We start from the raw sequence: 57,671 nt of genomic DNA, 5'->3' as shown, positions 1-57,671 counted from the left end.
TTGAAAGTAATCCTAATCCCGGTTTACTAGCAGCGGATTTCAGTCCCCAGCCATTTCCAAGTAGCGAGAATGAATCCAACCAGGACGATCAGTAAGCTTTACCCATTCGCGAGAAGACTTAGTTACTCTGACATTGACATCATGTTGGTAAGGAATGTTACCGATTTTTGGATAACTAGAACTAGGGCCAGAGCGGATGGCGACTCCAATTGGGGCAGTTACCAACACTGTGCAAACAGGTTTAATACCTGCTCTTAACCGACATAGTTGTTCTGCTGGGGTTTGAGCTTGAGTAGCAATGGCTGGTACAGTTCCACTAGTTGCAATTAGTGTTAAAAATGCTAAAGCAGTCAGTTGTTTGTTGAATTTCATTATCGTTTTCTCTATATACTTCTATTTAAAATTCAACTTTTGGGTGCAAATTTACGTAAAAACCACCATTAGTTTATAAAAGTTCATTGCTAGCATTGCCGTGATGATATGGTTCAAATGGCGCATCGTCGTAGCGTTTATTTGCAGTAGCAGGCATTGTAATAGTGCTAGGATCTAGAACATGGGCTGCTTGTACCTTTTGAGTTGTTGTTGTGGAAGACAACAACTTTATCTTAATTATTGGTATTGGGTTTGACAGCCAAATAAATCTTGCAGGCGTTGGATTTGGAAGTTGAACAGGCTCGGTAAGCTGCAAAAATAGCCTCTAATTCAAGATATATCAACAAAAATAAACAGTATTTCTAAATATCCTGGCTATCTTCGGTTCCCACAATTTTTAATTTTTTCTATGATTTCTCTGTCTCCCACTCTTCAAACTAGGCTCTCCCAACCCTTAAAAATTGGCTCATTTGAGGTAAAAAGCCGGGTTCTCCAGTCGCCTCTATCTGGGGTGACGGATATGGTGTTTCGCCGTCTCGTGCGTCGCTATGCGCCAGATTCGATGATGTATACCGAAATGGTGAATGCTACGGGGTTGCATTACGTCAAGCAGTTACCCAAAATCATGGAGGTAGACCCCAATGAACGCCCAATTAGCGTTCAACTATTTGATTGCCGTCCAGATTTTCTGGCAGAAGCAGCAATCAAGGCAGTTGCCGAAGGTGCTGATACTGTTGATATTAATATGGGTTGTCCGGTAAATAAAATCACTAAAAATGGTGGTGGTTCTTCGTTGTTGCGGCAACCAGAAGTAGCAGAGGCAATTGTGCGGGAAGTGGTAAAAGCTGTTGATGTCCCTGTGACAGTAAAAACCCGTATTGGCTGGAATGACAACGAAATTACTATTCTCGACTTTGCCAAGCGGATGGAAGATGCAGGGGCGAAAATGATCACAGTACACGGACGCACCCGCGCCCAAGGATACAATGGCAATGCCCGTTGGGAATGGATTACCCGTGTAAAAGAAGTGCTTTCTATCCCAGTGATTGGGAATGGAGATATTTTCTCTGTTGAAGCAGCAGTGAGATGTTTAGAGCAAACTGGCGCTGATGGTGTGATGTGTTCCCGTGGAACTTTGGGTTATCCGTTTTTAGTGGGAGAAATTGATCACTTCCTGAAAACTGGGGAGATATTACCGCCACCAACCCCAATTGGGCGTCTGGAATGTGCAAGAGATCATTTACAAGCCTTATGGGAATATAAAGGCGATCGCGGTGTGCGTCAAGCCCGTAAGCACATGACTTGGTATGCTAAAGGTTTCGTTGGTGCTGCCGAACTCCGGGGACAGTTAAGTGTAGTTGAAAAGGTAGATCAAGGTTTGGCAATGATTGACCAAGCAATAGAAAAACTGGCTAATGGTTATGAATTAGAGGAAGAAGCACAAGGTAGTTTAGTAATGTTTTAAAAAATGAATATTACAAAAATTTCCTTGATTACTGCATATATTGTGTATTTAACTAATCAATGTGGAGGCTTGCAATGTTAGTTTCCAAACACAATGAGATTGTATCTATTCCCGAAATCCACTCTTTAGAAGACTTCATCGCAAATCCTCCAGACGGGATGGAGTGGGTGGATGAGCAACTGATAGAAAAAACAGGGATGACATTAAAGCATAGTGAAATTGAAGTTAATCTAAGTTTTTACTGGAGAAGTTACATCAACACCAATCAACTAGGTGGGAAAGTTTACACTGAAGTACCTTGTCGCACATCTAAACAGGGCCGGCGTCCTGATGTGGCTTATCTGACGTCTGAATTGGTAGCTCAATTTGGCAATGTTCCCACTTTGCCACAGAGTTTCCCACTAATTGCTGAGATAGTTTCACCCACCGATTTAGCTGAAGAATTATTTCTCAAAGCGCAGGAGTATTTACAGTCCGGTTGTGAGGAAGTTTGGCTAGTATTTCCTGAAAGTCGGTTAGTTTTGGTTATGACTAATAATCAGGTTTGCGGGTTTAAAGCTGGTGATGTGGTTAGCTTTTCAAAAGTATTACTGGGTTTTAGTGTAGCTGTAGACGAATTGTTGGGTTGAAAAGGCGATCCATCTAATAGTCCTGCTATTGGTAATTTTGTCATGAGTGTTGGGCGATCGCCCCCCAGTCAGGAGTCCACGATAAAGCGATCACTTTATTTGGGCTTTTGCCTAATCAAACGGCAAGCAGCTAAGTACAGCTCACCATAAATGAGGTACGGAATTCGTTTTTTGAATTAAACGTGTCTAGTAGCATCACAGTTTTTATTTCCGACCCCTTTTTGCGGTGACGTGTACTAAGGCAAGCAAATAATCGTCCATGCTGATTGCACAGGGCAGTAATGCGTTAATGATACTTTGAAGTTTGTGAAAAGTTTCTCGCTATCATCTGCGTGAATTAAAAAACTTTGATCAAGTTCGGGCTATGGTAATAAAGTTTTAGTAGGAGCGTTGAGCTTGGAGTTTTCTCAAAATAGTACAATAGTACTAAAAAGTGGTTGATATGCAAATACGGTTTAAATTTCACCCTGAGAAAGCTGTTGAAGCGGCATCTTTGTTTTTAAAGCTTCATGGTAAACCTATGTCATATTTAGGTTTGCTCAAGCTGCTTTACATGGCAGATCGGATTGCTTTAGAACGTTTAGAGCAGCCAATTACTGGCGACCGATATGTATCAATGAATTATGGCCCCGTCCTTAGCCGTGTCTATGATTTGATCAAGGGCTTAGATGTTGCTGATGCCAAGGATCTATGGTCAAGGTATATTTTCTCACGCGATCCTCGCTATAAAATTTCTGCTAACTATACTGTTTCTCTGCGGGAATATCCGGGAGACGATGAGCTTTCCGAGGCAGAAGTGAAAATCATTGAACAGGTCTATGCAAAATATGGATACATAGATCCTTTTGATTTAGCGGAAACAACTCATTTATTTCCAGAATGGGTAAATCCTTATGGAAGCGCCATTCCTATATCTGTTGAAGAAGTTCTCAAAAATGTAGGAAAAACTGATGAGGACATAGAGCGTATCCGCGAAGAGTTTGAAAGAGAAGATTACTTAGACTGGGTGTTGAATGGCTAGTAATATTAGTCCTATAAACCTTGGAGATGCATTCCTTTTGGACACACCGCCAAATGGAATGCATTTATATATTGTTGTTGTTGCAATAGATGAAAACAAGTATTTATTTTTAAATGCTAGTAAAAGGCATCCAAACTCAGACACATCATGTATTTTAAAACCTGGATTAAGCGTCCCTAGCTTCATAATTCAGGAGTCAGTCATAGCTTATAATTTTCCTAGAGAATATAGTGAAAATGACATTTTTAGACTAATCGATTCTGGTGTGTGTCAACCAAAAGGGAAATGCTCGCCTAACATTCTTTATCAAATACAGATGGGTGGGGTGAAATCTGAGCAGATAAAAAAGAAATACAAAAAGATAATCAAAGCCCATCTTGGCATACCTGACGAGCAGGTATAAAGTTTCAATCCCTAATAGGGATTTTGGTTAATTGCAATGTTCTTCCTGAGTTTCATGGGGAAACTTCAAGCGCTCGTTTCAATCCCTAATGAGGATTTTGGTTAATTGCAATAGATTCTGTCTGGCTGTTTCCTAATCGTGAAGGTGTTTCAATCCCTAATAAGGATTTTGGTTAATTGCAATTGAGCAAATGTATTCCACTCTCTCCATTCAGTGCAATCTCTTTTAGTTGGGCGATCGCTTCGGCGTATTCATCCGCAAATGTATTCCACTCTCTCCATTCAGTGCAATACTGGCTTCTGAAAGCGCTGCTGTATTTGGTTTTCAAGGTTCAATTGCGCGAATGAACGAATCATAATACAGGGAATAGTGATATTACAAGATGCTAAACGCTGAAAACCACTCCCCATAAGGTGCGCGGATGGGTTGAAAGTACTATTGCCCTCAAAGTCTTGTATAGATGGAGCGTACAGTCTTTTTTACCCCTTCCCATTTTGTACACCTACCCATCCGCGCATTTGGCAAGAAAATTAGTCTAGTTACTGATCGCTACCTCTATCAAAATAAGCGATCGCCTAATCCTTGCATACCTTAATTTACCAAGTCTGGGAATACCTGTTGTACAGCAGGATGCACTAAGCGGTGATTCTGCACATTCACACCCTTAGCCAATGCTGGGTTAACTTCCAGTGCCAAAATTCCCAAATTCGCCAACTGGACGACATAAGGTAATGTACTATTATTGAGTGCTTGAGTTGCTGTCCAAGGTACTGCTCCTGGCATATTGGGAACGCCATAATGCACCACACCTTCTTCAAGGTATACCGGATTTGTGTGGGATGTAGGGTGTAAAGTTTCTATGCAACCGCCTTGGTCAACCGCTACATCAACTATTACAGAACCAGGATGCATTTGTTTGACCAATTCGCGGGATACTAGTATTGGTGCCCTGCGTCCTAGTACTAAAACTGCACCAATGAGCAAATCGGCTTCTTTGACTGCGGCTTCAATATGAGCAGAGTTGCTGTAAAGCAATTCGACTCTAGAGCCAAAGAGGGTTTCTAGGTAAGATAAGCGCTCGACACTTACATCTAAAATCTGGACGCTAGCACCCACGCCTACAGCAATTTTAGCTGCTTCTGTGCCGACAACGCCGCCACCGAGAATTACTACTTTACCTGGTTTAACTCCAGGTACACCGCCCAAAAGCACTCCTCTACCACCTTGCTGACGTTCTAGGAATCTGGCCCCAAATTGTACTGCTAGCCGACCGGCAATAACGCTCATGGGGGTGAGCAAAGGAAGTCTGTTAGCACCAGGTTGTTCTACAGTTTCGTAGGCGATGGCACTTGTGCCACAATCAATTAAATGCTCTGTCAATTTGCGATCGGCTGCTAAATGTAAATAAGTAAATAATATCTGCCCTTTCTGCAAAAATTTATACTCAGATGTCAGCGGCTCTTTGACTTTAACAACTAATTCCCGATTCCAAGCCGTTTCTGATGTGGGGACAATCTCGGCTCCAGCACTTCTGTAGTCGTTATCTGAGAATCCAGCACCATTACCTGCTTGCGTCTCGACGAAGATGCTATGACCATTTTCTCCCAGCACCCGCACACTAGAAGGACTTAACCCTACCCGAAACTCTTGATCCTTATTTTCCTTGGGAACGCCGATTTCCATATACCGCCTCTGATAATTTTTTTGTTTAACTCTAGCCTGCTAATTTCAAGCTTGCTACTGATCTATTCGAGTAGCTGTATTAGAGATAGCTAATCTCTGGACTCAGTTTCTCAATTTCATCTGAGTAGCCCTAAACTCTTACCCTTGACTATTGCTCCAGTATTTATACAATATATAAAGAATAATAACAATTTATTAAAACAGTGATTGTATAGCTGCCTACTAGGAAGCTTTTGCTGAATTTCTCAAGTCATCAAGGCATTCAAGCACTGCAACCAGATCATAAGTTGCCGAAGTAGGGTAAAAGTTAAAGGAAAAGAACGGGTCAATTTCTTTAACCTTTAGCGCTTATCCCCTAGAACTGCTGTAAAGTCTAATATCAAGTCCCGTTTGGCGAAAAAAGGTTTCTTAAAAATGACACAAACACAACCAACGATTACACCTAAACTAGTGGAGCCGAAGTTTGGCTTTAACGAATATGCTGAACGCTTGAATGGTCGAGCCGCAATGATTGGCTTTGCTTTGATGCTGGTGATTGAATATGTCACCAATCAAGGGGTGCTATCATGGCTGGGTCTGAAGTAGTGCCACCAACAAGCCCAAGGTGGAAGTTGTAAGCTAGTAGTTAAAATTTCAACCAGCTGGAACAAGCAGTTGGTTTTGACTTTAACAATTGAAAGCGAAGTACTTCGCCCTAGATAGTTTAATTAAACTTATTCCTAAATTATTGCCCTAGAATGTAAGCAAGAGAGGAATCGAAATATTTATTAGTGACTGAAATATCAATAGACTTGCAATTACTACAGCACGGCAGAAATCAAGCCCCCATCTTAATTAACAAGACTTGGGGCAAAATCCCCTTGTTAAAGTTAGGCAAATTTTTGCCATTGTCTACTATTATATGCAAGGCGATTAATGAGTATACTTCCTCCCCTACTAAAGAAAATCATATAGTGTTTGCCTTGGATGAGAAAGGCAAATTACGGGTGAGGTATTCTTGGTAAATATACACGAAAGGTGAACTGGAACCAATCAAGCTGTGATGAATGCTGTATTACCTCGTTTTTTAAAGTTAACCTACCGAAAAGAGCCACTAATCAGTGTATTAATGACGATGGGCGTTATGGATGCCCTGATTGGCGGATTGAATGATAGCTGGTCGTTGTTCGCTTTTGGTTTAGGAACAACAGGCATAGCGCTAGCCTTTAAGTTGTGGCGTTTCCAGCAGCGCCGTCCTCTACCAGAGGAGCCTGTAGTGCAACATTATTTGCCCTCTCGTTCTTCTAGTCCGCCTTTACCAATGTTAAGCGTTTCTAAGAAAAAACCACCTCTTTAGGGAGTGCAGAGTTATTACTTAATAACTCTGCAAAATTGATTGGCTAACCGTATATATAAAAGTGAGGAAAAAGAGTGAGTAGTGAGGGAAGAGGTGGGGGTAATTTTCTGGGGCCATATATTATCCTGGCATTTATGGCAGCTGTTGCCCTTCCAGTGATTACTTGGGAAGGGTTTTACATTCATCAAGCTCATGCTGCTATTGAAATAACACCAAATTCCCAAACTACCAGCAGCTTTGCTAATGCCCAACTACTTTACACACTCAGAGGACATAGAGGAACTGTTAAATCTCTAGCTTTCAGCCCAGATAGCAGAATTCTTGTGAGTGGAGGTGCAGAAAATGAGGGTGTAATTCGCCTGTGGAATCCAGTAAACGGCAAAAAATTGGCGGATATTAATAAAGCACACCAAACAGCCGTAGAATCTTTAGTGATTTCGCCAGATGGGCAAACCCTCGCTAGCTGTAGTGATGACAATACGATTAACCTCTGGAACCTAAGAAATTTAAAATTTAGTCGTTCTTTTGTTGGACATACCAGTAACGTATTATCTTTAGCGGTGTCTCCTGATAGTAAAGTTCTAGTCAGTGGAGCTTTGGATGGGATTCGTCTATGGGATTTGCTACAGCAGCGCCCTCTAGGGACTCTAGTAGGCTTTGATAATTTAATTTATACCCTAGCCATTAGTCCTGATGGGCAGACTTTGGCTAGTGGTGACAATAAGGGTGTAATCAAGCTGTGGAATTTGAGTACTGGTAAATTAATCAGTGAATTTGTAGCTCATTCTAATACTGTTAGCGCTGTTATCTTTACACCAGATGGAGAAACATTAGTTAGTGCAAGCCGCGATCGCACAGTCAAACTGTGGAATATTAATACTGGAGAATTAGTCCGCACCCTTACAGGACATAATAACTGGGTGAATGCGATCGCCATTAACCCCGATGGACAAACCCTTGCTAGTGCCGGCAAAGATGGGATTAAATTATGGAATTTAACTACAGGTGAGTTACTAAATACACTAAGTGGACATACAGACTGGGTGAGTGCGATCGCTTTTAGTCCAAATGGTAAAATTCTTGCCAGTGGTGGATTTGATCAACAAATCAAGATTTGGGGAACTCCACGAAAACCTAATTAATAGCGAACACTAGAACCCCGACTTTTTTAATAAGTCGGGATATGAATATTGAGCAAGCAGTCTTGGAGAAATTGCGCCAGCTACCTATAGATAAGCAGCAAGGAGTGCTTCGCTGCCAAAGAAAATCATGATTTAGGCGTGGTAAAATATCTCCGAAAACGGAGGGATGTCTGCGTAAAGTGTGGCCGCTGGACACGAAAAACAAGGGTGCAGTTGTTCTCTTTGAAGCAAAGTCACAGAACCATCTGCAAAAGATGATCGATAGATTTCCACTTGTCAAGGTTGATTACGTTGACTACCAGATATTTCCGGTCGCACCGTATCCAGCATTCAGGAAGAAGTCCTAATCCAGAAGTGTTGAATGTTAAAAGAATATTAAACTCTTAGGTTTTTTTGAACCTTATGGATTGGCGAAAAAAGAACATTTTGAAGCTCATTTAAGCCTATTTCCTTCATTCAATGTCAACAATCAGACTTAAATGACTTCTGTCTATCTTAGAGGATGTTTTAAAAGTCCCGAAAGGTATAATTTTGCAGTTTTGCACTGGGTTAAATGCAACGCAAAATCAAGGTTGCGCCATGTACTGAGATGCTTTGCTGTACTAACTATGAGAGCAAAAGAACCTTTTTTTACATTATTATAGTATATAAGTCAAACATTGTCTACATTTTTCTATAAAAGTTTAAAAATTTATCAATACCTTGTCCTTTAGGACAAGGTATTGCAAGCATTTACCGTGTTTGCTAAACTTTGGCCTTGCCTTTTTAGAGTTTTTATAGTACAAAATCAACCAAAGCTCAAATAAAATTTTTCCAGAACTAGGCAAAACCAATGATGGTAGCAACCAAGAGCGATCCCCAAATGTTGAAGAACTGTGAATACTTGATGAAAATACAGCCGAGCTAACATCTTATCTAGCATATTACTGTAAGTATAAACATAGGTAATTTGAAATCATCTATGCAGCTACTTGCCCTCTACAATTGGAACAATTTCTGAACTTAGACAATCTTAGAAATGGTCATCGTCAGAAAATGCACTCAGGTAAAACTTACTATTTCGTCTGAAGCAAAGGTTTGTAGCGCTCAAGCGCTACTCGAAACATTGGACAACTTGCTACTTAAATGATGTTTAATTTTCCCGATCTGCTTTTGATCCCCATTTCGATAGAATGACTAGGCAGAACCCTAAAACTCAAAATCGCTTTTGACTGCGACGCCCATGAATCAACTGAACAATGGTTTTACGATATTTCTAAGTCTGCTAGTCGAGGCGATGCCTTTTTTGCTTCTTGGGGTTTTATTCTCCAGTTTGCTGCTGTTTTTTGTTGATGAGCGCAAATTAGTAGAAAAAATGCCCAAAAATCCCCTGTTGGGTGCTTTAGTTGGCAGCATGATCGGCTTTTTATTTCCAGTGTGTGAGTGCGGGAATGTACCGGTAGCGCGGCGGTTTCTAATTCAGGGAGTACCCACACCAGTGGCAATTGGTTTTTTGCTAGCAGCACCAACAATTAACCCAGTTGTAATTTGGGCAACTTGGACAGCATTTCGAGATCAGCCAGAAATAGTCGTTTTACGAGTCGTATTTTCCCTAGCAATTGCCACAATTATCGGTTTTGTTTTCAGTTTTCAAAAGGACTTAAATCCCATAGTCCAACCTGCGATCGCTCGGTATATGAAGTTTAATCCACCCGCACAGCCTGAAACCAAACGCCGTGGTAAACGTTACCAAGTACAACAGCAAGAAGCGATACCAAATATCTTGCAATCCGGGACTTATATCTTAGGAGGAAAAACAGGTGTACCTCTGCGGATAGATCCTAATTTGGTACAGGCGACTACCCCAATTTCTAATACCAATAAACCCCTTGCAGATAAACTGCGTCTAGTGGTAGATAATAGCATCCAAGAATTCCGGGAATTAGGCGGAGTGATGATTTTAGGAAGTGCGATCGCTGCTGCTATTCAAGTGCTAGCCCCACGGGAATTAATTCTCAGTTTGGGTGCTGGGCCTATTAGCTCGATTGTGGTCATGCTGATATTAGCAGTAGTGGTGTCAATTTGTTCTACAGTCGATTCTTTCTTTGCCCTATCTTTTGCCTCAACCTTTAGCAGTGGTTCTTTATTAGCATTTCTGGTGTTTGGCCCAATGATTGACATCAAAGGCATTGGTTTGATGTTATCCATTTTTAAACCCAAAACTGTTTTTTACTTATTTGCTTTAGCGGCACAATTAACATTTGTATTCACTCTTTTCATGAACTTGCATGTTCTTTAAAAAATTAGTCATCTATCTTTTATTCTCTGCTAATAACCAATGCCCAATAACTAATGGCTAGCAAAAATCCCAAATCTAAAATCTCAAATCTGTTACTCCTTTGGCTGGATGCCCTAGCAATTACAGCTTGGGGTATTTTGATGTTGAGATATTGGCTAACTAACAAGCTGAACCTATTGATTCATCCAAATTACATTTGGTTAGTGGTTGTAACTGGTATCAGCTTGATCATTATTGGTTTTTTCAAGATGCAGGAACTTTGGCTGCGGCGTCGCCCTGATGTTATGCCAAATACCCAGCATATTAGTTTATTTCCCCCTGGTTGGGGCAGTTCTGTGTTATTAATTGCAGCGATTTTGGGTTTCATCTTTACACCGCAAGTTTTTGCTAGTGACAAAGCACTCCAAAGGGGTGTGACAGCTGATTTATTGGGAACTACACGCGTCAAACCGCAAGCCTTTCGGGCTACTGTTCGTCCAGAGGAGCGATCGCTTGTAGACTGGGTACGCACTGTCAATGTCTATCCAGAGCCAGATACATATACAGGACAAAAAGTCAAGGTGCAGGGATTTGTCATCCATCCGCCAGATATAGGAAAAGAATATTTGTTCTTAGCCCGATTTGTCTTAACTTGCTGTGCAGCAGATGCTTACCCTGTGGGATTACCCGTTAAACTGCCAAACAATCAAGAACCTTACTCCCCTGACACTTGGCTGGAAGTAGAAGGACAAATGCTGACAGAAAATCTGGCAGGTAAACGCCAACTTACCATTGCCGCTACCTCTCTCAAAAAGATTCCTCAACCACAGAATCCTTATAGTTATTAGTTATTTCTCCAATGCCCAATGCCCAATGCTTAACGACAAATGACTAAATCTAAAGCATTTATCGAACCACTGGATCGGATAGCGATCGGACTGATGCTACTGCTGAGTGTGCTGATTGGGTTAATAATATTGCAAGGTGACGTGGTGACTGCTCGTGTTCGGGACTTTACCTGGCAAAATCAACAAATTGGGGCAGAAGATAACTCCTTCACCCTCACCTTTAGCCGCCCAATGGAAATAAAAAGCGTAGAGGATAACTTGAAAATCGAGCCACCCCTAGCAGGTAAATTCAGTTGGGCTGGGCGGCGGATGGTTTATACACTCGTGACACCAGCCCCCTACGGCACGAATTATAAAGTGCAGTTACAGGGAGCGAAAGATAAGTTTGCAGAGGAAGAAGGCAAAAATCGGGTGATCCAGCCCTTTGTTGGTAGCTTCCGCACACGCGATCGCGTCATTCTTTACATAGGAACCAATCAAGAAGAACAAGGACGATTAGTTCTTTACAACTTAACCCAAGAGCAAAAAAGGATACTTACCCCCAAAGACTTGATAATAATGGACTTTGAGTCGTTTCCAGATGGGGAGAAAATTTTATTTTCGGCTCGTGCCGCTAAGAACGAAGACTTACTTTCAGCTCAACTGTACACAGTGACAACAGGCGTTTCTGGTAAATCTGGACAACAAGCAGAGCCAGGAGGTAAAGTTGACCTAACTTTAGATAGTAAAGATTATCAAAACCTAAAATTTGACTTATCACCTGATGGGCAAACTATTGTCATCCAACGGGGAAACAAAACTAATCCCGGCGACTTTGGACTATGGTTTATGCCAGCAACCAGCGACGGTTCAGCAGAAAAAACCACCCCTAAACGTCTGAAAAGCCAACCGGGGGGAGACTTTATGATCACGCCAGATAGTAAAGCTGTAGCAGTTGCCCAAGGACAGGGAGCAGCAATTCTACCACTGCAAGGTGATGCCAGTAAACCCCTAGATTTTCTGCCGCAGTTTGGTTTGGTACAGGCTTTCTCCAAAGATGGCTCTCAAGCAGCGATGGTAAAGTTTAATACAGATTACACACGAGATTTGTTTTTAGTGACAAACCAAGGTGTGCAGAAACAACTATTAAAAACAACAGGCTCAATTCTCAGCTGCCAATTTGACATCGCCTCACCCACTCTTTACTGCTTGCTGACACAGTTAGTATCCAAGGAACAATACATAGAACAGCCTTATGTAGTGGCAATTGATCTGAAAACTGGGCAACAGAAACCACTGCTAGTACTGCCTCCCGATCAACGGAATGTGCAAATGAGTTTATCTGCCGACGGTTTGGGCTTGTTATTTGACCAAGTAGTACCGCAGACAAACTCAACAACATCATTACCCACAAACACTTTGAAAACTGATGATGGAGATGTTATTGCTACCAGTAGCCTATGGTTAATGCCTCTGTTGCCCATCGCTGATGCTGCGACTGTGGAAATTAGACCAGAACAACTCCCCTTAGCTGGATTTCATCCCCGATGGCTACCTTGACCGAATAATTCGTAATTCGTTTTGGTAGGGTGGATTACGCCAAAGGCTAACGCACCGCTTTACTTAAATTTTAGTATTCGAGTGGTGGGTTACGGCTAACGCTTAACCCACCCTACAAAAAACCTTGAGGTATAGAAAGTAGATTTTGTATGGCTTTCACCTTAAGAGACTATTTATAAAGTAAATTAAAAGTTAGGGTGTGTTACGGCTTTAGCCTAACGCATCATGTTATAAGCCGTGCATCATACCATTTTTTTGTAAGGCTGCGCCAAATTTTCTTAGCTTCTTATTTCTTTCTTTCTTTGCGTTCTTTGCGGTTCTTTCCTCATATATGGCGAATCTTCATACAGAATTGGTATTAAGCGTAAGAGTCATATTTTTCGTGACAAATCACCTCGAAAAATCGCCTAAAACATTACAGTAATTTTATTTTCACTTTATAGATAACCTCTAAGTTGATACGTATGATCATTGCTGTGTCCCAACAATGTATGTGGTTAAAATAAATTAAAACTGCTGTAATTACGAATTAGGAATTACAAATTAGGAATTATTTGTTGATAATTTGTCCAAGCTTCCCAAAAAATATAAATTGATAGTATTCCTAAGAAAATCCGAAGCACTAAACTTACAGTTGAATCTGGTAGTTTTGGCAATGTGCGAGTACTCATTTGAACGCCTAAAAGACCACCGCATCCCAAAACTATACCTTGAATAAACAAAATATTTCCCTCTAATGCGTGTCCTGTGCAGGCAGCTAAAGCAGTGATGACAATCACACCCAAACTAGTTTGAATTGCTACTTTAATTTCTTCTTTTAGTAGTAACATTTGTAGTGGCACCATAATTGTACCGCCACCTAAGCCAAATAAACCTGCTAAAATTCCTGCTGCTCCCCCAGTGCCAATTTTAGAAACTAATGGGTTAAATACTGGTGGTGTATTCTCTATCTCCTTGAAAGCCAGTTGTTTACGAAGCTCAATTAAATAGATATTAGCAAGTAGTATAATGCCAAATGTAAAGAGTATTATATAGGATGGGATTTTATTGGCGAAATATACACCTATTCCAGTAGTTAGAAAAGCTGGAATTCCTAAGTAAATTACTCGTTTAAAGTCAAAGTAGCCCATCCACCAATTCTGTAAACTTCCAGAAATTGAAGTAATCACAATAGCAAGGCTACTAGTAGCGATCGCCTGAACGGGAGTATAACCTAGTGTGACTAAAAGAGGAATTGTGACAATACCGCCACCTATTCCTAAAAGCCCAGCTATGACTCCAGATATTAGACCCCCAGTCACCAAAATCAACCAACTATAATCAATCATAAATAGGTCTTTTTTTAGAGAACTGATTTGGTGTGATTAACCTCGTACTGTTACCGGATGGCTAACAACGCCTCCATAGAGCAATCCAGAATCATTCCACGGAACTGTACTTGGTTGTATGTTACCTAAATTGTCAGTAGCACGAGCTTGGAGAAAATATTCCCCAGGAGTTGGGTTCCATTCAATGTCCCACCGTACCCATGCAAATGGAAAATTTGGTTCTCGCAGTCGTGCGAATTGCCAAGTTCTACCGCCATCTAGGCTGACTTCCACACGGACAATTTTTCCTTTACCAGACCAAGAACGTCCACGCAGTAAATGGGTTCGAGCCGAAAGAGTTGCGGGCCAAGCCAACTCAAAAGCGCTCTTAACATTTTGATAGGTAATCAGCTTACCTTTATACGGAGCGATCGCTGGGTAGTCTGCACCAACCAGCACCATTTGTTCCGTCACCCACTGGGTATATATCGGTGTTTGGGAAACCTCAATCCGCTCAATCCATTTAACGTTGGCGTTTCCTCCCCAACCAGGGAATAAGGCACGGCATGGCTGACCATGATCTGGAGGTAATGGTTCTCCGTTCATTGCATAGACAAGGAGCGAGTTATCTGCTAGTGCTTTGGCAATTGGAACTACATTGTTGAACTTGGATTTATTCGTCCCCTTTGAGTCCAGCGAATCCACATCTGCGCCCTCAACGAGTACGTCTTTTGCTGTGGATTTCAAGCCAGCTCGCTCTAATAATATGCCAAGTGGTACACCAGTCCACTCAGCCACACCAATAGCTCCAAGCCTCCACCGGGTTCCAGGGAGTGGTGTGTTGTAAGCCTCTTCAAAGAAGCGCCGACCATTAGCAGCACACTCAATGGCGCAAGTGACTGAGATGGAAGGCATAGCAATGATTTCATCGTATGTGAACTTGCAGGGAGCAGAAACGCCAGTTCCATGAATTTGCAAACGCCATGTAGAAGGGTCAAACGGGGGAGGTGTACTGCGGTTATGAACATAGAACCAATCGTTTGGTACTAAATAACCACGCCCATACATCGCTTCCCAGTTCATCTCTAACGTGCCTTTACTATGAGAGATATACCCAGGTGGCAATGGCTTAAGTATTTTACTGCCTTTAATTTTAACAGCTGCCTGACTGTGAGCAGGTGCAGGTTTAGCTAGCCCCCCGATGGCTGTTGCACCAACCATAGTGCCTAGTATTTGCAGAAAGCGCTGGCGCGAAATACCTGCATCTGTACTTTTTTGCCAGATGCACTGCTCAACCCGTGCCTGTAGATACTCCTCCTGGTCAAAGAGGTTTTCATCGCTCAAGCTATTACCCCCTTGTAATTATGTAATTCGTAATCAAGACACAGAGAATAAGGCTTGATGAATGAGCAGAGGGAGCAGGGGGAAATAACCAATGCCCAATGCTCCATGCCCTGAAAAGACTAGCTGTCTATCGCTGTCCAAACACCAGTGATTTCATCTTGTGTGTAGTTGGGCAAATAGTGAGCAAATCCGTTTTTAGCTATTTGAGCGATCGCATCAATAAAGCGATCACAATCTTCTAATGTATTATATACAGCAAAGCTGGCTCGGATAATACTAGGAATGTTACGCGTAATTCCCCTGTCTACTTCCTGAGCAATCTTGCAGTCTTGCTCGTCTGAAATATTCTTGAGTTTGCGAATGTATTCGTATGTGCAGAAAGCCCCAGCCCGAACCCCAATTCCGTATTCTTGTGCCAGAATCTCTGCTACTAAGCGTCCATCAAACCCATCAATATCAAAGGGAATAACATGGGCTAAATTGTCTCCTGGGATATGTACTTTGACGCCAGGAATCAGCCCAAGCCGTGTAAATGTGAATTCAACTAAAGAGTGTTCATACTGAGCAATGCGATCCCGCCCAAGTGCTTCAATAATTTGAATGGCCTTGCCAATGGCAATAGCACCCATTGCATTTGGTGTTCCAGGGTCATGGGCCCGTTCTGTATAAAAACGCTTGATTTCTAGGTTTCTGGTGATATAAGGCAGGTTTCCACCCCCGATTTGATAAGGGTAGGAACTATCAAAAAATTCCTTTGGCCCCAGCAAAACCCCGGTTCCATAGGGTGCATACATCTTGTGTCCAGAAAAAGCCACAAAATCTAAATGACATGGGTCATCATCTGCACGCATATCTACTCGTTCATGCTGGATTAGTTGACACACGTCAGCGAATATCTTAGCACCATACCGATGTGCTAAAGCTGCAATTTCGTAAATCGGGGGTCTGTAACCTGTAATTGTCGAAGCACCTGTAATAGTCACTAACTTAATTTGCTCGGCTTCGGGGAGATTTTGGTGTGCCTTGAAGATATCTTCAATTTCTGCGACACTTACACTTCCATCCGGCTGGGTTCTGTACTGCACAACTTCGTCTCTAGTAACCCAAGGCAGCAGGTTGGATGAATGCTCAATATCAGAAACTAAGATTTTCCCAGGTTTTTTTGCCCAAAGTGTAGCGGCTCCATTAATTGCTTCTGTTGTATTCTTCGCAAAGATTACATAGTTGTCTGAAGATGACCCCACAAAGTCTCGAATAATATTCCGACTGGCGTCATATTCTCGTGTAGTGATGATGGACTTTTGCCCGGAACCTCGATGCACGCTGCCATAAGTGTCAAGCATTTCGTCCACATGCTGCTTCAGGGTTGCAAAAGGAGTGGTTGTAGCTCCATTATCCAAGTTGACGTACTTGACATACTTTCTGTTAAGAGTTTTCACCCTGAAAGACAGAGACTCATCTGTGAATAACGGTCTGATTTCTTTGTCCCAAAAACTGTCAAAATTTTCTGCAACCAGCGGTAATTGGGCACCTTCTTGCTTTATATTTGCGCCCATTGCAAGTACGTCAGTCATCTTTAGCACCTCTATTTTAAATTTTGATTTTTTGGACAAGCCTAACTGCCACAAAGCTTTATTCAACGCAATAATTATCTCAATCGGCAGTAATTATGGTTTTTATTGCTAGTAAAAAACTTTGTTATTCCAATTATTCTTTAATAAATTAATTAAAAAGCATATGCGTATTAATACTGAATTAAATTTTATATGGAAAGTTTTAATATACATCGTAAATAATATTAATAAGTAGTCAAGTATACTTTAAACAATTTTTTTGTAGTAATTAAACAAACTTGACACATTGAAGGCAAGTTGAGAGAAAAAGCCTCTCACTAACTAAGCCTGGAATTGCTTACTCTGACTGTATTTACCTAGAAAAAGGCACGTACTAAGTTGAGATTGCTCTTTAAAAAACTTTTATTAATCCACTTATAGAAGTTATTACTTCTTAAACTGCTTTTTATACGTATTTATTCGTATTTGTCAGAATTTACTAACATTGCACTTCTGGCAGAAGCTCTCAGTTGTTTGCTGACATTAAATAGCGATCGCCCAAAATTACAGAATTTCATTGAATAGTGAATGCTTATACTGACATCTATCCTGAGTAATAAATAAGTCAGTATGAAAATGTATTGAAGGAGACATTTCTATTTATGTCTTAAGACAGATGCAATTATAGAGAATAAAGTATTAATAAATGTATTTTTTATCTAGAAAACTTCGTCAGCCAATACAGTTTAGTTTTTAAGTATCGGGTTTCTCCTCTTTGTTGCGTATCCCCAAAGGCGGCCCAAGTTCCTCTTCTGCCTGTTCTTGACGGGGAAGAGCATCATAGTGTTATAACGGCATCAGTCTAGATACAAAATGGGGAACACCAATTGATGATTAATTGCTGGTGGCTGGAGAGAGTTAAACTTAGCTTCTAGAGCAACCCTGATTAGACACAGTTGATAAGCAATGCTAATGCCAGCACTGCTGAATATTTTTAAGCAGGTGGGTCAAGAGTGATGAATGAAGCTGACACCTCAAACAAGGCGGCTGTGATGGAATCTTTAAATTCTGCTGATTCGCCACAATCGGAGCAGGCGAGTTGTCCCTTTTATTCAGTTGTGCCTAATGACAATATGGCAGTTAAAAAACTGCCACTCCTCATGGCAGCTGAAGATACACAATTTTCAAAAGATACTACCCAGCAGGACTGGGTTGCAGAGCCGGAAAGCGGCAAGCAAGTACTTATTGACTCCGAGTTTCAGAACCTGCTGGCATTGAACGAAGAATTGCGTGCGGCTAACAATAACTTGTATGAACAAGTGGAGCAGCTAAAGGACAACCTAGCTGAGTCAGAAAAGGTTTTGCAGTGGCAGAAAACGCGTTCTAGCGTTACTGAGTCGATGCTCAACCAACATACTCAAGAATTGGCCGCGGCTCAAGAACAGATAAAGTCCCTATTTCAACAATTAGAAACTGCTGTACAAACTGTTCAACGCCAGGAAATTTTTATTGATACTCATAAAGCACAGCTACAAATTAGTCAACAACGTCTTGCCCAGTTAGAGCGAGAATGTACGTTATTACACACTAATAACAGCGAACAGTCTCAGCAGTTATTGCAATCAGAAAATGCTTGTCGGGAGTTACGTACTAGATTGATGCGTCAACAACGCCAGACCCTGCAATTTAAAGCAGCTCTAGAAAAATGTTTAGATACATCAGTTCCTAGTTATGACTCCTTAGACGATACAGCAAAACATCCCAAAGACATAACTAGCGGACAAGGAAGATTTTCTCGAAAAGCTCGGTCTTTGTTTCCTAACGCCCAGCCAATTCAACCTTGGTCAGCAGAACCAGAATCCTTGACTGAGAATCTAGATAATTCTTGGGGCGAACCGTCAGCACCAATCCCATTCCAAATAAATGAACCGACTCCGACGCCATCTTTTTGGAACTGGTCAGTTAAGCAAAATACCCCAACACCAGCACAAACCAGTCCCTCTCCAAAAATTGATGATTCCCCAGATACACCGGAAGCTGTTTCAACTTCGGGTTCATCAAATTTAGATCAGCAATTAGATAGTCTCATTCAAATGTTTTTCACCTCCCAGCCTGCATCTGCATCACCACCACCTGTTGCGAAAACGCATGTGGATAGTAATCAGGGTGATGCGCCGATCTGGGAGACTTTAGCAACAATCTTAGAAGACGATGAAGAACTAGAAAATCCACGAAAGGAGCAGTTGGAAGCAGAAATTAATCCTCCTGCAACTACCTCCACTTCTGGGACGATAGATTCTGTGGTTTCACCAGCCAAAAACTTACTGGTTTCCTCTGCTCAACCTCATACTGAGACGCCTGGTGGAGAAACTGAAGACTACTGGTCAGAAGTTTCACAATTGACGCAGTTGGAATTATCGGCAACTGATTTGTCCCCAGATTTATCAGGTGATAACACCAATGATGCCAATTCACCCTCACCGGTAGTTTATCCCCAGCGTCCACCCAAGGGGCGTAAGTCATTGGCATCTGTGGAACTACCAAATTTTCGCCCCAAGAGTCAATAGTCAGGAGTATAGACGCGATTAATCGCGTCTATACAGGAGTTAGGAGTTAAGTGATTAATGCCCAATGCCTAATAACTAACTCAGAATCCTTGCTTCTGACTTCGGAATTATGGCTTCTGGGCTAATTTTGGCTACCTGACTGGGCGATCGCGGTTTGCCTGTGGCGATCGCATAATTAATCGCCAACAGCCACAGCCACAATCCCGGATTCCGAGGTTCCAGCCAAAAACCTACCCGATTCAAGAAGCGCCCGAACCACGGACTCAGCAAAGCACTAACCAGAGCATGACGACCGAAGTTAAAATAACTACCAAGCCATCTGAGCAAATCCTTTGGGCCAGCAAGTTCCCAGATCCATAAAAGCAAGGCAGGATTTGTCCTCGCTGCTTTGAGTGCTAGGCGGTTAAAGGTTAACCAATCACACCTATCTTTAATGAAATTATCTGCCACCTCTAAAGGTTCGTCTGCTAACAGCCCAAAAAAGGTATTGAGCATGGAGTTGATCCGTTGGGGTGGTAAAAATTTCCCTGTGGGCACCATCATGCCTTTGGAAAATAGCCAAGTCACTGAAACGTTGCTTTGATAAGCGCGAATTCGGTTCAAGTGTTGGAAACTTAACAAGTCATGTTTGAGAGCAGTATCCAACAGCGTTGTTAAGCGCTCTAAGTTGCGAACTAGCGAACCAAAACCGGTGAAGACAAGGGGAGACTGGAGTGATGCCGCATCACCGATCGCAATCAATCGATCAAAGGCAACTGTGCGATCGCTACTCCCTACACTAAAATGTCCCGGTATATACCCAAATGTCGGCTTCTTCCACACCAACTTATCCATATCGCACCTGCGATACTCTGGCAAAATCGTGAAAAAGTCCTCGTACATCTCCAGCAAAGAACCGGGATTTTCAGCATTGACTTCGTGGTAATGAAATAAATAAATCGTCAGTTCATCCCCTGCTCCAGGAAACAATTCCCAAATCAACTGCCTTCCCCGCGAAATATCCCCATGACTATAAAGAACGTCCCCATATTGGGAATCCCACACTCCTGGCTCAAATCCGCTTTCAATTGCCGCTCCCACTGTCGGACATACACTATCAAAAGCCCGACCACCATTTAATTGCCAAGCGATGGGGGAGGCAGTTCCCATTGCATCTATTAACAGTCGTCCACTTACTTGCTTTTCAACCTGACTGGGTAAGTGCTTGACTTTCAAAAGTACTTGTGATATATCAATATCTGCACGGATAAACTCTGTTTCATCCCAGATATCACCGCCTGCCGCTTGCAGTTTTTGCCCACACATTTGGAGCCATTTTTCGGAATCTAAGCCTAAATTTAGGACTGTGGGGGTGTGCAGAACAGGCGATCGCAGTTTGGATGGATTATTAGCATCAAAAAACTTATTGAATCCATCTTTGTATTCCCTGGCAATGATGGTTTCTAACTCAGTGGGGGTGACTAAACCCAGGTTAACTAAGCTTTGAATCTCATCGCGAGAAATATTCCATTCTCGGTTCATCCGCCCAAAGGGCATTCGTTCCACCAACAGGACTTTATATCCCAGTTTTGCCATCAGTGCTGCATGGATAGCGCCTAGTGCGCCACCGATGTAGATGATGTCGTACTGGGCATTGGGCATTGGGGCATTGGTTATTTCCCCGCTGCTCCCCTGCTCCCCTGCTCCCCTGCTTCCCTGCGAAAACACCACTTGACGCGGCTGCTGCGGATTCCGTACTCCTTCGCGCCATCGTTGTTCCCACCAATAGGCACGAGTTAAGTCATATTCACCGTTGGGCATTTTCTGAAAATATTTGACGGTGAGGGGGTAAACAGAGTCTAGCGCTGCAAAAATCGATTGCTGTGATAAATCAATCGCTGGCGGTTTTGGGTAATGATGCCCAAAACGGCTTCTGATTTCCTTGGTCAGGCGTTGCAGGATTTGTCCCTCTTTGGGAAAAGGCTGTTCTGTCCAACGAAACACTTTTATATAAGTAGTTCGTTGCACCGACCAGACAAATACAGAAAGTTCCGCAGGCAAGTTTTCCGAAACAGCCACCCCAGTAATTGTAGTTGCAGTAGGGATTTTGAGGCGAAAGCCTTCTGAGGTAAGCACTTTTTCTCCATTTCCGGGTTCAAAATCTGTTTGTAACCAGCTACGCACAGTTGCTATATCCGGAGTTGGAACTTCTAAATAAAGGATTTCTCTCATCGTTTCCTGACATCTCCGATCAATCTACTTACTAAGACAGATTTTATGAGGGCACAAAGTAAGGTAAACTCCGCCCTATTAGTTTCGTAAAGATTCAGTGAAGAAATTTTAAGAATTTGGCAAATTTATTGTTCATTTTGTATTTCTGTAAACCCACGCCATGAATTATCCCATTCCAGATAGTCCCCAGGAAATTTTTGCCTTGCGACAACAGCCGATTGATGAAGAACTAGTTGCCGCTGCGATCGCTGGAGTAATTAAAATTGTCCGTGCTCAGGGTCAATCTTTAGAAGAATTAACCGCTCAGTTACTAGCAGATGATCCATTGCTGGATCAGCAACAACGTCGCTGGTTGAGCCAATTAGTTGCCCAATCCTGGGAAAAGTTCTCCTAAAACCTTGCATAGGATGAAGTTTTTGTCGCAGTATCGGCCTTCTAGGTCTGCACCTAAATATTGGTGATCGCATTTTAGGTGTAGAAGTAACAGTAATCGTCAGTATGGGATTGGCAATTGGGTTGCTATTTTTGCATTCATGGCACAGAAGCCACTAAATTAACCATATCAGCGTTTTACGTTGCTAATGAATTTTACAACGTTCTGAAACGGAAAGACCTCTGGTGCAAACCAGGGGTCTTTTTTTTGGATCAATCCTCATGCTCTTTGATCGGCGCTTCGACGCCTTAATGGAATAAATGTTTTTGGTACACAACTCAGTTGAGCGATGCCTGCGGTGGGCTACGCTTACGCACTTTGGCTGTAAAAGTGAGAATGATTATTTGTATGGAATTGGCAATTGGCCTGCTATTTTTGCATTTACGGTATAAAAGCTACTAATTTAGCGCTCTTCCATCACTCTGGTCAAAGAAAAATCTCAGCCAACTTTTAAACAAGAGACACAAACTGGGTTTTGAGCTTTATTTTCTAACATTATGGCTAGAATTATCTATTTTAGCTGAAAGTCTTGTGCAGCAAGGATTATTGTTTTTTTCTCTGGAGAGAGTGATGAAAGAGCGTTAGGGACTTCTAAAAATTAAATTACTCAATTCCATGTAATCCAATACAACTATCCGATTTCTTCTCCCCCTGCTTCCCCTGATCCCCCTGCTTACCAAAACGATTGATTATTTTTTATTTGGAAGTCCCTTAACCATTGCTTACCCAAGGGCCAGATGCTCCTTATATCTTGCACTATTCTCAATAACCGTAAGGTGGGCATTGCTGACAACCTAAAAATTAGGGTTTGAGCCAACGTTAGGCACTATCCACCGTACAAAAATAAGTAGGTGGGCGGAAAAATTTACAACTATGTAACGAAAACTTAAGCAGAGGAATTAGAATTAAATTTTACACGTTCTGTACTGTAGTTCCCTTTTTCTCCTCTAGCTTGAATACCGTCAATTACGGCATAAGTAAGGTCTAATTCGTCGTCAAATATTCGCCCAGATAGCTCTGATTTTTTCAGGTGTTGCCATTCCAATTCAATTGGATTCATTTCGGAGCAATATTTGGGTAAAAAGAAGATGTATAAACCCATCTGTTCCCACTTTGACCATAACTCTTGTACTTCTTTGCATCTATGTATTGGCCCGTTATCCTGCACAATTACTCTTATGCGTCCCAATTGCGATGCCTCTTGGGCTTCTTTTTCCATTATTTCGATATAAGACTTGCGGTTAACACCTCCAATCACTAAAGCATAAACAAAGCTTATTATTGATTGGAGAAATCCGATAATGCTTAATCGACGACCTCGACGCTTTGTTTGTTCTAAACGTTTTTGCTCACCCCTGAAATAATAGGTGTAACTCGGTTCGCTCCACATGCAAAACCCTAATTCGTCTAGATATTTAAGGTCTATTTCTCCTGCTGCTGCAGATAACTCCAAGATGTCTAGGTCTGCTAGTTTTCTCGCTTTTACAATCGGATCTTGTTTTCTTTTATGACTTTTCCTTGCCCGTTTCCAATTGACCCCCTTTTTTTGAGTACCCGTCTTAATCTGTCAGGACTCAGTTGCACCTTACGTTGCGTGTTTAACTTCTCTGATAATTGGGAACTATTAAATGTGCGTGGCTCAACTCTTAGACATTCTTCTAAAAATACGATATCCTCTTGTTTCCACTTGGATTTTAACCCTCGACCCGGTAATTCCCAAAGACTCTCTAAACCTTGTTTTCTCCATTTGTGCAAAACGTCTCTAACTGTTTGCTTATCCCAATCAAAGTGAACTGCTATTTTTTCTACATACCAGCCATGTGCGTTTAGCCTGATTACTTCTGCTCTATCTTTAACCTTCTGTGGCACCTCAAGGGTTCTTAGATTTAACAGAGTTTGGTCTTGCTCACGAGTTAGAAATACCCAAAAACTACGCGCCCATATATAAGTCACCTCATGTAGATGCATTCTCCATATTTACTTATCTTTACATAGTCTGGTTTTTTTATGCCCACCTACTTAGCAATAAAGCAAGTGGTGCAAGATATGAGGCTTTGCGTCTGTGCGTCATATTTAAAAGTATCATTCATTCTTACTTGCCCTTATATCCCCCTATCCACTGCCTTGTTGCATAGTGTGGTATTAGTATGGTAATGTATCCATTTCTAATATCAGGCTAAAAAGATACTACTATGTTTGGTAATTGGTCTTGGCGTAAAGTCTTAAAAACTTTTGGTGGCTTGGCTGTTGGCATTGCAAGTATTAGTATGAACAATTTAACTAGTCGCCATGTAGTTTTAGCAACACCAAATTATTCTCAACTCCAGAATACTAATCAATTAACTATTAGCGAAAGCAAAACTAGATCCTCAAATATTTTAGTTGTTCAAAATCAAGTTCTTCCAAATACTACTACTCGAATAATTGATGGTATAATAGTTACGGCATATGCATTTTACCGTTATTATAATCCATCAAGTCCTGACCACTTATATACAACTAATTTTGGTGAATTAGGAAATGGTAGCGGCGAATACATCCCTGAAGGAATTGCTGCCTATATTCCCACACAACAATACTCTGGAACTGTTCCTTTATATCGATATTATAGTTCCGCAGCTTCTGACCACTTGTACACTACTGATTTGAGTGAACTGAGTAGTGGTAGCAATGGGTATGTACGTGAAGGTATTACTGGTTATGTATATTCTACATCTGTCACAGGTACTATTCCTTTATATCGATATTATAGTTCCGCAGCTTCTGACCACTTGTACACTACTAATTTTAGTGAGCTGGCTGGTGGCAAGAATGGATATGTATATGAAGGTATTGCAGGTTACGTCATTCCTACCGTAATAGATAATTCTACAACTTCCTAGCGTTATCGAGTTTTGCCAAGCTTTATCAGTAGGTCGCTCAATTCGTCATGCATTTATGAAATGCTATACTTAGGGACTAACAAGTAAAAAAAATATCTAATTATTTATTGTGGGATGGGCATCTTGGCCCACCTATCAGCTGGGCGGACTAAAGAGCAATACCCCACAAGATTGGATAATTTATCAATTTTGACAAGAGGATGGGGGGACAAGGGGAAATTGTCTCCCCATTTCCTTATCGGGTGGCAACAGGATGCGGGTTTAATACCCCCATCAATGAAGGTGGCTGATCTTCAGGTGGGGTTCGTAAATTTTGTCACACAACATAGTGCTTTTTGTCAACTAGGAGCTTTCACCGCCGCTTCCGCTTGGGAGTGCAACAACAAACCGTATTCCAAGCCCTCCACTACCGCTTGATAGGAAGCCTCCAAAATATTGGTGGAAACCCCTACCGTCGTCCAGCGTTGATGACCATTACCCGATTCTACCAACACACGAGTTTTCGCCGCAGTGCCGATATGTCCATTGAGAATCCGGACTTTGTAATCTGTCAAATCAAAGGTTGCTATTTGGGGATAAAAGTTCACCAAAGCCCTGCGTAAAGCCGCATCCAAAGCTGCCACAGGCCCGTTACCTTCGGCCGCCTCCAAAATATTTTTCCCGTCAACAGCGACTTTGACTGTAGCTAGAGCATTGCTAGTTTCTTTCCCCTCAATCAAGTCACAGTGGACTTGAAAACCTTTGATTTCAAAAAACTGTTGGCGATCTCCCAAAGCTTCGTGCATTAACAATACAAAACTCGCCTCTGCTGCTTCAAATTGAAATCCTTCGCTCTCCAAGTCTTTGAGGCGCTGGAGAATTTGCTTGGCCTCTGTCTTTAGCTGATCGAGTTCAATCCCAAAACTGCGGGCTTTGGCTAAAACATTGCTGAGTCCAGACTGTTCAGAAATCACGATGCGGCGATGATTCCCGACTTGTTCCGGCTGAATGTGTTCGTAAGTCAGGGGATTACGTTCCACAGCTGATACATGAATACCGCCCTTGTGGGCAAAAGCCGAACGTCCCACAAAGGGAGCGTGTTCATCTGGCGCGAGGTTGACCACCTCACTCACAAAACGACTAGCTTCTGTAAGTTGTGTTAGCTGGTCTTCTGTGATACAACTGTAACCCGCCTTCAGTTGTAAATTGGGAATTAATGAACAGAGGTTAGCATTACCGCAACGTTCACCGTAACCGTTAATTGTGCCCTGTACCATCTTTGCCCCTGCCATAACGGCGGCTATTGCATTAGCAACCGCCATTTCCGAATCGTTATGAGTGTGGATTCCGATTTGGGGCATTGGGCATGGAGGAGCCACTGCGCTCTTCTCCCAAGAGGAGACGCCAAGGGCGATGGGGTCTCCGCAAGTGGAGCAAGTGGCGTCATTGGGCATTGGAGATTGGGAATCTTTCCTAGTTCCCCAGCCCCCAGTCCCCAGCCCCCATTCCCTAGTCACCTTGACTACATCTTGAACGATTTGGCTAATTTCGTGGGGTAAAGTGCCGCCATTGGTATCACAGAGGACTAGCCATTCCGCACCAGATGCGATCGCAGCCTCTAATGTGTGTAAAGCATAATCTGGATTGTGTTTGTAGCCATCAAACCAATGTTCGGCATCGTAAATAATGCGACGCCCTTGAGAACGGAGGTACTCAATCGTGTCACGAATCATCGCCAAATTTTCTTCTAACGTCGTCTTCAGGCTGGCTGTGACATGTAAATCCCAAGACTTGCCAAAAATCGTTACCCAGCGAGTCCCCGCAGCCAAAATAGCCTGTAGCATCGGTTCGGTTGCGGCAGTGGTATTGGGACGTCGAGTCGAACAAAAAGCCACAATTTCAGCATATTTTAGCGGATCTTCTTGGAGTTGCCAGAAAAATTGTACATCCTTGGGATTGGCACCAGGCCAACCGCCTTCAATAAAGGGAATTCCCAGTTGATCGAGTCTCTTGGCAATGCGTAACTTATCTTCTATCGATACTGATAGCCCCTCGCGCTGAGTGCCATCCCGTAATGTAGTGTCATAGAGCCAAAGTTGAGGTGAGGAATTTGTGGTCATAAAACTGAGACCGACGAGACAACTTTCGAGACAATGTGTCAATATACAACAAAACGCCAGTTTGGCAATTTAAAAATGCCTAAAGTACTAGCTGAAGGTAAAACAATTAATTGCGAGCAGGGAAGCAATCTCCGAAAAATTTTGCTGCAAAATAGTATTCACCTCTACAATGACGGTGCTAAGGTAATAAACTGTCGAGGCATTGGCAGTTGTGGAACCTGCGCGGTTAAGGTAGAGGGCGAAGTATCAGCAGCGAATTGGCGTGATCGAGCACGGCGTTCGCTTCCTCCCCATTCTCCTACAACAGACTTGCGTTTAGCCTGTCAAACTCAGGTTTTAGGCGATGTGAAAGTGACAAAGTTTGATGGATTTTGGGGACAAGGTTCTCGAATAGTGTGGACACCAAAAGGTTAAAAAGGAGTAAAACAAGATGGGTAGATGGACACCCTTAATTCTAATGGCTGGAGGTTTGGCCATTCTGCTTGGTACATTACTAGGCATCAATTTTCCTATGGGCGTACAAACCGCTAACGCTCCCGGTGGCAAAGCAGCCAAAGTCCTCCCAGCTAATATCAATGTTAATAGCAGTGCTGGGAGCAAGAATGAAGAAACTGCCACTGAAGGAAATGAAACAACTGAAACAAACCAAAACAGGCGCAGTATTGTAGCGCCAAGACCTGGTAACAGGAGTAACGTTGCCCAGAATCCCTCCAATGACTCAACCTCACCTTCTGATACTACAACAGACGGCAATACAGATAGTTCAGAAACAAACACAAACACACCATCCAGCGATGCAAACCAAGGCAACGAACCAATTCGAGCCTTATGGTAACGATAAGATCCGTCTTTAGTTACGAGTTTTAAGTTATAAGTTATGAGTTAATTAGTTATGAGTTATTAGTTATGTACTAATGATAAATGGCTAATGATAAATGACTGATGACTAGTGAGATTGTAATTATTGGTGGCGGTGTTATTGGTTTAGCGATCGCCATTGAACTAAAACTGCGCGGGACAAACGTCACCGTGTTTTGTCGTAACTTTCAGGCTGCCGCTACCCATGCCGCTGCTGGGATGTTGGCACCAGACGCGGAAAACATCCCTAATGAGGCCATGCGTTCATTGTGTTGGCGATCGCGTGCTTTGTATCCCGACTGGACGCACAAACTAGAAGAACTAACTGGTTTAAATACTGGCTACCGGCCCTGCGGTATCCTCACACCCTTTTATGAAGAAAGCAGGGGAGCAGGGGAGCAGGGGAGCAGGAGGGCAAGTCTTTCCCCCTCATCCTCCTCATCCCCCCCATCCCCAGCTTACTGGTTAAACAAAGAGGCAATTCATCAATATCAGCCAGGATTGGGAGCAGAAGTAGTTGGTGGCTGGTGGTATCCTGAAGACGCACAAGTTGATAATAAAGCTCTAGCTCAAGTACTGTGGACTGCGGCTGAGTCTGTTGGTGTTAAACTCAAAGACGGGATTACAGTAGAAGCATTTTTACAGCAGCAAGGACAAGTGGTTGGCGTGCAAACCAATGCTGGGGTAATTCGCGCCGCGCACTATGTTTTAGCTTCAGGTGCTTGGTCAAATGAGTTGTTACCACTACCTCTGCTACCCAGAAAAGGACAAATGCTGAGTGTGCGGATACCACAATTTGCGTCGGAATTGCCCTTAAAGCGGGTTTTGTTTGGGCAGGATATTTACATCGTACCAAGAGGCGATCGGCTGATTATTGGGGCAACAAGCGAAGCCGTTGGCTTCACCCCCAACAACACCCCAGAAGGCATTCAAACATTATTACAAGCTGCCATCCGCCTATATCCCCAATTAAAGCATTATCCCATCCAAGAATTCTGGTGGGGATTTCGCCCAGCCACCCCCGATGAGTTACCCATCCTTGGCACCAGCTACTGTCAAAATTTAACCCTTGCAACTGGTCATTACCGCAACGGGATTCTACTTGCACCAGTAACAGCGACATTGATTGCCGATTTAATCTTGGAACAAAAGTCTGACCCAATACTTTCAGATTTTCACTATTCGCGCTTCCAATCCCAGCCATCTACCTCTACCCCAATGCTGACTCACTCTGCCAATTTCTCCAATGGGCATCACCTTGCCATATCTCCACAGCACCTACCCCTCCCCGTTCAAGACTCCCCACTAATTATTGCTGGCAAAACCTTCCAATCCCGCTTAATGACTGGAACTGGTAAGTATCGCAGCATTGAAGAAATGCAGCAAAGTGTCGCCGCCAGCGATTGCCAGATTGTCACCGTCGCAGTCCGACGGGTACAAACCAAGGCCCCCGGACATGAAGGTTTAGCTGAAGCCTTGGATTGGACAAAAATTTGGATGTTGCCCAATACCGCAGGTTGTCAAACTGCTGAAGAGGCGATTCGGGTGGCGCGTTTGGGGCGAGAAATGGCGAAATTGTTAGGGCAGGAAGATAATAACTTTGTAAAGTTAGAAGTAATACCTGACCTTAAGTATTTACTCCCAGATCCAATTGGGACGCTGCAAGCCGCAGAACAATTAGTTAAAGAAGGTTTTGCAGTATTGCCCTATATTAATGCTGACCCCATGTTAGCCAAGCGTTTAGAAGAAGTAGGCTGTGCTACGGTAATGCCTTTGGCATCGCCGATAGGTTCTGGACAAGGGCTAAAAACAACCGCCAATATCCAAATCATCATTGAAAATGCGGGTGTGCCAGTGGTGGTAGATGCTGGTATTGGTTCACCCTCAGAAGCCGCCCAGGCAATGGAATTGGGAGCAGATGTTTTGTTGATTAATAGTGCGATCGCTCTTTCTCCAAACCCAGCAGCAATGGCTCGTGCCATGAATTTAGCAACAGTCGCCGGTCGTCTAGCATACCTTGCTGGCAGGATGCCCATCAAAGATTATGCTAGTCCTAGTTCTCCTCTGACTGGGACAATTACTAGTTAAGACATGGGGCATGGGGAATAGACAGACAAGGCAGACAAGAGGAATAACTAATGCCCTGTTTGGCCAATGTAACGATTTGTCTAGCAGTTTTAGAGCGGATTTAGCATTTATGTAACATTAAATGAACGATAAAGATAAAGGAATTGATTCATGCCCTATACAAACGAAGAAGGCGGCCTTCTGAATAATTTTGCCCGGGAACCAAAGATTTATCAAGCAGAACCTCCCACGGAAGGGCAAAAGCGAACTTATATCTTACTAGCAATCACCGCTACAGTTTTGGTTGGCGGCTTGGTTTCAGTCGCCTTCTTTGTTTCTCAGAGCAGTTGAGCATTAAACATTTTAATAAAAATTTGATCTTCTTTATAGTTTTTCAGGTTCCGATTTTAAGAGGGACCTGCTTTTTTATTTTTGTTAAAATTGAATTAGCAATTAAAGTATAATTGTATACTTTTTTCTTTTTATGGACCTGAAGGCTCAATTTATTCAAAGCCGCATAACATCCACTTAAAAACCATTTTCATTATGAGTTTAGCCCACTTGGATGCACCCGTAAAGCTGATATATACTGTGTTTTGGCTCTTTAGCCGCTATGAGCGTGAATGATCCTGCACACAACAATAATTCTACTTGGAATCGGCAAGTATACCACCGCCTGAAACTTGCCCTAAGTCTTGGCTTACGACGACAATTTTTTTTAGCGGTATGTGATGATTTACACTTAAGAAATCAGGTAGCAGCGCGTTTGCACTCTACATTGGCTTATCCTGTTGGACAGGTACTATATCAGCCATCAAATTCTCATGAAAATAGCACTTCAGCTTATCCGCGATTAGTCACATTGCGTTTGAATTTAAACGATCCCAATCCTATAATCCAGATAAATCAATGGTTGGCTAATTATCCACCGCCAATTGTTGGGGCATCAAAAGATACCCCAAGAAGACCTTTTCCAGTCCCAGCATTTCAGATTGTAGGTGTGGAGCATCTCACCAAGCAATCAGTAGCAACACAACGATTATTTTTGCACTATCTCCGCTTAAGCGAAGAATATTTCTCTACACAAGAATCCAGCCGATTCCTAGAATCTAACTTGCTGTTGTGGATACCGCGTCCTTGGTTATCTGCTATCAAGCAATCAGCACCACAGTTTTGGCGTTGCCGGACTGGCGTATTTGTGTTTGCTGGAGAACCCACACCAGCGACTCAGAATTTGGGCTATCCAGAAAGTTTTTCACGTTCTGGAAGCTTGGATTTAGGGAATATTGAGCAATCGATTCTAGATGAATCAGTTAACCAAGCGGAACTCAAAACCGCAGCCACCGAGTTAAAGTTTGAGAATAATTCTGATTTTCCAGCAGAGATACAAAGGAATGGCGTATATAAAACTCAGGAAGTTTCGCCGTCAACAGCAGATTTATTGAAGGCTGCACCACAACAGCAGGAATCTACTAATAGGTCTGGTAGTGGGAGTAATAATCAATCACTGTCGTCTTTATCTTATATTAGCAGCGAGTTAACGGAGCTAATAATAGCAACAATAAACACCAGTATTTTTCAAAATACGGAGGATTACTTACAACTGCAACAGATTTTGTTGGAGATTGAAGAATTACACCGAAAGCAAGTTCCAGGTGAGGCACTGGCAGAAGCTTATCATCGCTTGGGCACCTTATACCGCCTTCGCATTGAGCAAGGAGAGTCAACCCTAGAAAACCTGATGGTGGCAATTATTGCCTATCAGGAGGCAATTAGCTATGACGAAACCTCACCGCAACTCCCAGATATCTTGAATGACTTGGGTACACTTTACTGGATGCTTTACCGCACACCACCCAATTCTGAGGAAGGACAAACTTATATAGAGCAGGCAATAGAATTTTATCAGTTGGCGTTAAATATGATTTCGCCCCAGACACATCCGGAAACTTACGCTCGCGTGCAAAATAATCTGGGGACAGCCTATGGTGATTTAGCTCGTTTTTCTCACCCATCTGAAAATTGGCAGCAGGCAATTTTAGCTTACAGTGAAGCACTTAGCTACCGTACAGCCGATATGGACTCCTTAAAGTATGCGGCTTGCCAGAACAATTTGGGTACTGCTTACTGGCATCTAGGGCAATACAATCAACCGATTATACATTTAAAGAAAGCGATCGCAGCTTACAACGAAGCACTTGTACACTACAACCCTGAACAGGAACCGCTCAAGTATGGTATGATTCAAAACAACATCGGTACTGCCTGTTGGAATTTGGCACAATATGAACAACCAGCCCAAAATCTCCAGCTAGCGATAGATGTCTATAGCGAAGCTCTTAAGTATCGCACTCCAGCTAATGTTCCTAGTGCTTGCGCCGCTACACAAAATAATCTCGGTACTGCCTACTGGCATCTAGCAAACCTATCTCAGACAACTAAAGAGGCACGGCAAAAGTATCTACAACTATGTATCAGCGCTTACGAAGAGGCTATAGCCTTGGCTCACTCACTTAGTAGTACTTCTTTAAGTTTTGATTTGCTTGCCTCTTATAATAACCTGGGACTGGCACATTATCAGCTAGTAATAGATAAGTCTTTTAATGGCGACAAAGCAACACGTTCTCAACACTTAGAAGTAGCATTAGATAACCATTTGCAAGCCTTAAACGGATTAAGTAAACAACCAGAGGCTTATCAAACAACCTTCACTTATGTAGTGAAAACTATTCGTGCTTTTCATAATGAATTAGGGATACAGGGACAAAATCTGGCTTTATCTAAAGTTCCTAGTCAGTTGTTGCCAGAGATTTTATCAAAGTTATAAAGCAGATGCTGAAAACCCTTGAGGATGAACCTGATTAGCGTCCCAATAGGCAGCGAGTGTCAAAAAAGAGTAGCTTGATATCAACTTGATGATTAATCAGCGAACCAAGTAAGATAGCGATCCCTAACAGTTTTACTAATTACAAAGTGCTAAAATATTTTCACAGTTCATAAAGTAAGCTTAATATATATATTTTCTTGAATAAGATATATAAATATATAAAAATATAAAAATTTTAGAAAAACTCCAATAAAATATTGGCGTATTTTCCGTAAATTTACTACCCTAGACTGGAAACCTAGTTAAGAAAATCTCCAAAATGAGAATTTAAACCTAAGTTATGAAACTAAATTTGGTTTTTGCGACTACTATATCTAGTTTTTTTGTGAGTGCGACCACAGGATTTGGTTTCTCTGGTCAAGCACATGCTGTGACTTTTTCTGGTATCTCTAGTGGCATATGGGAAAACCCTACTCCAGAAAGTATAGATACCAAACCAATATACACAGGTGTGGGAAGCAACACATTTATTTGGGGTGATCCTAATGTGTGTCCAGCAAGTTCAAATACTCCTAGTGGGTGTACAATAACAGGCTCAAATAAACTTATCTTAGATGGAAGTTCATTTTCAACTGACATTAACTCTGCATTCAAAATAGCTGATTTAACTTACTTTAACGGAACAGTACTCAAAGGTACAAGCGTTGGATTTGTACCTTTAAATCTTAATTTATCCTTCAACCCTCCCACTGGAATCAGCGAAGTTTTTGACTTCAACTTGGGTCTAATAAATACACCTAATGACCCAACAAATGCAGAAGATAATGCAGACTATGTATTTATAGACACAAATTTGAGTAATCGCAGTTTCACCTTTGAAGGCAATAAATACACGCTTGAGCTAACTGGATTTAGTCCAGACATTCCCCAGATAAGTATTAATGCTCTTGAAGGAGCGACAACTAGAACAGCTATTTATGCCAAATTCAAAAGCATACCCGAACCTCCGCTAGTAGCGGGTCTATTCCTGTTAGGGATATATATGATATCTCAGAAAAAATTCTTGGAGAAGAAATATTAAGAGCTTTGGTGGTTAGAACAGCTGCTCCTATTCGCCCTTAAGGATGTAATTTCACTAGGGAATTTTCCGACTCCAATATGAGTGTTTATAGCGGTTCTCGTACCCTGTGGGAAGCCCTACGAACGGTACGCCAGTTGTACTCAAGTCTGTTAACCTGCTCATACAACTGGTTCTAGTATTCCACGCAATTGAGAACTGCTACATACTCCATATTTCATACTTGTTGATGGCAAGTGAATAAATTTTAACCCAGCACAAGAATTGCTGCGATCGCATCAAAAATTGATAGCACTAACCCTTTCAAGGTGACTCGTAAAATAAGATTGTTTTTTCTCACCACTCTCAGCGCCTCTGCGGTTAATGTCCAAGTGATTGCTTCCAGAAGCCGGCTAGCTGGGAATTATTTTAGCTGATCGCTTTTTGTAGATAATAAAAAATTAAAACCCGTCAGCGCGGGTTTCGTTTTTATGGTTGTCCGACTTTGAGTCGCCAAGACATAATTTTAGTTTGGCTAGTTGCGATCGCTTGACCTTGACCGAGGTATCAACAATCCAATATATGTACCAACAGCAAATTTTGTTAAATCGAGAAATGGAGGGCGACTCTTTTCGTCGATAACTGCAAGAGTGAGAGAACCAATAACCATAATCAGCGTTACAACAGCCAGCACTTCATCTCTTGAAGGAAATTTCTTGGATAACATTTACCGACTCCCAAATCGTTTGAATCACTACATTCTTAGCTTTACAGGCGGGTGGTTGTTGTAGGCTTAAATACAGGCTTGGGATATGAATGACTTGTGTATGCGATGAGGATGAGTTGCCAAATTAACAGTTAGAATCAGCAAAAGTGTAGTGGCTAGCTTATGTCCGGGCGATCGCTTTGCAGTTCTCCAGAAGGTATCCAAAAAGCAAATAGAGCTTTGATCCGCTGTTCCTTAACTCAAAAAGCATTAGCTGAAGATTTAGGAATTACTCGACAGCCGATCGGAAAGTTCTTTACAGGTAAACCTGTTGACCGCAATCTCTTTGTCCAGATTTGCGACAGGCTAGACCTAGAGTGGGAAGAAATAGTTGCTGAACCAGTCAGTGAACCAGAGGTAAATCAGGATAACAGCATTGATATTGATGCGATCGTGCAAGGGGTACGCGAAAAGATAAAGCCCCTGATTCAAGAGCGCTGCGGCACAATGCGGGTGCTAGATATGACTCAACCCATCAGGTTGAATGACATTTATACCAGCGTCAATATATTGGAGAAAATCACCGGACAGCGGCGGTTAGGAATTGATGAATTATTACAACACTGTAGTAGTCAGGATTTTGACCTCTTTGGACTTAACAGAATTACTGAAAAACGACTGTCAGGGCTGGAAGCAGTTGAGAAATATTCCAAGCTGATGATATTGGGTAAACCAGGAGCAGGTAAAACCACATTTCTGAAGTATTTAGCGATTCAGTGTATTAGAGGTGAGTTTCAGGCTGAACGTGTTCCGATTTTTGTTACCCTCAAAAACTTTGCGGAAGCTGCAAACAAACCTGGATTATTGCAACACATCACTGAAGATACGATGAATCCTATCTCTTCTATCCGAGATGTACTAACTTATGGCAAGGCATTAGTTTTACTCGATGGGTTGGATGAAGTTAGAGAAGAGGATAGTAACCGTGTATTAAAGGAAATTCGTGAGTTTTCCGATCGTTTCCCAAACAATCAGTTTGTCATGACCTGCCGGATTGCAGCAAAGGAGTATACCTTTGATAAGTTCACAGATGTGGAAGTTGCTGATTTTGACAATTACCAAATTTTTAATTTTACCAATAAATGGTTTAAGGATAAAGCTGTAAAACCAGAGACTTTTATCAAACGTCTCGAAGAAAATAACCGCATCAAAGAACTTGCAGCAAGTCCACTGCTACTGACGTTACTTTGTTTAGCATTTGAAGAGTCAGGGGATTTTCCTGCAAATCGTTCTGAGTTATATAAAGAAGGACTAGATGCGTTATTGAAAAAATGGGATGCCAAGCGGGGAATTCAACGCGATCAGATTTACAAAAAGCTATCAGTTCAACGCAAAGAAGATTTACTCAGCAAAATGGCGTTGACTACCTTTGAGAGGAGTGAATATTTCTTCAAGCAGAAAGTAGCAGAACAATACATTACAGAATACATCCGCAATTTACCCGATGCTAATACTGACGAAGAAGCATTGCAACTTGACAGTGAGGAAGTTTTGCGTTCAATTGAACATCATCATGGACTAGTTGTAGCAAGGGCAAAAGGGATTTACTCATTTTCTCACCTCACATTTCATGAGTATTTTACAGCTAGAGAATTTGTGGTTGTAAGACAGTCATCAGAGGAAGCATTGCAAAATATTGTTAGCCACATCACTGAGAAACGCTGGCGGGAAGTCTTTTTACTTGCGGTTGGGATGTCTCCAAGTGCAGATCGGTTATTGCTGTTGATCAAAGAGAAAATTGATTTTATAGTGGCTGATGATCAGAGGTTGCAGGAGTTTCTTCTGTGGGTAAGAGAAAAATCTCTTTCCGTTAAAGTTTCTTACAAACCAGCAGCACTTAGGGCCCTTTACCTCGAACTCTCCCTCGACCTCTCTCTTGACCGATCCTTGTTGCAATCCTTCTTGCGATCCTTCTTGCGATCCCTCCCCCGATCGCTCTACCTAGACCTCCCCCGATCGCTCGACCTCGACCTCGAGCGATCGCTCGACCGATCGCTCGACCTCGACCGATCGCTCGGCCTCGACCTCTCCCTCTCCATCTTGCTCTCCTTCTCCTTTGACCTCGACCTCGACCTCGACCTCTCCGTCTCCGTCTCCTTCGACCTCGACCTCGACCTCAACCCAGAACTCAAGAATTTGCTGCAAAAACTTCGAGAGCAACTACCAAGCGGACAAGACTCGAAAGAATTTGAGAAATGGTGGTTAGCTAATGGAAAGGCTTGGCGTGAAGAATTAAGACTACTAATGATTAAAGATCGCAATATCGGTCATGATTGGCAGTTCAGTAACGAGCAAAAGGAATTGCTTCAGCAGTATTATGATGCCAATAAATTAGTGGTAGATTGCCTAAATAGCGATTGTTATGTCAGCCGTGAAATTCGACAGCAAATAGAAGATACCTTGCTATTACCGATCGCAGAGATTAAACAGCGTCAGCAGCAATCTTAAATACACATATAGCAGATAGTTGATCTTTCAGTCCCACAGGTAAATCATTCGTTAAGAAAACGAAAATATTTTCCAAGTCCTAGCAAATCAATCTAGAATAAAAGTAAGAGTTCGCAGTTAGCCACATTCGCCTCTATTCAATGGCTTAGATATGTGGACATAAGTAATAAAACAGCATTTGGGAACAAGATGATACTCGTTTTGCGTCCGATGAATGTCTCGCCTCTGATTTTAGTGACGCACATTAGCAGGATACAAATTCTGAGGAGCGATGTCTACGATGGGCTATTTGGCGTCGCGATCGCACAGACTCCTCATCATAATAAGTACTTTGATCTTCGGAATACGCCTATAGACAGGTTTAAAAACAGTCAGAAACAAACTCAGTGAATCACCGTCATTACATACATCACATACACAAAGGACAACCCTCTTATGACTCGCCTATATCAATGGAAATCTGGAACTGCTGCACTTATGGCAATAGCAGTTACTACAAGCGTCATTAGCCCTCTATTGGGCTTTGCTCCTGCTAATGCACAATACAGACTTGGGCAATATAGAACTGGGCAATACGGAAACGTTACCATTCCTTCTGGGGTTGCTTTTCCTGTCACCTACGAAAAAGAGACAATTACTATTGCTCCTGGGGAAAGTAAATCTCTAACCTTGAGAATAGCCAATGACATTCTCGACAGAAATAGAAATGTCTTAATTCCTGCCGGTACTAAAGTAAATGGACGGCTAGAACCTGTTGACTTAGATAATTATTCTAGAGATACAGATGATAACCAAGGAAAAGGCGTGCGGTTTATAGCTCAAGAATTAGAATTTTCCAATGGTCAGCGTCAGTCAATTAATGCAAGTTCTCGGACATATACTACAACTCAAAGAGTTTCACGAGGACCAAACACAAATCAGGTTTTAACAGATGCAGCTATTGGTGGAGGAGCTGGTGTTTTAGGTTCACTAATTACTGGTAACAACAGAATTGACGATTTAAAACCTGTTCTCGGCGCAGCTGCGGGTGCGGGTGCGAGTGTCCTGTTGCGGAAAAAACAAGTAAATGCTTTTGTCCTCAGACCCGCAGAGGATTTGAGGCTCACACTGAATTCTAACTTGAATTTAGTACCACAATCCCGCTACTAAATTTAACTCAATTCAAATCGTGACTTTAATCACCCCTGATAGGCGATCGCTACTTTAACTATAGTGGGCGATCGCATTCATTTTTAACTATAAAAAATTTTATTTAACAGCAACTCTTCAACCTCTATATCGTCTTAATCAGTATCAATATTTATTGGAATACTTATTTTATTGTGCTATAGGAGGAGCTAGGAAAGTCGGCTCTATTGTATTTTCTATTCAAAAGAGTATTCCAAATTACAGAATATCCTGATATTTTTGTTCAGTAGTGGCGATAAAGGAGCCTTTTCCTGTGGTAATTTCAGGTTTCAGTTTAAGCACATATCTTGCAATTCCCCTGCTATTAAGTCTTTTGGCTGGGGCAGAAAGGATAAAAGTATCTTTAGTTGAAAATGCCCATCAAGTATCCACTAAGAAAGAAATCATCCTAGCCAACCACGAACTAATCAGCACTCAGGCGACTCCGAAAACATATTATGTTAGTGGTAGGGGAGACGACAAAAATAGTGGACTCTCTACTTCATCCGCCTTTAGGACAATTCAAAAGGCAGCAGATTTAACTAACCCTGGCGATACAGTATTGATTATGAACGGAGTATATACAAATTTAGCCAAAGCTCCGAGTGTAGTAAGTATTAAACGTTCTGGAACCGCAAAAGCATGGATTAAGTATAAAGCATATCCTGGTCATTTCCCAAAAATTAAACACAATACATGGAACGGTATCCTGATTTCAAGTACAGCTTCATATATCGAGATCAACAGGCTGGAGGTCATAGGAAACAATGCCAATATAACCCTTGATTATGCATTAAGTCAAAAGACTAACAGATCAAATCCGCTTACAAACGGAAACTGCATAAACATGGACGGACGAGCCAATGGTCATGTTCATCATATCCGTATTCTAAACAACAAAGTGCATGACTGTGGAGGAGGAGGTATCGGAGCATTGCAGTCTGATTATGTGAAGGTGGATAATAACACTGTGTTCAATAATGGCTGGTATAGTGTTTATGGTTGCAGTGGCATTTCGCTGGGAAGCAATTGGAATTCTGACACCAACCGAGGATACAAGATGTTCGTGACCAACAACAAAGTATATAACAATCGCATGTACATCCCTTGGATTGCGGTGGGAAAGATCACAGATGGTAATGGCATTATTATCGATACTTCCAGAAATGATCAGAACCCAAATTTGGATGCATATATAGGACGTACTTTAATTCAAAACAATTTGACATTTAATAATGGTGGTTCAGGGATTCATACATTTTTAAGTGAGCATGTTGATATCGTCAATAACACAGCTGTTTTAAATAATCAGAGTCCAGAAATTAAAGATGGGCAAATATTTGGCAATGTGTCATCTGATGTCAGAATTTTAAGGAACATTCTCTATGCTTATCCTGGCAAGAATATTAACGGTAATAATAAAAATAAAAACGTGATTTATGATTATAATATCTACATCAATAGTTCTGAGGTAAGTGTTAAAGGACCTCACGATATTGTTGCAGACTCCGAGTTTTTAAGTAAGCATTCTACTCTAGAAAAAATATCTGACGATTGGAAATCGCGGTTAGATAAACAAAATCCGCCAACGCAAACTTATGTAGAGCCTAAATCGGCAGGTTTCGTTTGTGGGCAAGTGACTTATCGTTTGCAAGGTAAACTCATCAAAGTGGGATGCTCCCCGCTATCTTTGGCTCAAACTACTTTTTCTGATGTTTCATCTAGCTATTGGGCGGCACAATTTATTCAACAATTATCTCAACTAGGTGTAATTGCCGGATTTCCTGATGGTAGCTTCCGCCCTGAAGAAGCGGTGACACGCGCTCAATTTGCGGCGATGGTCAACAAAGCCTTCCAAAAAACACAGCAACGGCAGATAATCAATTTTACTGATGTGCCCAGCAACTATTGGGCATCCAGTGCAATAGAGCAAGCCTACACCATTGGTTTCTTATCTGGTTATCCTGGAAATCGCTTTGAACCTAACCAAGCTATTCCCCGCCAGCAGGTTTTAGTTTCTTTGGCTAACGGTCTGGAATATAGTCCCAGCGGCAATACTGAAAGCACTCTGCAATACTTCAACGATGCCTCTAACATCGCTAGCTATGCCCGTAGGCCGATCGCCGCAGCAACACAGAAGCAAATTGTGGTGAACTATCCGAATGTGAAGTTCCTGAATCCAACTGCAACCGCCACTCGCGCCCAGGTAGCAGCTTTTATTTACCAAGCATTGGTTAGTTCTAATCAAGCCTCAGCAATTAACTCACCTTATGTGGTGTCAAATCTCAGCAATTAACTCGCCCTATGTCGTGGCTGTCGAGTCTACTATCCCAACACCTGTATCAGTCATATTTCCCTAAGGGACTGCTATTGTCCTTAGAACTGCACAGGAATTTAAGGCTCACACTAAATTAAAGTTAGAATTTAGTACCACAATCCCGCTATTAGATTTAACTCAATTCAAGTCGTGACTTTAATCACCCCTGATAGGCGATCGCCACCTCAACTATAGTGGGCGATCGCCTTCATTTTTAACTATAAAAATTTTTATTGAACAGCAACCATTCTATCTCTATATCGTCTTAATCAGTATCGATATTTATTGGAATACTTATTTAATTGCGCTAAGAATTAATTAGGTGATTACACTATTTCTATTGCTTACTTCCTTTAATATAGGACTTACGCAAAAATCCCCAAAAAGCTTAATTTATCGAACCGCCAAGATGCCAATAACGCCATCGCGCAGCGTCTCGTAGAGAAGAATCGTAGAGTGTGCGTAAGTCCTATAATAGAGACTTTTAACTTATAACTATATGACTAAAGTAATGGTTTTTACAAAAAGCAGAAATAATAAGGAACTCAATACTTCAGTAAATTGTCTAATTAGTTAACAGTAAAAAAACTAATTGTGCTGGAGTTAAAAATTAATGTTTACTTTAAATCGTTGGCAATCTAGAACAGCTGCACTCATGGCTTTAAGCGTCACAGTGGGTACTGTAGCGCCTTTGATTACGGCTTCGCCATCTTTAGCTCAAACTACTTTTTCTGATGTTTCATCTAACTATTGGGCGGCACAATTTATTCAACAATTGTCACAGCGAGGTGTAATTGCCGGATTTCCTGATGGTAGCTTCCACCCTGAAGAAGCGGTGACACGCGCTCAATTTGCGGCGATGGTCAACAAAGCCTTCCAAAAAACACAACAACGGCAGACAATCAATTTTACTGATGTGCCAAGCAACTATTGGGCATCCAATGCAATAGAGCAAGCCTACACCATTGGTTTCTTATCTGGTTATCCTGGAAATCGCTTTGAACCTAACCAAGCTATTCCCCGCCAGCAGGTTTTAGTTTCTTTGGCTAACGGTCTGGAATATAGTCCCAGCGGCAATACTGAAAGCACTCTGCAATACTTCAACGATGCCTCTAACATCGCTAGCTATGCCCGTAGGCCGATCGCCGCAGCAACACAGAAGCAAATTGTGGTGAACTATCCGAATGTGAAGTTCCTGAATCCAACTGCAACCGCCACTCGCGCCCAGGTAGCAGCTTTTATTTACCAAGCATTGGTTAGTTCTAATCAAGTCTCAGCAATTAATTCACCTTATGTCGTGGCTGTCGGATCTACTACCCCAACACCTGTATCAGTCACAATTGCCCAAGGGACTGCTATTCCTGTGAAGTATGACAAGGCAGAAAAAATTCTGGTTACAAAGGATGAAACAGCGCCTTTGACATTGACTGTATCCCAAAACGTGGTTACGCAAGACGGATCTGTAGTGATTCCTGCTAGTAGTCAAGTTATTGGTCAACTTAAACCTGCTACAGGCGGTTCTCAATTCGTTGCCCAAAAACTGGTTTTGACCAATGGTCAGGAGTATCAGCTTAACGCTACTTCTGAAGTGATTACCAAAACTGAAACCGTCAAGAAGGGTATTAGTACTGGTTCAATTATCAAGAATACTGTATTGGGCGCAGGTGCAGCAACTGCGATATCAGCTGTCACTGGCGATCGCGCCATTGCCACAGAAGAAGTCTTGGGTGGCGCTGGTATCGGTGCGTTGGTTGGTCTGTTCTTCGGTAAGAAGAGTGTTGACTTAATCGCCATTGACCCAAATACCGATTTACAAATGACTATCAATCAAAACTTGTTGGTTTCACTTAGATAGTCAGGAGTGAGGAGTTATGAATAATAAGTTATGAGCGATCAGTGGTGAATTGAAACGACTTTTTAATTGAAAACTCCCAACTCCTGTACAGACGCGATTAATCGCGTCTCTACTCCTTACTCCCAACTCCTAACTTTTAGTTTTCAACTTCCGGTAACCAAATAATAAACGTAGTCCCCGGCGCATCGGACGAAGTAAGCTTAGAGTTGATTGCAGGGCTGAAAACCTCGATTTCGCCTTGCATTTGCTCTATTAATTGTTTAGCGATCGCTAACCCCAAACCTGTGCCGGGAATTTCTGTTTGCGCTTGTACACCCCGATAATGCCGTTCTCCAAGATGCTCTAAATCTTCGGGTGGAATGCCAGGCCCGTTGTCACTGATCACAATTCCCTGAAAATTAGCTTTTTTTTGCCCCGCCTGAATCAAAATTTTGCCCCCAGTAGGAGTATATTTTAAAGCATTATCGATGATGTTAGTTAAGACCTCTCGTAATGCTTTGATGTTGGCACGAACTAGAGGTGAATTCTGTTGAATTTCAGTTATTAGTTTTAGCTTTCGCTCTTGGGCGATTGCTTTAGCTGATATTAATAATGGTTCCAATATATTTGCTAACGAGCAGTCAACTGCTTTATCTCCCGTTCCCGGCAATAATAGCGGCGGTTTAGCGGATTTTTGGATAGTTGCTTCTACAAATACTTTATCTTCTGCCAGATGTAGTGGTGCTAAATCTGCCTCTGTCAAGTCAATTACTTGCTCAAATTGTTGCAGCAATTCTTGGAGGCGATCGCTTTCCCGCACAATACTATTTGCCACATCTCGGTTGGCATCTGCTGGCCGGAACCGTTTCAATAACAGTTTGCCAAAAGTCCGCAACGCCGTTAAAGGGTTGCGAAACTGATGCAATAGGTTATCCAGTAAATCCCGCTGTTTTTCTTGGAGAATTTGTTGCTCATGCAACTGTTGCTCAAACCATGCCCGCCGTTGATCTAAAATACAAGCGATCGCCAGTGTTTGAGCTATCCGTTGAATCTGACTTTCCTCGTGTTCATTCCATGCTCGGTCTTGCCTACCCGTCACCAGTAACCCCATCATCACACCCTCATAAACCAGAGGTAAAACAATTTGATTACCACTAAGTAGGTATTCTTCTTTTAAATGGGGTTGAGATGCGTCTGCTCTCTCAGACTCCTGTGACGAGGTTGGAGATTCTGCTCCTGCTGTCAATAACCTTCTGTGATCATTGGGTAATATAAACACATTTCCAACTTGAAGTTGCTTGTGTACTGTTGCTTCAGCAGTCTCTTCCCCTGGCGGTAATAATGCTGTTTCTGGGTAAATTACCACAGGAATCAGTTTGGCCTCACCTGAGGGAGTCTCTACCAATTCTTGTGTGAGGTACACAATACTTAAAGTTGCTCCCAGCCCTTGGGTTAGCAGCGCTATTTGCTCCCGACACAGAGCCAGAAAATCGGAACTGGCAGACATTAACATTTTTTAGCTCTTGCTCAAGATTACAGATTTTGAGGCATGATGTTAAGAGAGGATACTTAGTTTTTACCTCATTCATTTTATAAAGCTTAACTAAAATCTTCTTAGTGATGGTTACTACCAAGGGATTATATCCTTAGGTGGTTTTGTTTTCTCTATCTTCAAAGATATTAATTTTCTTGCATTAAAAGGTTAAAAACTATTGATATTTTGAACTAGAACTTATATAATGACGACGGATTTTGTAGCTATCACTACAATCTATAGCTTGAAAGAGGAGGACAATAGATTGGCAAGGAGACGCAAAAGGAAAAGTCGTCGTCGTCAGGAAGGACGGCGGATTTTGGAACATGTGCCTCAATATAGCATCGAAAGTGGCGAAGAAAAACCTGTGACAGCAGCGAGAAGATTCATTCAAGCTGAAGGTATTTTGCCACCGGCATTGCTACTCGTAAAGCGAAACGAACACACCACAGACCGTTATTTCTGGGCAGAAAAGGGACTCTTTGGTGCTCAATACGTAGAGGAAAATCATTTCTTGTTTCCTAGCTTAAGGGTGTTAGAACCTTCGCCAGGTCAAGAACCTCTTGCTTTAGCTAGTCGGTGAACCAGAAATGGTCATCTTACCCATTGAATGTGGCTCCTAACTATCATTAACTGGCAAAATTGCTAAGTTTATGCAAAATTTAATTTTTTTTTAGTTTGGAGCTGATTTGCTTTTTAAGGCTAGTCCAAGTAGTTGGAAAGTCAACTCGTCTCAAACCACGCTAGATTGCATGGCTTGATGCTAGTGTCATGATGCAGAAGGGAGTGGGTATAGAGCCAAGCGCGTCCAAAAGCGCTAGTGAAGTTGCGCTCTTATGCCGTAAATTGTTAAGGAAGCTCTGTCAACAAATTTAAGTTAATGAATTTAAATTTTTCCCTACGACACAAGTCGTGGGGAAAACTGACAAAGCAGAAGTCTTGATTTCCTCCTGACAACTTTCCATTGCCTAAAGAGTAGGTTAGGTAAAAAGTCTGCATATCATAGTTAAGAGATGGTCACCCAAACCAACAATTATTCACCAGCCTTGAGCTGTAGAGTTCTCTGTAACTCACTGAGTTCATCACGATGGGCAACTACAGTGATCTTACTTGAGGAGGTTTGTTCGCTCTGAGTTGTTTCTACTTTGAGTGACACCTTCTCAAGTCTTCCAGATTTTTTCCAATAAAATAGACCACTTAAAGGCGACAGCAGTACCATAGCCAGAACAAGGGTACTGAGGTTAGGAAAAAGCAGGGAAACGACTAGTGATAGACAAACAATACCAGTCGCTGCCAGCAGAGTTAAAAATATAGCTAAGAACCAACTGGGGCGAACAAAACCTTCAAAAGTCACTTTGTTTTGTTCTCGGTCTACCGCTGCCACTTGGTAAGACCGTGAGCGAAAATACTCTTTTAATTGAGACATTAAAGCAGCTTCGTCTTGTTGAGATACCAGTTGCGCTGTTTCTATGCGGTCTTTAGTCGAGGCACGAATAAAGAAAAACAGCCCAACCGATAACAACAAGGTAAGCAGGAATGTAGATGGCAGAATAGCAGTATCCATAACTAATTGTTAGTGTTTGACTACGAATTTTAGATAAAAGATTTTAGATAAAAGATTTTTTGGTTCATGCCCCGCCCTGCACTTCGTGCCGCTGCGCGTAGCTTGCTTCTCCCTAGGAGTACGTAGGCGGAACAAATCCAAAATTATCAATTTAAAATCCTCAAGCCCCATACCCTTGTGGTCGGGGTCAGCACTGAGCAAAGCCGAAGTGTCAATCCAAAATCGGAAATCCAAAATCCAAAATTGATTGACTGGAGGAGACTTATTCATTATCAATTATTCGTTACTTTGTCCTTTTGTTGATGTAGTCTTGCCAAAGAATTGCTAAATCTTGTGCTTGAACTTGCCATCCTGGAAAAACTTGGTACATCCGCCTGGGGCGTCCTCGTCCTTCGAGTTTTTTCCAATATCCAGTGATTGCCTTTTGGTCTTCCAGAAATTTGATTGCACTATAAAGTACGGTATCCGAAAGCCTATAGGTGGGATATTCAGTTTCTAATCGCTCAATCAACTCAGTTCCGTAGGATTCACCTTGTAACAAAACAGACAGTATGTAACAAACTGCTACTTCCTGACAAAGGTAAGTTGGCGGAGGATTCTCAAAGAATTGATATATATCCTCAAGTTTCATGGTTAGTGAATGGCTAAAAAAATGCCTTAGGGTAAGGTCTACAATCCTTGTAGTCAGTATACAGTGCTACTGCTAAGTGAGTAATATATATAAAGCTACTTAGACTAGATATCCATTGCGTAAACACCAAATGATTACCCACGCCTGTGAAGTTGTGGGACGAGTTTGCGAGTTTTAGGGGCACAAAATACTGTACCCCTACCCAAGCTCGATCCGGTGTGGTGAGGAGCAAATAGACAGTGGCGAAGTCACTACCTTGGTGTTAAGTGATGCCAGGCTGGTTAGAACTGCTTAAGCAATAAAATGCCATCGAAGAAATTTTACAGGTAAAATGCTATTTTGTCTGTAAAACTTAATAAACACTTTGTTTTACAGTGATTTTCCCAATGCAGATTCTAAAAGCTTAAGCTAAGTCATATGTCTGGGTTAAAGCTGCTACGCCTGTGGACACACCTAAGCATTAACTATTTCTGATTTTCTCAACAAGAGAATCTCTTGTCTTATTTGGCAAGTGTGATAGTAAATTTATCAAAGAAGACGCAAAGATTAGCAAAGGGAGAGACGCAAAGTGCGATACCTCTCAACAAGGCTTTGCGTGTTCCCGGGGAGTTCTGAGCTAAGGCTTTTAAATCAGACTTCTCTCCGTGTTTTTGTGTCCTTTGAAAGCGCCCAGCACATTGGTGAACAGTATGTCACAGACTCCCGATGCTCCATCATCTTCCTCAACTCTCCGGGCGATTGCCCAAACCTTTCGTTTTACAGGTTGGATTAGCTTCTGGATTCAGCTAGTACTAGGCGTTGTTTCTAGCATAATTGTGCTGTTGTTCGCCATCTTTAATCAAAGAACTGGCAGTCCTACTAATAATCCTGGGACTGGCTTTGGCGTATTTTTAGCAATTTGTGGACTGGTTATTTTGGCTGGGGGCATTTATTTAGCTTACCGTTACACTAGAATTGGCAAGCAATTGGAATCCTCTAATCCCAGCAACCGCCCTCGCAAAAGCGAGACTGTGCAAGTATTACGCTTAGGGCTGTGGGTGAATTTAGGGGGAACCCTGGTAACTCTTTTAGGGGCGCAAGCAATCGTTGGGACACTGGTAGCAAGATCCATATCTCCCCAAGCTATAACTACGCAATTTTTTGACCCCACCCGGATTATTAGCGGTCTAGATATGCTTGTGGTGCAGGCAAACACCAACACTGTCTCAGCACATTTTGCAGGGCTTATTGCGTCACTTTGGCTACTCAATCGGATTAACCGACCCTAATATGAGTCCTAAGTGCTGAGTTTTCAGGAGTCAAAAGAAATTAATCATACTTTTCCGAAACGGACAAAACTGGGTGTGAAGACAACTACATAATCCTTATAATCCTTCATTAAATTTGATTAGTTGGTTTGTCATCAAAATGCTGTTGTAGAGACGCGAAATTTCACGTCTCTACAAGCCTCTAGTAGGTGATGCCAAAACTAGCACAGGGATGATAAGTACCTTTTTTGGAAGTCTGATACCATGAAAAATCAATTTGACACTATGAGAAATCAACCAGCACAGAAATTTAATCAAGACGTATGGAGATTTGGCGTACAGGTTTTCTTTAGTAGCATCGTGTTGGGGCTGTGCATTTTCAAGCTAGGCTCACCAGGGGACGAAAAGAATATTGCGCTTTACTGGGGTGGTTTATCAGGTGTGCTTGCATACTGGTTACCTTCACCTGGACAAAATAGAGACGATAAAGAACCAGCGAATATCACTCAAAGGACGTTTGCAGCCGCTGATAACAATAATGGTAATGGTCAGAGTCTTGCTCAGGTTACTGAAACGACAGTAACTCAAGATCAGAATTCATGATTAGTCAAATGCATTATATGGTTTCTTAGCCCTAGCAGTGATGCTAGGGTAAAATCTTGATTAGAGATTGAGACTAATTTTTCCAATAAACTTTGTTTTTCCAGTTACAGCAAAGCAAATTTACTATATGCTAAATGCTTATATGTTAACTGTATCGACAGGAAGAATTTAGGCTAAAAACTGAGAAAAATCTGTGCTGGATATTAAGCAAATACGGGAAAATCCACAATTAGTTCAAGAACGATTGAACAGTCGTAATGGTAAATACGACATTGAACCGATTTTACAATTAGATCGGCAACAACGGCAACTAGAGGGGAGGCGCAGTCAACTCCAAGCCCGTAGCAACGAAATCGGTAAAATTGTCGGGCAGAAGATTAAATCTGGGATCAATCCTCAAGACCCAGAAATTCAAGTTTTGCGGGATGAAGGTAACTCTGTCAAAACTACATTGAGCGAACTGGAACCCCAGGAAAAAAACCTCAAAGCTGAAATTGCCCAACTTGTATTGGCACTTCCCAACTTACCAAGCGACTCTACACCCCTTGGAAAGAATGAAGAAGATAACATAGAAGTGCGCCGTTGGGGTGATGAGTACATTCCCCAAAATCTGAATATTCTCCCTCACTGGGAAATAGGCGAAAAGCTAGGTATTCTCAATGTTGAACGGGCTGTAAAAGTTGCCCAAAGTCGCTTTGTGACATTGATAGGCGCTGGTGCGGCATTGGAGAGGGCATTAATTCAATTTATGCTTACTCTGCATACTCAAGCAGGGTATGTGGAAGTCAGTCCGCCGCTGTTAGTGAATACCGAGTCTTTAACGGCGACTGGTCAGTTACCCAAGTTTGCTGAAGAAAGCTTTAAATGTGCTGATGACGACTTGTGGCTGATTCCCACGGCAGAGGTTCCAGTTACAAATCTCTACCGGGGTGAAATTCTCGCTGCGGAAGACTTACCTATTTACCACTGTGCTTTTACTCCCTGTTTTCGCCGCGAAGCTGGTAGTTATGGGCGCGATATGCGGGGATTAATTCGCCTGCATCAATTTAACAAGGTGGAAATGGTGAAATTTGTCGAACCCAGTACGTCTTTTGATGAACTGGAGAAATTGGTGGGGAATGCAGAAGCAATTTTACAGGCGTTGCAGTTGCCTTACCGAGTCGTAAATTTAAGTACTGGGGATTTGGGATTTGCCTCGACCAAAACTTATGATTTAGAGGTTTGGCTGCCCTCTTCTGGCAAATACCGCGAAATTTCTAGCTGTTCCAATACTATAGATTTCCAGGCGCGACGGGCTGATATTCGCTTCAAGGAGGCGGGGAAGAAAGGTACTCAGTTCGTACATACCCTCAATGGTTCGGGTTTGGCTGTGGGAAGGACGATGGCAGCAATTTTGGAGAATTATCAACAACCTGATGGGACGGTGAGGATACCAGAAGCGCTGCAACCTTACTTTCAGCAGGGTGAAAAGTTGGGTTTTCCATCGCTGTCAAGTTTACAAAGAGTTCAAAAGTCAACAGTTGTACGGCAAATTTCGCAACCAGTCTTACCAGAACGTATTTCAAAGCCAACAATACAATTCCAGTACCGTTATATTGTTGATTTGCTGTTTTGGCTTCCAATCGCCTCTTATGTTGTATGGGTAATACTATCGTTGTTGTTTTAACAGAAAAACCAATCTGACCAAAACTTACGATTTGGAGTACATAGACAGTTAGGGTGCGTTACGCTGTCGCTAATGCACCCTATTAGCTTTAGATGTTAGAACCAGGGATGAAATATGCCCTATACCCAATGACGCCACTTGCTTCTCAAGACAGGAGACGCTCTTGCTAGCAAGATCCCCTACGGGGTACAAGCCGGAGAACCCGGACAACGCAGTGGCTCCCCAATGCCCAATGCCAAATGCCCAATTAGAATGGATATAACTATAGCTTAATATCTTCACTAATTTACTCTATGTCAGTTTTAGCAGCGATCGCAGTCTTGGCTGTTCTGATCTTGGTACACGAGTTGGGACATTTTGTTGCAGCCCGTTCTCAAGGCATTCTGGTTAACCGTTTTTCTTTGGGTTTTGGCCCAGTTCTTTTAAAGTACCAAGGTTCACAAACCGAATATGCTGTTCGCGCCTTTCCCTTGGGCGGCTTTGTGGGCTTTCCCGATGATGACCCCGATAGCGATGTTCCACCCAATGACCCGAATCTGCTGCGTAACCGTCCAGTATTAGACCGGGCGATCGTCATCAGTGCCGGAGTGATCGCAAATTTAATATTTGCCTATTTGGTGCTGGTTCTGCAATTGGGTATTGTCGGTATTCCCAAGGAATTAAACTATCAAGCTGGTGTCCTTGTACAACCTGTTAATCAAGAATCTGTTGCCTATCAAGCAGGAATTCGGGAAGGAGATATTATTCTGGCTGTTAATGGTCAGGAACTCCCGGCTTCTGATAAGTCAACGGCTTTGCTGACGAAAGAAATTCAAACTCATCCTAATCAGCAAATCGAACTGAAAATTCAACGTGAAAACCAACAACAATCCCTGAAATTAACACCAAAACTGGGAACTGATGGCAAAGGTGTAGTTGGTGTGGCACTTAGCCCAAATGCTACAGCAGTTTATCGCCGTCCTAATAGTCCTTTTGAAATTTTCGGCATTGCTGCTAACAGGTTTCAACAATTATTTGTTGGGACACTTAGTGGTTTTGGACAGTTAATTACCAACTTTCAACAAACTGCTGGACAAGTTTCTGGCCCAGTTAATATTGTCAAAATAGGTGCAAAATTAGCTGAAGACAATAGCGTAAACTTGTTATCTTTTGCCGCAATTATCAGCATTAACTTGGCTATTATCAACATTTTGCCTTTACCAGCCTTAGATGGTGGACAACTCGCTTTTCTGCTGATTGAAGGTTTGCGCGGTAAGCCTGTACCGTCCCGTATTCAAGAAGGTGTAATGCAAACTGGTCTCGTGCTACTCTTAGGATTAGGAATTTTTCTGATAGTCAAAGAAACTACTCAATTAACTAGCCAATTGGAGTGGGTACAAAAATTGTTCCAGTGAGTATCACCCGCAAATCGTTATCTAAAAAGCAACGATCGCTAGAAATTTTAGCTCGCCTGAAGCGTCTTTATCCAGATGCTACTTGCTCTTTGAATTACTCAACACCAGTACAATTGTTAGTGGCAACGATTCTCTCTGCTCAGTGTACTGATGAGCGGGTGAATAAAGTGACACCAGCTTTATTTAGTAAGTTTCCTGATGCTGCTAGTTTAGCGATCGCTGACTTGGTAGAATTAGAAAGCTTGGTGCGTTCAACTGGGTTTTATCGCAATAAAGCCAAGAACATTCAAGCCGCCTGTCGGATGATTGTCACTGAGTTTAACTCTGTTGTCCCCAACCAAATGGAACAGTTGTTAAAGCTTCCAGGTGTGGCGCGGAAGACAGCAAATGTAGTTCTGGCTCATGCTTATGGCATTAATGCTGGGGTGACGGTAGATACTCACGTCAAGCGGCTGTGTGAGCGTTTGGGTTTAACTGAAGCAAAAGACCCAGTTCGGATTGAGCAAGACTTAATCGGGTTATTACCGCAATCAGATTGGGAAAATTGGTCAATTGGGCTGGTTTATCACGGTCGTGCGATTTGCAAAGCCCGCTCTCCTGCCTGCATGGCTTGTGAGCTTGCTGATTTATGCCCTGCTGCGAATAAACCAGTGGTTGTAGGGTAGTTTTCAGTGCGTAATTTCTGTCTCTTCGTCCCGTGTCCCCATGTCCGTCAATTTCAGCTTGACAGACCAGTAGGCAACACAAAAACCCTAGAATTGATAGAGAGACTGTAAAATGGAAAATGCTGTCTTTTAATCAATTAAAAATTGTATGGCAAAAAAGAGCTTGATTGAGCGCGAGAAAAAGCGTACCAAGTTGATAGAAAAGTATGCTGACAAGCGGGAAGCTCTTCTGGAAGAGTTCAGAAGTGCAGAATCTCCCTTGGATAAGCTGGAAATCCACCGGAGGATTCAACAGCTACCCCGGAATAGTGCGCCCAGCCGCCACCGCAACCGTTGCTGGTTGACTGGTCGTTCTAGAGGTGTTTACCGCGATTTCGGACTGTCTCGGAATGTGCTGCGGGAATGGGCGCATGAAGGTCTTTTGCCTGGAGTTGTTAAGTCTAGTTGGTAGTCAACAGTCATTAGTCATTGGTAAATAACAAAGGACTAATGACAAATGACAAAAATTATTGACCACAACATTTATCAATTCCCAGACTTTCTAAGAGTAGATCGCTGACGGCGTTGGCGATCGCAAACTCTCCATAGAAGCTATTGGAAAAATCATACGACTGCATCTCTGTGACAATGGCAATTACCAGAGAACCAAGGTCGTTTTCTCCTTCCATCCGTTGACGCACAAAAATCTGTGCGGCTCGTTGGGCAATATTTTGGTTGACTGCTTCGGGAATAAATTCTGTATCTAGCCACCGCTGTAAACGCTCTCGTAACCATTCACCTTCAAGCAGCGGATTTTCAGGCGGTGGTAGGGTGATGGGTGGAATTGGTTGAGTCATTTTTTTTATCTTAAACGTAAAGGGAAGCGGAGGGAAACCTAGAGGAACGCTGAGGTTGACTGTTAGCATCAAATTGCGTTTCTAAGAGTATTTTTTTATATTTATTTATGCAATATGATATCGCCGCTATTGTTGAGGGCTATGCACAAGGCTATTTTCTCATGGCTGATGAGCGCGATCGCCTGAATTGGTACGGAAGTCGCGATCGGACTTTTATTCCTTTGGATGAGCGGTTTCGCTACCCCAAGTCTTTGCAGCGTGTCATCAATCAGGAGCGTTTTAGTGTGGCGATTAATCGGGACTTCCAAGCTGTGGTGGCTGGATGTGCTAACCGCGAAACAACTTGGATTTCACCAGAATTACAAAAGATTTACTGGCTACTTTACCAAAATGGTTATGCTTATAGTTTTGAAACTTGGCAAGGTGACGAATTAGCTGGGGGAATTTTAGGGATTGTTATTGGCGGTGCTTTCATTGGAGAGTCGATGTTTTACCGCATTACTGAAGGTTCGAAGGTAGCGATGGTGAAGTTGGTGGAAAGATTGCGTCAGAGGAAATTTGTGTTTTTTGATGCCCAAATGATGAATCCTCACTTGGAGAGGTTTGGTGCTTATCGGGTTGAGGATGAAGAATATCAAACTTTACTTAAACAAGCGTTGCAATGTCGCTCAAACTTAATATAAAGCTTGAAAAGATTATAAATAATTTATACCCAAATAAGTTTAGCGGTGTGGTAGCAAAAGTACGAAGTTGGGAACAATAAGCTGTAGCTAAAGTGCTTGAGTGTCAACTGTTATGATTCAAATCATGGTAGGGTGGGTCAAAAATTTATTCAACTATTCCAAGGTAGAGGAGTTCACCCTAGTAGAGGAGGTAACGCCCAGTCGGATGGGGTTTCATTTCGAGCATGATGAACTCAAACGTTTAATGGTAAGGCTAAAAGGTTTTGAGACAGTTGAATTCACTGATGCATATGGTACACCACTCACTCCAGAGGGTATTGATAAGCGTTTTGGCAAAGATGGCGGAATTGACTGCATCATCCATATTATTGCCCCCAGTGAAAAAGGTGCAAAGAACGTAGCAACAAGGATTAGAAAAATCTTTGTCAAAGGTGACTATTGATGGCTCAACACAAAATTGCTGTAGAGTTTAAGGATCGACACCTTACCCGGCCAATGCTAGATCAGATCGTTGGCGCTCAACTCCGCGCTGTCCCGGATGCAACTGAAATCATCGTTCGGTGTCGTTCTGCTGCGAAAACAGCATATGAGTCAATTGATTCATACGGTATCAGAATTACGATAGTGGCCAGGGAAGCGACCCCTCAAGACTCATGAAGTATAATCTAAACTTCTCACTAAAATTAAAAAAAGACGGTTCATACATCATCTACAATCCAGAGGATTTTGTTGAAAAGCCAATTTCAATATCAGTTCCTGATGTTGTTAAGCTTTTTGAGCATTTCATCGAAACGTTTGAAGAAGTTGGTATTGTTGAGCAAGCTTCAACTAGAAGTATTCAGAGTGATAAAAAAAAAGAAGCTGATAATGTCAGTAGTAAAGAGCAGCCATTTGAACAAAAATCAGCTACCACATCTGCTTCTCTAAAAGGTTTGTCTGGTACAGTATATATTTGTAAATCAAAAGAGCTAGATGAAGCTGTCCTTAATCAATTTTGCACTGAACTTACAGAGTATCTTCAAGTATTTTGTTCAAAGCTTGCCCCAGAAAATTTCCTTTCCGAGGAAAGTAGTTTATCTTTTTCAGGACTGAGAGAAGTTTTTGAGATACGTAACTATCTAGCCAAGTACACTAAGAGTACAAAAAGTCCTTATCAAGAGGGGTATATAGCAGTTTTCAAATGATTGGAATATATTTCATTGACAGCGGATGCGAAAGCTGTTCACGCAGCCAGTGCCCAAGGGGTTGATTTTAATGTCTATCTTCATATCTCCTATTCATTGACAGGTAGCTGAATTATGCAGAAGACAATCCCAGCCCACTTAACAAGTACTTATAAGTTGATCCAGTGTGCTTTTCCTCAAGGCATTGATGATCAGAAATATCTGCCTTTGCTATCAATACTCTACAAAAATATGTCCGATCGCAGTCTAGCTCAAGTTGTTGCTGAGTATACAGGAAAAAATTACTACTTTGTATTAAATGACGTTTACCGAGTTGGTTCAATGACAAATTTTTCATTTGAGGTCATTGATTTGGTTAAACAAAAACTGATGAGCTGCGACTACGAAAAGTGGTTGGCAGATGAGTAATGAAGCGATCATACTTAACAGTTGAACAGTTATGAGCAATTGGTATAAATTTTTGTGCGATGTCTGACGACAAGCCGAAGAAGCGTCTACGCTTTGTATCGGTTCAATAGGCGATCGCTTTCGTGTTTAATAAAAGCAAGTTTACTAAGTTCCTATATTAAATTCGGGCAGTCGTTAATTGAATTCGGGCAGTCGTTAATTGAATTCGGGCAGTCGTTAATTGAATTCGGGCAGTCGTTAATTGAATTCGGGCAATCATCGGGATTTATGCCCGATCATCTGTAATTAAAAAGCTTGTCCTGAGTCATGCGTGAGAACGCCAATATCATATATTGAGTGTGGGACACTTATGGCATAGTAGTTGTTGGTTTAATAGATTTAATCAAATACCGGAATAAATCGTCTATTAACAGGTTTGCCGAGATCGGGCCCATACCACGCCAGTAAAAACCAACTTCATGCACTGAGGAATGCTGCACGACTTTCAACTTAGACCATAGTGGAGATGCCTTCAACTTTTGAAGTTCTGAATTGGGATTTTGATGACTCCTTATATCTTCGGTGACTAAAAATAGGATATCTCCATCAATTTCACTCAAGAGTTCCTCAGATATGGGAAGAAAAGCATAGCGTCCTCCCAAGCGCATTTTGTTGCTCGTCTCAAAATGGAGTAACTGATTTGGCGGACGTTGAATACCAGCATCTTTAAATATCTCTCCCTCAAAAGAAGCCGCTTCAGGCAGGAAAACTCCATCAGTACGCAATTCAGCCACCGATATAACTGTAGGTAACAGACGCTGATTTATAGAAGCTTTCAACTGTGCTAAACGTGCATAATAATTAGTCATTAACTGCTGCGCTAACTGAGTTTTCCCCAAGGCATCAGCAGTAAAAGCTAAGAACCCCTTCCACGGTGCAGCTGGATCAAAAGTAGCCAAAACTGTAGGTGCAATGTGGGATAACAGGCTGTAGATATCTTGATGGGAACTCAAGCCCAGAATTAAGTCTGGCTTGAGTCGCAAAAGTTTCTCTAGATTGGGAGACTCCAAACCCACATCCTCAATGCCTTTAAGTTTGCCCACCAATCGCTGCAAGTCAGAGACAGCATCCTTTGGGGCAGCGATGGGCGTGACTCCCAAAGCAAAAGTAGGTTCTAATAAAGCGTAAACCAAAACTACTACCCGTTGAGGATGGGCAGGAACTATCGTTTCACCCATAACGTGTTTGACTACGCGGATATCGACTTGGGATGGTGAAAAACTTAATGTTTGACTATTGTTGTGTGAAGGTTTCCACAAGCTGCAACCATACAAAAATAGCAGCAACATTGCAATTAGGGATAGCCACCTCAGCATGATATTTACTTTTATAACTGCCACTTTAAAGTTCCCTCTACCCCGAAAGGTTCACCTCGAAAAACGCGATTAATATTGTAAGCGCCTCCATAATAAAGAACATCAAACAAATTTTGGAAATTTAGTGCTGCCTGGAAGTGGTTGTGGCGGTAGTATAGAGCAGCATCGGTGCGAACATAACTCGGTAAAGTGTATGTGTTAGTTAAATCACCTTCTCTGTCACCAAAATAGAACACACCCAAGCCGCCTCCCAACCCTTGTAATTTGCCTTTGGGGATAATATAAGTTGTCCATAAAGAAGCGCTATTTTTTGGAGTATTAGTAAGTAAACTTCCGACTTTAAAAGTGTTGTCACGAGTCACACGGCCATCAATATAGTTGTAAGCGGCAATGATGTTCCATCCTGGGGCAAGTTCCCCGCTGAAAAATAGCTCAACACCTCTACTTCTCTGCTCACCAACTTGGATAGCATAGGTGGGATCGTTTATATCTGTCGTTACAATGTTGCTTTGGGTGAGTTGGTACAAAGCGAGTGTTGCGGAAAGTTTATTATTGAGCAAGTCGGTTTTGACTCCAACTTCATACTGAGTACCGCGTGTAGGTTCAAAGGAATTGTTATTAACATCTGTACCCAAAACTTGATCGAAAGAGCGACTGTAGCTAGCGTAGAGTGAAACAGGTGGAATCGGTTGATAGACAATGCCTAAGCGTGGGCTAAACGCTGAATTGGATTGGGAGGTAACACTTCTCTCAATAGGGCTTGTGGGGTCTTGGGTGGTTGTGGCGTCGATCTTTTGATCCTCAAAGTCCCCCCGTCCACCCAAGACCAACTTCAGATTAGGTGCGATCGCTAATTGGTCTTGAAAATAAACTCCTAAGTCCTCAAGTCTCTCCTTATCTTTGCGACCGCCCAAAAGAGTTCCTGGTGTCTCTCCATAAACTGGATTGTAAATATCAAGCGACGGAAAAGTTCGGATTATAAAACTGTAGGGTGAAACTATCCGTTGATACCAATCAACGCCAACGAGCAATTGGTGTTCTAGAGAACCAGTGTTGAACTTACCCACCACATGAGTATCTTGAGAAAGGTTGCTGACGCTAGTCGGACCCCAAATCTGCTCAAAGCGATCAACGGTACGGTTGTCTGCCTCTAAACTCGTTGGTGTAACGTTAGTAGTATAAGGTCGCTCTACAAACGCATAGCTCAAGCTATTGTACAAAGACCACTTATCACTAAAATTATGCTCAAATTTGTAGCCAGCTCGTCCTTGTGTCACCTTCTCTCTGTCTTGCGTCGGATCTCCTAGATAAGTGTTAGGAGAAATCTTGCCATTTGGATTTGGTAGTATTGTTCCAATCGCGGGTAAACCCAGAGGGGAGAGTTCCGCTTGTCGTGAACTGAGATACTCCCCGGATAAAGTCAACTTTGTGTCACGATTCGGTTGCCAACTAATCACGGGTGCAAAAAA

At 42.1% G+C, this 57,671-nt stretch carries 50 protein-coding genes and 2 pseudogenes (1 of these 52 only partly in view); 36 read left to right on the top strand and 16 right to left on the bottom strand.

The features are described 5' to 3' along the window. Positions 1 to 39: 39 nt before the first annotated feature. Positions 40 to 372 carry an SH3 domain-containing protein gene (locus tag V7K40_RS06810; protein ID WP_334957928.1) on the bottom strand — a complete coding sequence of 111 codons (333 nt, stop codon included), beginning with the start codon at positions 370 to 372 and terminating at the stop codon, positions 40 to 42. A 73-nt stretch (positions 373 to 445) separates the two neighbouring features. After that, positions 446 to 595 carry a hypothetical protein gene (locus tag V7K40_RS06805; RefSeq protein ID WP_334957926.1) on the bottom strand — a complete coding sequence of 50 codons (150 nt, stop codon included), beginning with the start codon at positions 593 to 595 and terminating at the stop codon, positions 446 to 448. A gap of 186 nt (positions 596 to 781) precedes the next feature. Between V7K40_RS06805 and dusB the strand changes: the two genes are divergently transcribed. The 4 genes from dusB to V7K40_RS06785 all read left to right on the top strand — a co-directional run bounded on the left by dusB (position 782) and on the right by V7K40_RS06785 (position 3,890). Next, positions 782 to 1,837: a tRNA dihydrouridine synthase DusB gene (gene dusB, locus V7K40_RS06800; RefSeq protein ID WP_334957924.1), complete on the top strand. Its 1,056-nt coding sequence runs from the start codon at positions 782 to 784 to the stop codon at positions 1,835 to 1,837. A gap of 74 nt (positions 1,838 to 1,911) precedes the next feature. Next, a complete protein-coding gene (locus V7K40_RS06795) occupies positions 1,912 to 2,466 on the top strand; it encodes a Uma2 family endonuclease (protein WP_334957922.1) in 555 nt (184 codons plus the stop codon). A 442-nt stretch (positions 2,467 to 2,908) separates the two neighbouring features. Next, positions 2,909 to 3,487, top strand: a complete 579-nt coding sequence (locus V7K40_RS06790) for a Panacea domain-containing protein (RefSeq protein WP_334957920.1) — start codon at positions 2,909 to 2,911, stop codon at positions 3,485 to 3,487. Further along, complete coding sequence (locus tag V7K40_RS06785; protein ID WP_334957918.1) at positions 3,480 to 3,890, top strand: hypothetical protein; 411 nt, start codon at positions 3,480 to 3,482, stop codon at positions 3,888 to 3,890. Before V7K40_RS06790 ends, V7K40_RS06785 begins: the two co-directional genes overlap by 8 nt. A 591-nt stretch (positions 3,891 to 4,481) precedes the next feature. On the opposite strand, the gene ald is transcribed toward V7K40_RS06785, so the two are convergent. Further along, complete coding sequence (ald, locus tag V7K40_RS06780) at positions 4,482 to 5,573, bottom strand: alanine dehydrogenase (RefSeq protein ID WP_334957915.1); 1,092 nt, start codon at positions 5,571 to 5,573, stop codon at positions 4,482 to 4,484. A gap of 414 nt (positions 5,574 to 5,987) precedes the next feature. Between ald and V7K40_RS06775 the strand changes: the two genes are divergently transcribed. The 6 genes from V7K40_RS06775 to V7K40_RS06750 all read left to right on the top strand — a co-directional run bounded on the left by V7K40_RS06775 (position 5,988) and on the right by V7K40_RS06750 (position 12,695). Next, positions 5,988 to 6,158 carry a chlorophyll a/b-binding protein gene (locus tag V7K40_RS06775; RefSeq protein WP_273762065.1) on the top strand — a complete coding sequence of 57 codons (171 nt, stop codon included), beginning with the start codon at positions 5,988 to 5,990 and terminating at the stop codon, positions 6,156 to 6,158. A gap of 457 nt (positions 6,159 to 6,615) precedes the next feature. Then, positions 6,616 to 6,909, top strand: coding sequence for a hypothetical protein (locus V7K40_RS06770; protein WP_273762064.1), 294 nt, complete (start codon positions 6,616 to 6,618; stop codon positions 6,907 to 6,909). A 74-nt stretch (positions 6,910 to 6,983) separates the two neighbouring features. Continuing rightward, the gene (locus V7K40_RS06765; protein WP_334957913.1) at positions 6,984 to 8,051 is read left to right on the top strand and encodes a WD40 repeat domain-containing protein; all 1,068 of its coding nucleotides are present in this window, start codon (positions 6,984 to 6,986) and stop codon (positions 8,049 to 8,051) included. Between the two features lie 1,222 nt (positions 8,052 to 9,273). Next, positions 9,274 to 10,329, top strand: coding sequence for a permease (locus V7K40_RS06760; RefSeq protein ID WP_334957911.1), 1,056 nt, complete (start codon positions 9,274 to 9,276; stop codon positions 10,327 to 10,329). A gap of 53 nt (positions 10,330 to 10,382) precedes the next feature. Beyond that, positions 10,383 to 11,156 (top strand): TIGR03943 family protein, encoded by a 774-nt coding sequence (locus V7K40_RS06755; RefSeq protein ID WP_334957909.1) that lies wholly within the window; start codon positions 10,383 to 10,385, stop codon positions 11,154 to 11,156. 39 nt (positions 11,157 to 11,195) lie between these two features. Continuing rightward, the gene (locus tag V7K40_RS06750; RefSeq protein WP_334957907.1) at positions 11,196 to 12,695 is read left to right on the top strand and encodes an Ig-like domain-containing protein; all 1,500 of its coding nucleotides are present in this window, start codon (positions 11,196 to 11,198) and stop codon (positions 12,693 to 12,695) included. Positions 12,696 to 13,231: 536 nt separating this feature from the next. Here V7K40_RS06750 and V7K40_RS06745 read toward each other — a convergent pair. The 3 genes from V7K40_RS06745 to V7K40_RS06735 all read right to left on the bottom strand — a co-directional run bounded on the left by V7K40_RS06745 (position 13,232) and on the right by V7K40_RS06735 (position 16,920). Further along, positions 13,232 to 14,023: a sulfite exporter TauE/SafE family protein gene (locus V7K40_RS06745; protein WP_334957905.1), complete on the bottom strand. Its 792-nt coding sequence runs from the start codon at positions 14,021 to 14,023 to the stop codon at positions 13,232 to 13,234. Positions 14,024 to 14,059: 36 nt separating this feature from the next. Continuing rightward, the gene (locus V7K40_RS06740; protein WP_334957903.1) at positions 14,060 to 15,346 is read right to left on the bottom strand and encodes a sulfite oxidase; all 1,287 of its coding nucleotides are present in this window, start codon (positions 15,344 to 15,346) and stop codon (positions 14,060 to 14,062) included. Positions 15,347 to 15,465: 119 nt separating this feature from the next. After that, on the bottom strand, positions 15,466 to 16,920 hold the full coding sequence (locus V7K40_RS06735) for an aminotransferase class V-fold PLP-dependent enzyme (RefSeq protein WP_334957901.1): 1,455 nt from the start codon (positions 16,918 to 16,920) through the stop codon (positions 15,466 to 15,468). Between the two features lie 995 nt (positions 16,921 to 17,915). Here V7K40_RS06735 and V7K40_RS06730 point away from each other — a divergent pair. Further along, on the top strand, positions 17,916 to 19,466 hold the full coding sequence (locus V7K40_RS06730; protein WP_334957899.1) for a hypothetical protein: 1,551 nt from the start codon (positions 17,916 to 17,918) through the stop codon (positions 19,464 to 19,466). 75 nt (positions 19,467 to 19,541) lie between these two features. Here the strand turns inward: V7K40_RS06730 and V7K40_RS06725 are convergent, their stop codons facing one another. Continuing rightward, entirely contained in the window at positions 19,542 to 21,677 is a 2,136-nt protein-coding gene (locus V7K40_RS06725; protein ID WP_334957897.1) for a flavin-dependent dehydrogenase, read from the bottom strand. Between the two features lie 160 nt (positions 21,678 to 21,837). Between V7K40_RS06725 and V7K40_RS06720 the strand changes: the two genes are divergently transcribed. Beyond that, positions 21,838 to 22,071: a hypothetical protein gene (locus V7K40_RS06720; RefSeq protein WP_273762052.1), complete on the top strand. Its 234-nt coding sequence runs from the start codon at positions 21,838 to 21,840 to the stop codon at positions 22,069 to 22,071. Between the two features lie 925 nt (positions 22,072 to 22,996). Here the strand turns inward: V7K40_RS06720 and V7K40_RS06715 are convergent. After that, positions 22,997 to 24,054 (bottom strand): IS630 family transposase gene (locus V7K40_RS06715; protein WP_334958160.1). Its coding sequence is split into 2 segments (ribosomal slippage): positions 22,997 to 23,656 and positions 23,659 to 24,054, totalling 1,056 coding nucleotides; the frame shifts between segments, so codons are not numbered across the junction. A 248-nt stretch (positions 24,055 to 24,302) separates the two neighbouring features. Between V7K40_RS06715 and V7K40_RS06710 the strand changes: the two genes are divergently transcribed. Next, positions 24,303 to 24,992, top strand: a complete 690-nt coding sequence (locus tag V7K40_RS06710) for a hypothetical protein (RefSeq protein WP_334957895.1) — start codon at positions 24,303 to 24,305, stop codon at positions 24,990 to 24,992. A 338-nt stretch (positions 24,993 to 25,330) separates the two neighbouring features. Here the strand turns inward: V7K40_RS06710 and cimA are convergent, their stop codons facing one another. Next, positions 25,331 to 27,091 carry a citramalate synthase gene (cimA, locus tag V7K40_RS06705; protein WP_334957893.1) on the bottom strand — a complete coding sequence of 587 codons (1,761 nt, stop codon included), beginning with the start codon at positions 27,089 to 27,091 and terminating at the stop codon, positions 25,331 to 25,333. Positions 27,092 to 27,166: 75 nt separating this feature from the next. Here cimA and V7K40_RS06700 point away from each other — a divergent pair, with 75 nt between their 5' ends. The 6 genes from V7K40_RS06700 (at position 27,167) to V7K40_RS06675 (ending at position 33,924) form a co-directional block, all read left to right on the top strand. Then, positions 27,167 to 27,505: a 2Fe-2S iron-sulfur cluster-binding protein gene (locus tag V7K40_RS06700; RefSeq protein WP_334957891.1), complete on the top strand. Its 339-nt coding sequence runs from the start codon at positions 27,167 to 27,169 to the stop codon at positions 27,503 to 27,505. Between the two features lie 16 nt (positions 27,506 to 27,521). Next, positions 27,522 to 27,926, top strand: a complete 405-nt coding sequence (locus V7K40_RS06695) for a hypothetical protein (RefSeq protein ID WP_334957889.1) — start codon at positions 27,522 to 27,524, stop codon at positions 27,924 to 27,926. A 107-nt stretch (positions 27,927 to 28,033) separates the two neighbouring features. After that, entirely contained in the window at positions 28,034 to 30,037 is a 2,004-nt protein-coding gene (thiO, locus tag V7K40_RS06690) for a glycine oxidase ThiO (protein WP_334957887.1), read from the top strand. A 150-nt stretch (positions 30,038 to 30,187) separates the two neighbouring features. Then, positions 30,188 to 30,367 carry a ssl1498 family light-harvesting-like protein gene (locus tag V7K40_RS06685; RefSeq protein ID WP_273762042.1) on the top strand — a complete coding sequence of 60 codons (180 nt, stop codon included), beginning with the start codon at positions 30,188 to 30,190 and terminating at the stop codon, positions 30,365 to 30,367. A gap of 262 nt (positions 30,368 to 30,629) precedes the next feature. After that, the gene (locus V7K40_RS06680; protein WP_334957885.1) at positions 30,630 to 32,843 is read left to right on the top strand and encodes a tetratricopeptide repeat protein; all 2,214 of its coding nucleotides are present in this window, start codon (positions 30,630 to 30,632) and stop codon (positions 32,841 to 32,843) included. A gap of 340 nt (positions 32,844 to 33,183) precedes the next feature. Beyond that, positions 33,184 to 33,924 (top strand): choice-of-anchor K domain-containing protein, encoded by a 741-nt coding sequence (locus tag V7K40_RS06675; protein ID WP_334957883.1) that lies wholly within the window; start codon positions 33,184 to 33,186, stop codon positions 33,922 to 33,924. Between the two features lie 511 nt (positions 33,925 to 34,435). Here V7K40_RS06675 and V7K40_RS06670 read toward each other — a convergent pair. Next, a complete protein-coding gene (locus V7K40_RS06670; RefSeq protein ID WP_334957881.1) occupies positions 34,436 to 34,627 on the bottom strand; it encodes a hypothetical protein in 192 nt (63 codons plus the stop codon). A gap of 162 nt (positions 34,628 to 34,789) precedes the next feature. Between V7K40_RS06670 and V7K40_RS06665 the strand changes: the two genes are divergently transcribed. The 5 genes and pseudogenes from V7K40_RS06665 to V7K40_RS06645 all read left to right on the top strand — a co-directional run bounded on the left by V7K40_RS06665 (position 34,790) and on the right by V7K40_RS06645 (position 42,453). Next, positions 34,790 to 37,114 (top strand): NACHT domain-containing NTPase, encoded by a 2,325-nt coding sequence (locus V7K40_RS06665; RefSeq protein ID WP_334957879.1) that lies wholly within the window; start codon positions 34,790 to 34,792, stop codon positions 37,112 to 37,114. A gap of 189 nt (positions 37,115 to 37,303) precedes the next feature. Next, on the top strand, positions 37,304 to 37,504 hold the full coding sequence (locus tag V7K40_RS06660; protein ID WP_334957877.1) for a hypothetical protein: 201 nt from the start codon (positions 37,304 to 37,306) through the stop codon (positions 37,502 to 37,504). 45 nt (positions 37,505 to 37,549) lie between these two features. Continuing rightward, a complete protein-coding gene (locus tag V7K40_RS06655; RefSeq protein WP_334957875.1) occupies positions 37,550 to 38,263 on the top strand; it encodes a conjugal transfer protein TrbI in 714 nt (237 codons plus the stop codon). Between the two features lie 1,654 nt (positions 38,264 to 39,917). Continuing rightward, positions 39,918 to 40,638: pseudogene (locus V7K40_RS06650) on the top strand (S-layer homology domain-containing protein); the annotation flags it as partial. A 573-nt stretch (positions 40,639 to 41,211) separates the two neighbouring features. After that, complete coding sequence (locus V7K40_RS06645; protein WP_334957873.1) at positions 41,212 to 42,453, top strand: S-layer homology domain-containing protein; 1,242 nt, start codon at positions 41,212 to 41,214, stop codon at positions 42,451 to 42,453. 136 nt (positions 42,454 to 42,589) lie between these two features. On the opposite strand, the gene V7K40_RS06640 is transcribed toward V7K40_RS06645, so the two are convergent. Beyond that, positions 42,590 to 43,945 carry an ATP-binding protein gene (locus V7K40_RS06640; RefSeq protein WP_334957871.1) on the bottom strand — a complete coding sequence of 452 codons (1,356 nt, stop codon included), beginning with the start codon at positions 43,943 to 43,945 and terminating at the stop codon, positions 42,590 to 42,592. 286 nt (positions 43,946 to 44,231) lie between these two features. Between V7K40_RS06640 and V7K40_RS06635 the strand changes: the two genes are divergently transcribed. Beyond that, complete coding sequence (locus V7K40_RS06635) at positions 44,232 to 44,549, top strand: DUF3155 domain-containing protein (RefSeq protein ID WP_041566316.1); 318 nt, start codon at positions 44,232 to 44,234, stop codon at positions 44,547 to 44,549. Positions 44,550 to 44,999: 450 nt separating this feature from the next. Here the strand turns inward: V7K40_RS06635 and V7K40_RS06630 are convergent, their stop codons facing one another. Then, positions 45,000 to 45,530 (bottom strand): cofactor assembly of complex C subunit B, encoded by a 531-nt coding sequence (locus V7K40_RS06630; RefSeq protein WP_334957869.1) that lies wholly within the window; start codon positions 45,528 to 45,530, stop codon positions 45,000 to 45,002. 283 nt (positions 45,531 to 45,813) lie between these two features. Continuing rightward, positions 45,814 to 46,161, bottom strand: a complete 348-nt coding sequence (locus V7K40_RS06625; RefSeq protein WP_334957867.1) for a PadR family transcriptional regulator — start codon at positions 46,159 to 46,161, stop codon at positions 45,814 to 45,816. A gap of 689 nt (positions 46,162 to 46,850) precedes the next feature. On the opposite strand from V7K40_RS06625, the gene V7K40_RS06620 reads away from it, so the two are divergent. From V7K40_RS06620 to rpsN, 6 genes and pseudogenes are all read left to right on the top strand, one after another. Beyond that, positions 46,851 to 47,429 (top strand): DUF3611 family protein, encoded by a 579-nt coding sequence (locus tag V7K40_RS06620; RefSeq protein ID WP_334957865.1) that lies wholly within the window; start codon positions 46,851 to 46,853, stop codon positions 47,427 to 47,429. Positions 47,430 to 47,672: 243 nt separating this feature from the next. Continuing rightward, positions 47,673 to 48,011, top strand: coding sequence for a hypothetical protein (locus V7K40_RS06615; protein ID WP_334957863.1), 339 nt, complete (start codon positions 47,673 to 47,675; stop codon positions 48,009 to 48,011). A gap of 193 nt (positions 48,012 to 48,204) precedes the next feature. Next, positions 48,205 to 49,464 (top strand): annotated as a pseudogene (serS, locus tag V7K40_RS06610) (serine--tRNA ligase); the annotation flags it as partial. A 506-nt stretch (positions 49,465 to 49,970) separates the two neighbouring features. Further along, the gene (gene rseP / locus V7K40_RS06605) at positions 49,971 to 51,071 is read left to right on the top strand and encodes an RIP metalloprotease RseP (RefSeq protein WP_334957861.1); all 1,101 of its coding nucleotides are present in this window, start codon (positions 49,971 to 49,973) and stop codon (positions 51,069 to 51,071) included. Continuing rightward, entirely contained in the window at positions 51,047 to 51,736 is a 690-nt protein-coding gene (nth, locus tag V7K40_RS06600) for an endonuclease III (protein ID WP_334957858.1), read from the top strand. Before rseP ends, nth begins: the two co-directional genes overlap by 25 nt. Before the next feature lie 148 nt (positions 51,737 to 51,884). Continuing rightward, positions 51,885 to 52,187 (top strand): 30S ribosomal protein S14, encoded by a 303-nt coding sequence (gene rpsN, locus V7K40_RS06595; protein WP_334957856.1) that lies wholly within the window; start codon positions 51,885 to 51,887, stop codon positions 52,185 to 52,187. A gap of 55 nt (positions 52,188 to 52,242) precedes the next feature. On the opposite strand, the gene V7K40_RS06590 is transcribed toward rpsN, so the two are convergent. Beyond that, the gene (locus V7K40_RS06590; RefSeq protein WP_012410384.1) at positions 52,243 to 52,572 is read right to left on the bottom strand and encodes a hypothetical protein; all 330 of its coding nucleotides are present in this window, start codon (positions 52,570 to 52,572) and stop codon (positions 52,243 to 52,245) included. A 107-nt stretch (positions 52,573 to 52,679) separates the two neighbouring features. On the opposite strand from V7K40_RS06590, the gene aat reads away from it, so the two are divergent. From aat to V7K40_RS06565, 5 genes are all read left to right on the top strand, one after another. Next, positions 52,680 to 53,255: a leucyl/phenylalanyl-tRNA--protein transferase gene (aat, locus tag V7K40_RS06585; RefSeq protein ID WP_334957853.1), complete on the top strand. Its 576-nt coding sequence runs from the start codon at positions 52,680 to 52,682 to the stop codon at positions 53,253 to 53,255. 100 nt (positions 53,256 to 53,355) lie between these two features. Further along, the gene (locus V7K40_RS06580; RefSeq protein WP_334957851.1) at positions 53,356 to 53,697 is read left to right on the top strand and encodes a hypothetical protein; all 342 of its coding nucleotides are present in this window, start codon (positions 53,356 to 53,358) and stop codon (positions 53,695 to 53,697) included. A gap of 211 nt (positions 53,698 to 53,908) precedes the next feature. After that, the gene (locus V7K40_RS06575; RefSeq protein ID WP_334957849.1) at positions 53,909 to 54,439 is read left to right on the top strand and encodes a hypothetical protein; all 531 of its coding nucleotides are present in this window, start codon (positions 53,909 to 53,911) and stop codon (positions 54,437 to 54,439) included. 114 nt (positions 54,440 to 54,553) lie between these two features. Further along, positions 54,554 to 54,847: a DUF3349 domain-containing protein gene (locus tag V7K40_RS06570; protein WP_334957847.1), complete on the top strand. Its 294-nt coding sequence runs from the start codon at positions 54,554 to 54,556 to the stop codon at positions 54,845 to 54,847. Between the two features lie 93 nt (positions 54,848 to 54,940). After that, the gene (locus V7K40_RS06565) at positions 54,941 to 55,132 is read left to right on the top strand and encodes a hypothetical protein (RefSeq protein WP_334957846.1); all 192 of its coding nucleotides are present in this window, start codon (positions 54,941 to 54,943) and stop codon (positions 55,130 to 55,132) included. Positions 55,133 to 55,194: 62 nt separating this feature from the next. On the opposite strand, the gene V7K40_RS06560 is transcribed toward V7K40_RS06565, so the two are convergent. Together V7K40_RS06560 and V7K40_RS06555 are read right to left on the bottom strand one after the other, a co-directional pair. After that, positions 55,195 to 56,226 carry an iron-siderophore ABC transporter substrate-binding protein gene (locus V7K40_RS06560; RefSeq protein ID WP_334957844.1) on the bottom strand — a complete coding sequence of 344 codons (1,032 nt, stop codon included), beginning with the start codon at positions 56,224 to 56,226 and terminating at the stop codon, positions 55,195 to 55,197. After that, on the bottom strand, positions 56,214 to 57,671 hold the 3' portion of the coding sequence (locus V7K40_RS06555; RefSeq protein ID WP_334957842.1) for a TonB-dependent siderophore receptor. The gene runs 1,218 nt beyond the window's last position; only the last 1,458 of its 2,676 coding nucleotides appear in the window; its start codon lies off the right edge, out of view; its stop codon occupies positions 56,214 to 56,216. The genes V7K40_RS06560 and V7K40_RS06555 overlap by 13 nt, the downstream gene beginning before the upstream one ends.

It is taken from the genome of Nostoc sp. (genome assembly GCF_036917195.1).
Taxonomy (GTDB): Bacteria; Cyanobacteriota; Cyanobacteriia; order Cyanobacteriales; family Nostocaceae; genus Nostoc.
Note: the sequence above shows the minus strand (reverse complement) of the source record. Positions and strands in the feature narration are given on the sequence as shown.

Bases quoted from the DNA above. Each gene is read 5' to 3' on its own strand.
- V7K40_RS06615 (WP_334957863.1), top strand. From the start codon at position 47,673: ATGAAAAATCAATTTGACACTATGAGAAATCAACCAGCACAGAAATTT.
- V7K40_RS06735 (WP_334957901.1), bottom strand. From the start codon at position 16,920: ATGACTGACGTACTTGCAATGGGCGCAAATATAAAGCAAGAAGGTGCC.
- V7K40_RS06640 (WP_334957871.1), bottom strand. From the start codon at position 43,945: ATGTTAATGTCTGCCAGTTCCGATTTTCTGGCTCTGTGTCGGGAGCAA.
- rpsN (WP_334957856.1), top strand. From the start codon at position 51,885: ATGGCAAAAAAGAGCTTGATTGAGCGCGAGAAAAAGCGTACCAAGTTG.
- V7K40_RS06695 (WP_334957889.1), top strand. From the start codon at position 27,522: ATGGGTAGATGGACACCCTTAATTCTAATGGCTGGAGGTTTGGCCATT.
- V7K40_RS06680 (WP_334957885.1), top strand. From the start codon at position 30,630: ATGAGCGTGAATGATCCTGCACACAACAATAATTCTACTTGGAATCGG.
- V7K40_RS06710 (WP_334957895.1), top strand. From the start codon at position 24,303: ATGTTTGGTAATTGGTCTTGGCGTAAAGTCTTAAAAACTTTTGGTGGC.
- V7K40_RS06660 (WP_334957877.1), top strand. From the start codon at position 37,304: ATGATACTCGTTTTGCGTCCGATGAATGTCTCGCCTCTGATTTTAGTG.
- V7K40_RS06625 (WP_334957867.1), bottom strand. From the start codon at position 46,161: ATGAAACTTGAGGATATATATCAATTCTTTGAGAATCCTCCGCCAACT.
- V7K40_RS06700 (WP_334957891.1), top strand. From the start codon at position 27,167: ATGCCTAAAGTACTAGCTGAAGGTAAAACAATTAATTGCGAGCAGGGA.
- V7K40_RS06630 (WP_334957869.1), bottom strand. From the start codon at position 45,530: ATGGATACTGCTATTCTGCCATCTACATTCCTGCTTACCTTGTTGTTA.
- aat (WP_334957853.1), top strand. From the start codon at position 52,680: ATGCAATATGATATCGCCGCTATTGTTGAGGGCTATGCACAAGGCTAT.
- V7K40_RS06725 (WP_334957897.1), bottom strand. From the start codon at position 21,677: ATGAGAGAAATCCTTTATTTAGAAGTTCCAACTCCGGATATAGCAACT.
- V7K40_RS06620 (WP_334957865.1), top strand. From the start codon at position 46,851: ATGTCACAGACTCCCGATGCTCCATCATCTTCCTCAACTCTCCGGGCG.
- V7K40_RS06775 (WP_273762065.1), top strand. From the start codon at position 5,988: ATGACACAAACACAACCAACGATTACACCTAAACTAGTGGAGCCGAAG.
- dusB (WP_334957924.1), top strand. From the start codon at position 782: ATGATTTCTCTGTCTCCCACTCTTCAAACTAGGCTCTCCCAACCCTTA.
- V7K40_RS06755 (WP_334957909.1), top strand. From the start codon at position 10,383: ATGGCTAGCAAAAATCCCAAATCTAAAATCTCAAATCTGTTACTCCTT.
- V7K40_RS06720 (WP_273762052.1), top strand. From the start codon at position 21,838: ATGAATTATCCCATTCCAGATAGTCCCCAGGAAATTTTTGCCTTGCGA.
- cimA (WP_334957893.1), bottom strand. From the start codon at position 27,091: ATGACCACAAATTCCTCACCTCAACTTTGGCTCTATGACACTACATTA.
- V7K40_RS06730 (WP_334957899.1), top strand. From the start codon at position 17,916: ATGAATGAAGCTGACACCTCAAACAAGGCGGCTGTGATGGAATCTTTA.
- V7K40_RS06785 (WP_334957918.1), top strand. From the start codon at position 3,480: ATGGCTAGTAATATTAGTCCTATAAACCTTGGAGATGCATTCCTTTTG.
- V7K40_RS06790 (WP_334957920.1), top strand. From the start codon at position 2,909: ATGCAAATACGGTTTAAATTTCACCCTGAGAAAGCTGTTGAAGCGGCA.
- V7K40_RS06745 (WP_334957905.1), bottom strand. From the start codon at position 14,023: ATGATTGATTATAGTTGGTTGATTTTGGTGACTGGGGGTCTAATATCT.
- V7K40_RS06750 (WP_334957907.1), top strand. From the start codon at position 11,196: ATGACTAAATCTAAAGCATTTATCGAACCACTGGATCGGATAGCGATC.
- V7K40_RS06760 (WP_334957911.1), top strand. From the start codon at position 9,274: ATGAATCAACTGAACAATGGTTTTACGATATTTCTAAGTCTGCTAGTC.
- V7K40_RS06795 (WP_334957922.1), top strand. From the start codon at position 1,912: ATGTTAGTTTCCAAACACAATGAGATTGTATCTATTCCCGAAATCCAC.
- V7K40_RS06665 (WP_334957879.1), top strand. From the start codon at position 34,790: ATGTCCGGGCGATCGCTTTGCAGTTCTCCAGAAGGTATCCAAAAAGCA.
- V7K40_RS06770 (WP_273762064.1), top strand. From the start codon at position 6,616: ATGAATGCTGTATTACCTCGTTTTTTAAAGTTAACCTACCGAAAAGAG.
- V7K40_RS06590 (WP_012410384.1), bottom strand. From the start codon at position 52,572: ATGACTCAACCAATTCCACCCATCACCCTACCACCGCCTGAAAATCCG.
- rseP (WP_334957861.1), top strand. From the start codon at position 49,971: ATGTCAGTTTTAGCAGCGATCGCAGTCTTGGCTGTTCTGATCTTGGTA.
- V7K40_RS06685 (WP_273762042.1), top strand. From the start codon at position 30,188: ATGCCCTATACAAACGAAGAAGGCGGCCTTCTGAATAATTTTGCCCGG.
- V7K40_RS06575 (WP_334957849.1), top strand. From the start codon at position 53,909: ATGAAGTATAATCTAAACTTCTCACTAAAATTAAAAAAAGACGGTTCA.
- thiO (WP_334957887.1), top strand. From the start codon at position 28,034: ATGACTAGTGAGATTGTAATTATTGGTGGCGGTGTTATTGGTTTAGCG.
- V7K40_RS06570 (WP_334957847.1), top strand. From the start codon at position 54,554: ATGCAGAAGACAATCCCAGCCCACTTAACAAGTACTTATAAGTTGATC.
- V7K40_RS06645 (WP_334957873.1), top strand. From the start codon at position 41,212: ATGTTTACTTTAAATCGTTGGCAATCTAGAACAGCTGCACTCATGGCT.
- V7K40_RS06655 (WP_334957875.1), top strand. From the start codon at position 37,550: ATGACTCGCCTATATCAATGGAAATCTGGAACTGCTGCACTTATGGCA.
- V7K40_RS06670 (WP_334957881.1), bottom strand. From the start codon at position 34,627: ATGTTATCCAAGAAATTTCCTTCAAGAGATGAAGTGCTGGCTGTTGTA.
- V7K40_RS06810 (WP_334957928.1), bottom strand. From the start codon at position 372: ATGAAATTCAACAAACAACTGACTGCTTTAGCATTTTTAACACTAATT.
- ald (WP_334957915.1), bottom strand. From the start codon at position 5,573: ATGGAAATCGGCGTTCCCAAGGAAAATAAGGATCAAGAGTTTCGGGTA.
- V7K40_RS06675 (WP_334957883.1), top strand. From the start codon at position 33,184: ATGAAACTAAATTTGGTTTTTGCGACTACTATATCTAGTTTTTTTGTG.